This is a genomic window from Streptomyces sp. NPDC054872 (assembly GCF_053610705.1).
Window position 1 is genome coordinate 1 of the sequence record NZ_JBSGYY010000033.1, and the last position, 54,165, is coordinate 54,165.

The 54,165-nt window shown below is 70.7% G+C and carries 56 protein-coding genes, 1 tRNA gene, 2 pseudogenes and 1 riboswitch (1 of these 60 only partly in view); of the genes and pseudogenes, 26 read left to right on the plus strand and 33 right to left on the minus strand.

Translation table 11 applies throughout. From position 1 onward, the window contains the following. Window positions 1-98: 98 nt before the first annotated feature. The 3 genes from ACWGIH_RS31745 to ACWGIH_RS31755 form a co-directional block, all read right to left on the minus strand. Complete coding sequence (locus ACWGIH_RS31745) at window positions 99-830, minus strand: nucleotidyltransferase family protein (protein ID WP_363213109.1); 732 nt, start codon at window positions 828-830, stop codon at window positions 99-101. 26 nt (window positions 831-856) lie between these two features. Continuing rightward, entirely contained in the window at window positions 857-1,318 is a 462-nt protein-coding gene (locus ACWGIH_RS31750; protein WP_365821527.1) for a hypothetical protein, read from the minus strand. Window positions 1,319-1,518: 200 nt separating this feature from the next. After that, window positions 1,519-2,655, minus strand: coding sequence for an ABC transporter ATP-binding protein (locus ACWGIH_RS31755; protein ID WP_453448561.1), 1,137 nt, complete (start codon window positions 2,653-2,655; stop codon window positions 1,519-1,521). A 203-nt stretch (window positions 2,656-2,858) separates the two neighbouring features. Here ACWGIH_RS31755 and ACWGIH_RS31760 point away from each other — a divergent pair. Both ACWGIH_RS31760 and ACWGIH_RS31765 read left to right on the plus strand, forming a co-directional pair. Then, window positions 2,859-2,932, plus strand: a tRNA-Thr gene (locus ACWGIH_RS31760). A 135-nt stretch (window positions 2,933-3,067) separates the two neighbouring features. Next, a pseudogene (locus ACWGIH_RS31765) lies at window positions 3,068-4,958 on the plus strand (restriction endonuclease). Window positions 4,959-5,017: 59 nt separating this feature from the next. Here the strand turns inward: ACWGIH_RS31765 and ACWGIH_RS31770 are convergent. After that, window positions 5,018-6,412 (minus strand): NAD(P)/FAD-dependent oxidoreductase, encoded by a 1,395-nt coding sequence (locus tag ACWGIH_RS31770; protein ID WP_453448562.1) that lies wholly within the window; start codon window positions 6,410-6,412, stop codon window positions 5,018-5,020. A 125-nt stretch (window positions 6,413-6,537) separates the two neighbouring features. Here ACWGIH_RS31770 and ACWGIH_RS31775 point away from each other — a divergent pair, with 125 nt between their 5' ends. Further along, complete coding sequence (locus ACWGIH_RS31775; protein ID WP_453448563.1) at window positions 6,538-7,290, plus strand: DsbA family protein; 753 nt, start codon at window positions 6,538-6,540, stop codon at window positions 7,288-7,290. Here ACWGIH_RS31775 and ACWGIH_RS31780 read toward each other — a convergent pair. Further along, window positions 7,268-7,924 (minus strand): rhomboid-like protein, encoded by a 657-nt coding sequence (locus ACWGIH_RS31780; protein ID WP_453448564.1) that lies wholly within the window; start codon window positions 7,922-7,924, stop codon window positions 7,268-7,270. The two genes, ACWGIH_RS31775 and ACWGIH_RS31780, sit on opposite strands and share 23 nt — an antisense overlap. On the opposite strand from ACWGIH_RS31780, the gene ACWGIH_RS31785 reads away from it, so the two are divergent. Further along, a complete protein-coding gene (locus tag ACWGIH_RS31785; protein ID WP_453448565.1) occupies window positions 7,923-8,858 on the plus strand; it encodes an aminoglycoside phosphotransferase family protein in 936 nt (311 codons plus the stop codon). The genes ACWGIH_RS31780 and ACWGIH_RS31785 overlap by 2 nt on opposite strands. Before the next feature lie 40 nt (window positions 8,859-8,898). Then, entirely contained in the window at window positions 8,899-9,375 is a 477-nt protein-coding gene (locus tag ACWGIH_RS31790; RefSeq protein WP_453448566.1) for an N-acetyltransferase family protein, read from the plus strand. A 14-nt stretch (window positions 9,376-9,389) separates the two neighbouring features. Here ACWGIH_RS31790 and ACWGIH_RS31795 read toward each other — a convergent pair whose 3' ends face one another. Next, window positions 9,390-10,571 carry an FAD-dependent oxidoreductase gene (locus tag ACWGIH_RS31795; RefSeq protein WP_453448567.1) on the minus strand — a complete coding sequence of 394 codons (1,182 nt, stop codon included), beginning with the start codon at window positions 10,569-10,571 and terminating at the stop codon, window positions 9,390-9,392. A 161-nt stretch (window positions 10,572-10,732) separates the two neighbouring features. Here ACWGIH_RS31795 and ACWGIH_RS31800 point away from each other — a divergent pair, with 161 nt between their 5' ends. Then, window positions 10,733-11,428, plus strand: a complete 696-nt coding sequence (locus ACWGIH_RS31800) for a pentapeptide repeat-containing protein (RefSeq protein WP_453448568.1) — start codon at window positions 10,733-10,735, stop codon at window positions 11,426-11,428. Between the two features lie 110 nt (window positions 11,429-11,538). Here ACWGIH_RS31800 and ACWGIH_RS31805 read toward each other — a convergent pair whose 3' ends face one another. From ACWGIH_RS31805 to ACWGIH_RS31815, 3 genes are all read right to left on the minus strand, one after another. Beyond that, window positions 11,539-12,036, minus strand: coding sequence for a hypothetical protein (locus tag ACWGIH_RS31805; protein ID WP_453448569.1), 498 nt, complete (start codon window positions 12,034-12,036; stop codon window positions 11,539-11,541). Window positions 12,037-12,463: 427 nt separating this feature from the next. After that, window positions 12,464-13,099 carry a response regulator gene (locus ACWGIH_RS31810; protein WP_453448570.1) on the minus strand — a complete coding sequence of 212 codons (636 nt, stop codon included), beginning with the start codon at window positions 13,097-13,099 and terminating at the stop codon, window positions 12,464-12,466. Then, window positions 13,099-14,472, minus strand: coding sequence for a sensor histidine kinase (locus tag ACWGIH_RS31815; protein WP_453448571.1), 1,374 nt, complete (start codon window positions 14,470-14,472; stop codon window positions 13,099-13,101). Before ACWGIH_RS31815 ends, ACWGIH_RS31810 begins: the two co-directional genes overlap by 1 nt. A 362-nt stretch (window positions 14,473-14,834) precedes the next feature. On the opposite strand from ACWGIH_RS31815, the gene ACWGIH_RS31820 reads away from it, so the two are divergent. From ACWGIH_RS31820 to ACWGIH_RS31830, 3 genes are all read left to right on the plus strand, one after another. Further along, window positions 14,835-15,392 carry a GlcG/HbpS family heme-binding protein gene (locus tag ACWGIH_RS31820; protein ID WP_361832028.1) on the plus strand — a complete coding sequence of 186 codons (558 nt, stop codon included), beginning with the start codon at window positions 14,835-14,837 and terminating at the stop codon, window positions 15,390-15,392. Between the two features lie 121 nt (window positions 15,393-15,513). Further along, entirely contained in the window at window positions 15,514-16,116 is a 603-nt protein-coding gene (locus tag ACWGIH_RS31825; RefSeq protein ID WP_453448572.1) for an ankyrin repeat domain-containing protein, read from the plus strand. Next, a complete protein-coding gene (locus ACWGIH_RS31830) occupies window positions 16,113-17,237 on the plus strand; it encodes a YncE family protein (RefSeq protein WP_453448573.1) in 1,125 nt (374 codons plus the stop codon). The genes ACWGIH_RS31825 and ACWGIH_RS31830 overlap by 4 nt, the downstream gene beginning before the upstream one ends. Before the next feature lie 25 nt (window positions 17,238-17,262). On the opposite strand, the gene ACWGIH_RS31835 is transcribed toward ACWGIH_RS31830, so the two are convergent. Further along, complete coding sequence (locus tag ACWGIH_RS31835) at window positions 17,263-18,795, minus strand: FAD/NAD(P)-binding protein (RefSeq protein ID WP_453448574.1); 1,533 nt, start codon at window positions 18,793-18,795, stop codon at window positions 17,263-17,265. Window positions 18,796-18,965: 170 nt separating this feature from the next. Between ACWGIH_RS31835 and ACWGIH_RS31840 the strand changes: the two genes are divergently transcribed. Together ACWGIH_RS31840 and ACWGIH_RS31845 are read left to right on the plus strand one after the other, a co-directional pair. Further along, a complete protein-coding gene (locus ACWGIH_RS31840; RefSeq protein WP_453448575.1) occupies window positions 18,966-20,060 on the plus strand; it encodes a LuxR C-terminal-related transcriptional regulator in 1,095 nt (364 codons plus the stop codon). A 24-nt stretch (window positions 20,061-20,084) separates the two neighbouring features. Then, window positions 20,085-21,533 carry a M1 family metallopeptidase gene (locus ACWGIH_RS31845; RefSeq protein WP_453448576.1) on the plus strand — a complete coding sequence of 483 codons (1,449 nt, stop codon included), beginning with the start codon at window positions 20,085-20,087 and terminating at the stop codon, window positions 21,531-21,533. Window positions 21,534-21,536: 3 nt separating this feature from the next. Here ACWGIH_RS31845 and ACWGIH_RS31850 read toward each other — a convergent pair whose 3' ends face one another. Further along, complete coding sequence (locus ACWGIH_RS31850) at window positions 21,537-22,052, minus strand: N-acetyltransferase family protein (RefSeq protein ID WP_453448577.1); 516 nt, start codon at window positions 22,050-22,052, stop codon at window positions 21,537-21,539. Between the two features lie 100 nt (window positions 22,053-22,152). Beyond that, window positions 22,153-22,728 (minus strand): TerD family protein, encoded by a 576-nt coding sequence (locus ACWGIH_RS31855; RefSeq protein WP_249589187.1) that lies wholly within the window; start codon window positions 22,726-22,728, stop codon window positions 22,153-22,155. A gap of 197 nt (window positions 22,729-22,925) precedes the next feature. Between ACWGIH_RS31855 and arfB the strand changes: the two genes are divergently transcribed. Further along, complete coding sequence (gene arfB / locus ACWGIH_RS31860; RefSeq protein WP_453448645.1) at window positions 22,926-23,363, plus strand: alternative ribosome rescue aminoacyl-tRNA hydrolase ArfB; 438 nt, start codon at window positions 22,926-22,928, stop codon at window positions 23,361-23,363. Between the two features lie 108 nt (window positions 23,364-23,471). Here the strand turns inward: arfB and ACWGIH_RS31865 are convergent, their stop codons facing one another. After that, a complete protein-coding gene (locus ACWGIH_RS31865) occupies window positions 23,472-24,065 on the minus strand; it encodes a flavin reductase family protein (protein WP_453448646.1) in 594 nt (197 codons plus the stop codon). A gap of 339 nt (window positions 24,066-24,404) precedes the next feature. Between ACWGIH_RS31865 and cdgB the strand changes: the two genes are divergently transcribed. Both cdgB and ACWGIH_RS31875 read left to right on the plus strand, forming a co-directional pair. Then, window positions 24,405-26,078 carry a diguanylate cyclase CdgB gene (gene cdgB / locus ACWGIH_RS31870; RefSeq protein WP_453448578.1) on the plus strand — a complete coding sequence of 558 codons (1,674 nt, stop codon included), beginning with the start codon at window positions 24,405-24,407 and terminating at the stop codon, window positions 26,076-26,078. A 75-nt stretch (window positions 26,079-26,153) separates the two neighbouring features. Next, entirely contained in the window at window positions 26,154-27,140 is a 987-nt protein-coding gene (locus tag ACWGIH_RS31875; protein WP_453448579.1) for a carbohydrate-binding protein, read from the plus strand. 30 nt (window positions 27,141-27,170) lie between these two features. Here ACWGIH_RS31875 and ACWGIH_RS31880 read toward each other — a convergent pair whose 3' ends face one another. From ACWGIH_RS31880 to ACWGIH_RS31900, 5 genes are all read right to left on the minus strand, one after another. Beyond that, the gene (locus ACWGIH_RS31880; RefSeq protein WP_453448580.1) at window positions 27,171-28,019 is read right to left on the minus strand and encodes a class II fructose-bisphosphate aldolase; all 849 of its coding nucleotides are present in this window, start codon (window positions 28,017-28,019) and stop codon (window positions 27,171-27,173) included. A 67-nt stretch (window positions 28,020-28,086) separates the two neighbouring features. Beyond that, complete coding sequence (locus ACWGIH_RS31885) at window positions 28,087-29,019, minus strand: 1-phosphofructokinase family hexose kinase (RefSeq protein ID WP_453448581.1); 933 nt, start codon at window positions 29,017-29,019, stop codon at window positions 28,087-28,089. 157 nt (window positions 29,020-29,176) lie between these two features. Next, on the minus strand, window positions 29,177-30,319 hold the full coding sequence (nagA, locus tag ACWGIH_RS31890; protein ID WP_453448582.1) for an N-acetylglucosamine-6-phosphate deacetylase: 1,143 nt from the start codon (window positions 30,317-30,319) through the stop codon (window positions 29,177-29,179). Next, a complete protein-coding gene (locus ACWGIH_RS31895; protein WP_453448583.1) occupies window positions 30,319-31,287 on the minus strand; it encodes an ROK family protein in 969 nt (322 codons plus the stop codon). The genes nagA and ACWGIH_RS31895 overlap by 1 nt, the downstream gene beginning before the upstream one ends. Window positions 31,288-31,430: 143 nt before the next feature. Further along, window positions 31,431-32,324 (minus strand): SIS domain-containing protein, encoded by an 894-nt coding sequence (locus ACWGIH_RS31900; RefSeq protein WP_453448584.1) that lies wholly within the window; start codon window positions 32,322-32,324, stop codon window positions 31,431-31,433. 132 nt (window positions 32,325-32,456) lie between these two features. Here ACWGIH_RS31900 and ACWGIH_RS31905 point away from each other — a divergent pair, with 132 nt between their 5' ends. Genes ACWGIH_RS31905 through otsB form a run of 3 tightly spaced genes read left to right on the plus strand, consistent with a single transcriptional unit; the run spans window position 32,457 to window position 34,894 of the window. Next, window positions 32,457-33,722, plus strand: a complete 1,266-nt coding sequence (locus ACWGIH_RS31905; protein WP_453448647.1) for an ABC transporter substrate-binding protein — start codon at window positions 32,457-32,459, stop codon at window positions 33,720-33,722. A 10-nt stretch (window positions 33,723-33,732) separates the two neighbouring features. After that, window positions 33,733-34,026, plus strand: coding sequence for a DUF3263 domain-containing protein (locus ACWGIH_RS31910; protein WP_453448585.1), 294 nt, complete (start codon window positions 33,733-33,735; stop codon window positions 34,024-34,026). A 16-nt stretch (window positions 34,027-34,042) separates the two neighbouring features. Beyond that, window positions 34,043-34,894, plus strand: a complete 852-nt coding sequence (gene otsB, locus ACWGIH_RS31915; RefSeq protein ID WP_453448586.1) for a trehalose-phosphatase — start codon at window positions 34,043-34,045, stop codon at window positions 34,892-34,894. A 189-nt stretch (window positions 34,895-35,083) separates the two neighbouring features. Here the strand turns inward: otsB and ACWGIH_RS31920 are convergent, their stop codons facing one another. The 3 genes from ACWGIH_RS31920 to ACWGIH_RS31930 all read right to left on the minus strand — a co-directional run bounded on the left by ACWGIH_RS31920 (window position 35,084) and on the right by ACWGIH_RS31930 (window position 37,909). Beyond that, window positions 35,084-36,487: an alpha,alpha-trehalose-phosphate synthase (UDP-forming) gene (locus tag ACWGIH_RS31920; protein ID WP_453448587.1), complete on the minus strand. Its 1,404-nt coding sequence runs from the start codon at window positions 36,485-36,487 to the stop codon at window positions 35,084-35,086. Between the two features lie 94 nt (window positions 36,488-36,581). Beyond that, complete coding sequence (locus ACWGIH_RS31925) at window positions 36,582-36,881, minus strand: hypothetical protein (protein WP_453448588.1); 300 nt, start codon at window positions 36,879-36,881, stop codon at window positions 36,582-36,584. An 83-nt stretch (window positions 36,882-36,964) separates the two neighbouring features. Then, the gene (locus ACWGIH_RS31930; protein ID WP_453448589.1) at window positions 36,965-37,909 is read right to left on the minus strand and encodes a glucosyl-3-phosphoglycerate synthase; all 945 of its coding nucleotides are present in this window, start codon (window positions 37,907-37,909) and stop codon (window positions 36,965-36,967) included. Between the two features lie 166 nt (window positions 37,910-38,075). Beyond that, window positions 38,076-38,210, plus strand: a riboswitch (SAM riboswitch). 17 nt (window positions 38,211-38,227) lie between these two features. Here ACWGIH_RS31930 and thrC point away from each other — a divergent pair. From thrC to groL, 4 genes are all read left to right on the plus strand, one after another. Further along, window positions 38,228-39,550, plus strand: coding sequence for a threonine synthase (gene thrC / locus ACWGIH_RS31935; RefSeq protein WP_453448590.1), 1,323 nt, complete (start codon window positions 38,228-38,230; stop codon window positions 39,548-39,550). Window positions 39,551-39,651: 101 nt separating this feature from the next. Further along, window positions 39,652-39,927 carry a MoaD/ThiS family protein gene (locus ACWGIH_RS31940; RefSeq protein WP_453448591.1) on the plus strand — a complete coding sequence of 92 codons (276 nt, stop codon included), beginning with the start codon at window positions 39,652-39,654 and terminating at the stop codon, window positions 39,925-39,927. Between the two features lie 424 nt (window positions 39,928-40,351). After that, window positions 40,352-40,555, plus strand: a complete 204-nt coding sequence (locus tag ACWGIH_RS31945) for a cold-shock protein (RefSeq protein ID WP_005315736.1) — start codon at window positions 40,352-40,354, stop codon at window positions 40,553-40,555. Window positions 40,556-40,892: 337 nt separating this feature from the next. Continuing rightward, window positions 40,893-42,518, plus strand: coding sequence for a chaperonin GroEL (gene groL / locus ACWGIH_RS31950; protein ID WP_055551550.1), 1,626 nt, complete (start codon window positions 40,893-40,895; stop codon window positions 42,516-42,518). A gap of 108 nt (window positions 42,519-42,626) precedes the next feature. Here groL and ACWGIH_RS31955 read toward each other — a convergent pair whose 3' ends face one another. The 5 genes and pseudogenes from ACWGIH_RS31955 to ACWGIH_RS31975 form a co-directional block, all read right to left on the minus strand. Then, window positions 42,627-43,889, minus strand: coding sequence for an esterase/lipase family protein (locus ACWGIH_RS31955; protein ID WP_453448592.1), 1,263 nt, complete (start codon window positions 43,887-43,889; stop codon window positions 42,627-42,629). A gap of 420 nt (window positions 43,890-44,309) precedes the next feature. Beyond that, a pseudogene (locus tag ACWGIH_RS31960) lies at window positions 44,310-44,435 on the minus strand (type II toxin-antitoxin system prevent-host-death family antitoxin); the annotation flags it as partial. Window positions 44,436-44,511: 76 nt separating this feature from the next. Further along, complete coding sequence (locus ACWGIH_RS31965; protein ID WP_453448593.1) at window positions 44,512-45,378, minus strand: hypothetical protein; 867 nt, start codon at window positions 45,376-45,378, stop codon at window positions 44,512-44,514. 227 nt (window positions 45,379-45,605) lie between these two features. Beyond that, on the minus strand, window positions 45,606-45,878 hold the full coding sequence (locus ACWGIH_RS31970) for a DUF397 domain-containing protein (RefSeq protein WP_453448594.1): 273 nt from the start codon (window positions 45,876-45,878) through the stop codon (window positions 45,606-45,608). Beyond that, on the minus strand, window positions 45,859-46,704 hold the full coding sequence (locus tag ACWGIH_RS31975) for a helix-turn-helix domain-containing protein (RefSeq protein ID WP_453448595.1): 846 nt from the start codon (window positions 46,702-46,704) through the stop codon (window positions 45,859-45,861). The genes ACWGIH_RS31970 and ACWGIH_RS31975 overlap by 20 nt, the downstream gene beginning before the upstream one ends. A 115-nt stretch (window positions 46,705-46,819) precedes the next feature. Here ACWGIH_RS31975 and ACWGIH_RS31980 point away from each other — a divergent pair, with 115 nt between their 5' ends. Next, window positions 46,820-47,032: a hypothetical protein gene (locus tag ACWGIH_RS31980; RefSeq protein WP_393483838.1), complete on the plus strand. Its 213-nt coding sequence runs from the start codon at window positions 46,820-46,822 to the stop codon at window positions 47,030-47,032. Beyond that, window positions 47,029-47,256: a hypothetical protein gene (locus ACWGIH_RS31985; protein ID WP_453448596.1), complete on the plus strand. Its 228-nt coding sequence runs from the start codon at window positions 47,029-47,031 to the stop codon at window positions 47,254-47,256. Before ACWGIH_RS31980 ends, ACWGIH_RS31985 begins: the two co-directional genes overlap by 4 nt. Window positions 47,257-47,265: 9 nt before the next feature. Here ACWGIH_RS31985 and ACWGIH_RS31990 read toward each other — a convergent pair whose 3' ends face one another. After that, window positions 47,266-48,024 (minus strand): polysaccharide deacetylase family protein, encoded by a 759-nt coding sequence (locus tag ACWGIH_RS31990; protein WP_453448597.1) that lies wholly within the window; start codon window positions 48,022-48,024, stop codon window positions 47,266-47,268. Window positions 48,025-48,440: 416 nt separating this feature from the next. On the opposite strand from ACWGIH_RS31990, the gene ACWGIH_RS31995 reads away from it, so the two are divergent. Further along, window positions 48,441-48,794 (plus strand): amidase, encoded by a 354-nt coding sequence (locus ACWGIH_RS31995; protein ID WP_453448598.1) that lies wholly within the window; start codon window positions 48,441-48,443, stop codon window positions 48,792-48,794. A 27-nt stretch (window positions 48,795-48,821) separates the two neighbouring features. Here ACWGIH_RS31995 and ACWGIH_RS32000 read toward each other — a convergent pair whose 3' ends face one another. The 5 genes from ACWGIH_RS32000 to ACWGIH_RS32020 all read right to left on the minus strand — a co-directional run bounded on the left by ACWGIH_RS32000 (window position 48,822) and on the right by ACWGIH_RS32020 (window position 53,253). Next, window positions 48,822-49,157 carry a helix-turn-helix domain-containing protein gene (locus tag ACWGIH_RS32000; RefSeq protein ID WP_453448599.1) on the minus strand — a complete coding sequence of 112 codons (336 nt, stop codon included), beginning with the start codon at window positions 49,155-49,157 and terminating at the stop codon, window positions 48,822-48,824. Next, window positions 49,154-49,531: a type II toxin-antitoxin system RelE/ParE family toxin gene (locus tag ACWGIH_RS32005; RefSeq protein ID WP_453448600.1), complete on the minus strand. Its 378-nt coding sequence runs from the start codon at window positions 49,529-49,531 to the stop codon at window positions 49,154-49,156. Before ACWGIH_RS32005 ends, ACWGIH_RS32000 begins: the two co-directional genes overlap by 4 nt. Before the next feature lie 143 nt (window positions 49,532-49,674). Continuing rightward, window positions 49,675-51,183, minus strand: a complete 1,509-nt coding sequence (locus ACWGIH_RS32010) for a PTS transporter subunit EIIC (protein WP_453448601.1) — start codon at window positions 51,181-51,183, stop codon at window positions 49,675-49,677. Between the two features lie 56 nt (window positions 51,184-51,239). Further along, window positions 51,240-52,259, minus strand: coding sequence for an N-acetylmuramic acid 6-phosphate etherase (gene murQ / locus ACWGIH_RS32015; protein WP_453448602.1), 1,020 nt, complete (start codon window positions 52,257-52,259; stop codon window positions 51,240-51,242). A 70-nt stretch (window positions 52,260-52,329) separates the two neighbouring features. Continuing rightward, window positions 52,330-53,253: a MurR/RpiR family transcriptional regulator gene (locus ACWGIH_RS32020; protein ID WP_453448603.1), complete on the minus strand. Its 924-nt coding sequence runs from the start codon at window positions 53,251-53,253 to the stop codon at window positions 52,330-52,332. A gap of 135 nt (window positions 53,254-53,388) precedes the next feature. Here ACWGIH_RS32020 and ACWGIH_RS32025 point away from each other — a divergent pair, with 135 nt between their 5' ends. Next, window positions 53,389-53,745 carry a hypothetical protein gene (locus ACWGIH_RS32025; protein ID WP_453448604.1) on the plus strand — a complete coding sequence of 119 codons (357 nt, stop codon included), beginning with the start codon at window positions 53,389-53,391 and terminating at the stop codon, window positions 53,743-53,745. Continuing rightward, complete coding sequence (locus ACWGIH_RS32030; RefSeq protein WP_344520838.1) at window positions 53,742-54,008, plus strand: DUF4031 domain-containing protein; 267 nt, start codon at window positions 53,742-53,744, stop codon at window positions 54,006-54,008. Before ACWGIH_RS32025 ends, ACWGIH_RS32030 begins: the two co-directional genes overlap by 4 nt. Before the next feature lie 17 nt (window positions 54,009-54,025). Here the strand turns inward: ACWGIH_RS32030 and ACWGIH_RS32035 are convergent, their stop codons facing one another. Continuing rightward, window positions 54,026-54,165, minus strand: the final stretch of a protein-coding gene (locus ACWGIH_RS32035) for a Cmx/CmrA family chloramphenicol efflux MFS transporter (protein ID WP_453448605.1). The gene runs 1,135 nt beyond the window's last position; only the last 140 of its 1,275 coding nucleotides appear in the window; its start codon lies off the right edge, out of view; it ends in the stop codon at window positions 54,026-54,028.

The window sequence follows — 54,165 nt, forward strand, 5'->3', positions numbered from 1 at the left end:
GGGCCCCGCACAGTGTTCTGTGCGGGGCCCCGTCACGTACGGGTCGAGAAACTCATGCGGGGAAGAACTCGTCGCGAGGTTCTCAACCGCTCAACCGCTCATCCGCTCTGCGCCGCGAGCTCCTTGGCCGCTTCGGTGAGGTCCTTCGCGGTGTCGATCGCCCGCCAGTACGCGCCCTGCGGCAGCGGGAAGCCCGCCAGGCTCTTCTCACGGGCCAGGCGCGGGAACGTGGTGCGCTCGTGGTCACCGCGGTCCGGCAGGAGCGCGGTGAACGAGGCGGAGAAGACGTACACGCCCGCGTTGATCAGGTACGGGGACGGCGGGGACTCGATGAAGTCCGTGATGTGGCCGAACGCGTCCGTCTCGACGGCGCCCCACGGGATGCGGGGGCGGGCCAGGGCGAGGGTCGCGGTGGCGTCCCGCTCGGCGTGGAAGGCCGCCATGTCGCGCAGCGAGAAGCGGGTCCAGATGTCGCCGTTCGTCGCGTACCAGGGGCGGTCCGCGTGCGGGAGGTGGCGGGCGGCGTACTTCAGGCCGCCGCCGCGGCCCAGCGGTTCGTTCTCGACGACCGTGGTGACGTTCAGCGGGAGATCCGCCGACTCCAGCCACTCCTGGAGCACTTCGGCGAGATGGCCGCAGGAGACCACGGCGTCCGTCACGCCCTCGGCCGCCAGCCAGGAAAGCTGATGGCCGATGATCGGGGTCCCCGTGCCGGGGATCTCGACCATCGGCTTGGGCCGGTCGTCGGTGTACGGACGGAGGCGCGAGCCCTGGCCTCCGGCCAGGACGACGGCCTGCGTGGGTCTGTGAGCGTGAGGGTCGCCGGTCATGCCGGAAACCCTACGTGCCGGCCCGATCAGCCGTTCTGATGGGCGGCGGCGACACCCGTCGCGAAGGACGTGTCGCAGACCGGGCGGGCATACGACTGGGCGCGTGTCGGCCCGTACGCCCGGACGGCCGCGCGGCCCAGGGCACGGGCGATGGAGACGCAGTGCCTGGCGAGCGACGGGTGACGATTCACCTCCTGCTGGAGGTGGGTGAGCGCGACGCCCGGGTTCTTCTCCTGGAGTTCCAGGAGCAGCTTGTCGCGCAGGACGTCCTGCGGGGCGCGGGACTTGGCCGGCTTGGAGAGATTGTCGGCGGATGCGGTGAGCATCGAATCCGAGGAGTTCCCGGACCAGTTGACGCTGGTGACCGCGAGGGTCCCGGAGAGCACCAGCATCACGGGCAGGACGAGAGCGAGCGTGCGGCCGATGCGTCGGGCGGGGCCTCGGTGGGCTCGGCGCGGCTTCTGGGTGTAGTTGGCGGAGTGCGTCACGCGAGTGAGCGTAGCGCTCGGTGATGATTTGGCGACATTACGTCACTCGGTCGAGCGACGGAGAATGAGGTTTTTTTGGAGTGGTGTTGACGGACCCCAGGCGAAATGACCGGTCTGCCGGGGTATTTGTCGACAACCTGAGGGAACGCGAAGGGCCCCGCACCGGGGTGCGGGGCCCTTCGTCCGTCGATGTCCGCAGGTCAGTCGCTCAGGCGCTCGCCCGTCGAGGTCGAGAACACGTGGATCTCGCCCGGACGCGGCACGACGTGCAGCTGCGTGCCCTTCTCCGGGACCCTGCGGCCGTTCACGCGGACCACGAGGTCCTTGTGCTCGCCGCCGACCTCCGCGGAGCCGTAGACGTACCCGTCGGCGCCGAGCTCCTCGACGACGTTCACGGAGACGGCCAGGCCCGCCGGGGCGTCCTCGGTCTCCTTCGAGAGGGACTTCGCCGTGGAGCCGTCCTGCTCGACGATGTCGAAGTGCTCCGGGCGGACGCCGACGGTGACCGTGCGGTCGCCCTTGTCGGCCGCGGCGGACAGCGCCTCGCGGTTCACCGGCACGACGGAGTTGCCGAACTTCACGCCGCCGTCGGTGATCGGGACCTCGACGAGGTTCATGGCGGGGGAGCCGATGAAGCCGGCGACGAAGAGGTTCGCCGGGCGGTCGTACATGTTGCGGGGGCTGTCCACCTGCTGGAGGAGCCCGTCCTTCAGGACGGCCACCCGGTCGCCCATGGTCATGGCCTCGACCTGGTCGTGGGTGACGTACACGGTGGTGATGCCGAGGCGGCGCTGGAGGCTGGCGATCTGCGTGCGCGTGGAGACACGGAGCTTGGCGTCGAGGTTCGACAGCGGCTCGTCCATGAGGAAGACCTGCGGCTCACGCACGATGGCGCGACCCATGGCGACACGCTGGCGCTGACCACCGGAGAGCGCCTTCGGCTTGCGGGCCAGGTAGTCCGTCAGGTCGAGGATCTTCGCCGCGTCCTCGACCTTCTGGCGGATCTCGGTCTTGTTGACGCCCGCGATCTTCAGGGCGAAGCCCATGTTGTCGGCGACCGTCATGTGCGGGTAGAGCGCGTAGTTCTGGAACACCATGGCGATGTCCCGGTCCTTGGGCGGCAGGTGCGTGACGTCGCGGTCACCGATGCGGATGGCTCCGGCGTTCACGTCCTCCAGGCCCGCGAGCATGCGCAGGGAGGTGGACTTTCCGCAGCCGGAGGGGCCGACGAGGACGAGGAATTCGCCGTCCGCGACGTCGAGCTGAAGCTGGTCGACGGCGGGCTTGTCGCCACCCGGGTAGATGCGGGTCGCCTTGTCGAACGAAACAGTGGCCATGGTGAGGGCCCCCTTCACCGGCAGGAACGTGCCGGACGATCCGTTGTAAAGAGAGGAGTGGTGTAGTCCACCTGAGTGAACTGCTCGTGACCGTACCCCGGGGGTCATCGGTCTGTCAGTAGTCCTGCGCCCGCGACCTTCGAGGAAATTTTCGACGGGGGCACGTGCGAGGTTGGTTACACTGCTCGGGCACACCGCTGCATGCCTCCTTAGCTCAGATGGCCAGAGCAACGCACTTGTAATGCGTAGGTCGTCGGTTCGAATCCGACAGGGGGCTCGAAAAGCCCAGGTCAGAGTACGTTTGGCCTGGGCTTCCCCATGTCCTGAAGTACCTCGCGTCCAACCAGTGGTCCCCGTCTCCCCCCTCCGGCACACTTGACTTCCGGGGCAGTGTGCAAGGGGGACGAGCGATATGAGCGGTCGTTCGAGTGGACTGATCGGGGAATGGGCCGAGGCGCAGCGTCAGGAGCAGCGTCAGCGCGAGGCCCGGCTCCGGTTGGAGTTGGAGCGGGAGCGCGACGAGGGGCGGGAGTTGCGTGCGCGTGAGCGGGACATGGCGCGGATGCAGCGTGGGCGTCAGGCCGAGTACCGCAGGCGGCGTGAGGCAGAGGCTTCGCGGCTCACGGATGAGCTGGATTCCCGGGTGGACGTTCTTTCCGGGTTCTTGGTGGCCGGGTGTCGGGCTCCGGCGTTCTGCGCTGCTTCGTTGAAGCGGGCGGACCCGGTCGTGGACCGGGGTGCTGCGCGCGCCGCTGAGGTACGTGCGCACAACGAGCGGGTGGCCGAGATGACCGCCGCCTTGCGGGAAAGGGATCCGGCGACCGTCGTCGAGTACTTTTCGGCGGCTCTGTACGCGTCGCGTGGCTGGCCGGACGGATTCCCGCGTCAAGTGGTGGCTGCTTTTGATCCGCTGATGCGGCAATTGGTGCTGAATTGGCAGTTGCCGGGGAGTGACGTGGTGCCGGAGGCCCGAATGGTTCGGTACTTCGTCGGTTCGGACCGGCAGAGGGAGATCCCGCGGCCGATGGGGCAGCGGAGATCGTTATACAGAGAAGTGCTGGCGCAGTGCGTGTTGCTTGCTGTCCGTGATCTCTTCGCCGCCGATGAGTTCGGGATACTCTCGTCGGTCGCGCTGAACGGCTTCGTGGACGATTTTGATCCGGCCACAGGGCTGCGTACGGAGGTATTTCTGGCCACGGTGATGGTCGAGGCCGAGGTGTTCGCCCGGTTACGGCTGGAGACGGCGGGGCCGGTGGACTGTCTCGTCGACGGGCTGCACGGGCGGTTGGCCGTGCGGCCGGACCAGCGGACGGCGGTGCGACCCGAGAGGCTTCCCGGTCAGGTGGGTTCCGGTGTGGTGGCGCGTGGGGGCGAGGGGGAGCCGGATCTGCTGGCGATGGATCCGGTGGAGTTCGAGGAACTGGTCACCGATCTGTTCCGGGCGCGTGGCATGCAGGCGGTCATGACGCAGCGCTCGCATGACGGGGGAGTGGACGTGGACGCGGTGGATCCGGACCCGATCAGTGGCGGGAAGATCGTTGTTCAGGTGAAGCGCTACCGCCATACGGTTCCGCCGAGTGCCGTGCGGGACTTGTACGGCACTGTTCAGGCGGCGGGGGCCAATAAAGGGGTGCTGGTAACGACTTCGGGATTCGGCCCTGGTTCGTATGCGTTCGCCAATGGAAAGCCGTTGACGTTGGTAGCCGGTCCGGAGTTGGTTGATCTGCTGCGCCGGTGCGGATTACGCGGTCGATTGGGTGATGAGGCCGAGGTGCCGGATCCCCGGTGGGGAGTCGCCGAGGAGGCTGACGCCGAGCCTGGTGAGTACAACGTCTTGGGCATGTCCTGGGCGGGGAGTGTGCCCCTGGATGTGTGCGCTGGTGTGCACGGGGAGCCGCGTGCTCAGCGACAGTCACTTCGTCTTCTACAACAATGTCCAGACGCCCGACGGCTCGGTCCGGATGCTGGGTGAATTCGCCGGGGACCGGGCCGCGATGCGGGTCGCCTTTGACGAGCTGCCGGAGGAGGCCGACCGTCTGGTGCTGGTGGCCGCGGTGGATCCGGAGGCTGACCAGGAAGCTGATCTCGGGGAATTCACCCGTGCCGGCATTCGTCTGCGGGACGCGGAGGGCGGGGAGTTGGACCACGTTCCGGTGTCGGATGGCAAACCTGGTGAGACCGCGCTGGTCCTGGGTTCGTTCAGGCGGCGGTCGAGCGGTGACTGGAGTTTCGTGGTGGGCGGGAAGGGCTATCCGGGTGGGTTGGAGTCGCTGGTCCGGGAGTTCGGGATCGATGTCGACTAGGGGGGCGAGGGCCCAGGGGTACGCGCGTTGACCTGGGCCCTCGTGTCGGATCTGTGTGCTCAGTGGCGGCCCGACAAGCGGTCTGCCAGGCGGGCCAGGCGGGGGGACCTGGCTGTTGGGGTGGTCAGTTCTTGGTGGTCTGCGTTGCGGTACGTCGCGTACATGCCGTGGACGCCGAGCCAGCGGAACGGTTCCGGTTCCCATTTGCGGACCTTGTGGTTGACCCAGGGGAGGGTCGTGAGGTCCGTGGGGCCCGCTTGGCCCGAGTCCTGTTGGACCAGGTCGCGCAGGGTGCGGGCCGCGAGGTTGGCGGTGGCCACGCCTGAGCCGACGTAGCCGCCCGCCCAGCCGAGGCCCGTCGCGCGGTCCAGGGTGACCGTGGCGCACCAGTCGCGGGGGACGCCCAGGACGCCGGACCAGGCGTGGGCCACCTCGACTCCGGCCAGTTGGGGGAAGAAGCGGGTGAGGATCTCGCGCAGGGCCTCGATCGTGGCCGGTTGCGTGCGGCCGTCGTTGTCCGTGCGCGAGCCGTAGCGGTAGGGGACGCCTCGGCCGCCCAGGGCGATGCGGTCGTCCGCCGTGCGCTGGGCGTACATGTAGGCGTGCGCCATGTCGCCGAGCGTCTCCCGGCCTTCCCAGCCGATCGACTCCCATTGGGCCGCGGACAGGGGCTCCGTCGCGATCATGGAGGAGTTCATGGGGAGCCACGTGCGGCGTTGGCCCTTGAGGGATGCCGTAAAGCCCTCCGTGCAACGCAGGATGTACGGGGCGCGGACCGTGCCGTACGGGGTGATCGCGTGCTTCGGCTTGATCTCCGTGACGGGTGTTGATTCGTGGATCGTGACGCCGAGTGCCTCGACGGCCGCCGCGAGGCCCTTCACCAGTTTCACCGGGTGCAGGCGCGCGCCGTGCGGGGTCCAGGTGGAGCCGACGGCGCCGGCGACGCGGATCCGGTCGGCGGTCTCGCGGGCGCCGTGCAGGGTGCGGTCCTTCTCGCCGTACGCGAGCTCGGTGGCGTGGAATTCCTTCAGGCGCCCCAACTGGGCGGGCGTGTAGGCGACTTCCAGGACGCCGCCGTGGTGGATGTCCGCGTCGATCGCTTCGGCCTTCGCCGTTTCGATCACCTCGGTGACCGTCTCGTTCATCGCCTCCTGGAGGCGGACCGCCGCGTCTCTGCCGTGCATGCGGGCGTAGCGGTCGCGGCCCGCGATGCCGTTGTAGAGCCAGCCGCCGTTGCGGCCGGAGGCTCCGTAGCCGCAGAACTTCTGTTCGAGGACGGTGATGCGGAGGAAGGGGGCGGCCTTCTTCAGGTAGTACGCGGTCCACAGGCCCGTGTAGCCGCCGCCGACTATGCAGACGTCGGCACTCTCGTCGCCCGGCAGGGGTTCACGGGGGGCCGGGGTGCCGTGGTCCGCGTACCAGTACGAGATGCCGCCGTTGATCGTGCTGCTCATGTGCGGGACGTTACTGCGCTGGTGGAGGCTTTGGGGAGGGGTCTCGCGGAGGGCGTTCCGATACGTTGATCCGGCACGTGGCGATGTTGAAGCGGCACGTGCCGAGATCCAGGAGGACAGTTCAGATGGCCGTACGCAAGGCCGGGCGCATCGTCGCCGCGGTGGCCGCCACCGCACTCGTCGCCGGGGGCGCAGCCGCCTGTGGGCCCGAGGACCTCACGGGCGGGGGCGACGACAAGGCGTCGGCGTCGGAGTCCGCGTCCACCGGTGGTCCGGAGGTGAAGGAGCCGCCGGCCGGCACGGACGCGCTCGCCGGGACGCCCGCCACGGTGAAGGGCGGTGTGATCACGGTCGGCGACCCGAAGGCCGGGCACACGGTCAAGCTGTACGAGGACGCGCGCTGTCCGATCTGCAAGAAGTTCGAGGAGACGGGCGCGCAGGCCCTGGTGAAGCCGGTGGCCGAGGGCAAGGTGAAGGTCGAGTACACGCTCGCCTCGTTCCTCGACAAGAACCTGGGCGGCAGCGGCTCGGTGAACGCGGCGAACGCGCTGCGTGCCTCGGTGGAGGCGGGCAAGTTCCCGCAGTTCCATGCCGCGGTCTTCGCCAACCAGCCCGAGCGGGAGACCGAGGACGCCTTCACGCCCGCGTTCCTGCTCAAGATCGCCGACAGCGTGGACGGGCTGCGGGGCGCCGCGTTCGACAAGGCGGTGAAGAAGGGGACGTACAAGGGCTGGGTCGGTGAGGCGATGCAGGCCTTCACCGACGACGGCATGCAGGGCACGCCGACCGTCGTCATCGACGGCAAGAAGGCGGAGAGCAATTCGCTGTTCGACCAGGACGCGTTCGCGCAGGAGCTCAAGGCCTCGGGGATCTCCTGAGCCTCCACCTTCCGGGTGCCGGGCGTACGGCGCTCCGGGTCAGCGGGTGGCAGGCGAGGCCGATCAGGACCGCGGTGAAGTGGCCCAGGTCGGTGAAGGTCCTGCCGGTGACCAGCGGAGTGCCGTACACGGCGAGGACGATCAGGAGATACGCGTGTCTCCAGGGGCTCGGCACCCAGTAGGTGAGGACGGCGATCACGCCCGCGAGCGCGTAACTCACCCCGACGTCGAGGGTGTTGACGGACGACGTCGGGGCCGCGCCGTGGCGGATCGCGAGGGCGAGGACGCCTTCGCTGATGAGCGTGGCCATGACGTGCGCGCCCGCGGCCACCGCGAGCCAGCGGGCCGTGCCGAGCCAGTGCTCGGCGGTGGCGTGGAAGAGGGTGTAGAGCACGGCGTACGACAGCCAGGTGCCGCCGTCGGTCCAGAACGCGCTGGCGACCAGGACCCGCACGGGGTTCTGCGACAGCTCGTGGATGTTCGTGGAGCGCTGGAGCAGGAAGTCCTTCTCGAACTCCGGTGACATGTGGTGCATCGCGACCGTCGTGACGAAGAGGACCGCGAGCCAGATGTACGTGCCGGGGGCGTCGCGGACGTAGGCCCGCACCGTGCGTGTGGCCCGATCAATCCCCATGCGGCGATTCACGCACGCCGGTAGCGTCGCCGGCGTGATCGACATTCGCATTCCGGACGGGCTGATCGAGTCGCAGCACCTGTACGCGGGGGAGCCGGGCCGTGCCTTCGTCGCGGCGCTGCCCGCGCGCGTGGCGGAGTTCGTCGAGCGGTGGGACCTGCGGGTGGACGGCCCCTCGATGCACGGCATGGCGGCGCTCGTGCTGCCCGTGGTGCGGCGCGACGGCACCCCTGCCGCGGTCAAGTTCCAGCTCCTGGACGAGGAGACGGAGGGGGAGCCGGTCGGGCTGCGGGTGTGGGACGGCGACGGGGCGGTGCGGTTGCTGGACCACGACGAGGGCACCGGCACGATGCTGCTGGAACGCCTCGACTCCGGGCGGATGTTGTCGACGGTGGAGGAGACGGTGGAGGGCACGCACAGGGCGGTCCTCGTCATCGCCGAGCTGCTCGCCCGGCTCACGTCAGTGCCGGCGCCCGCGGGAATGCGGCGGCTCGCGGACATCGCGGCGCAGATGCTCGCCGACCTGCCGGATGCCCTGAGGGCGATCCCCGATCCGGCCGACCGCGCCCTCGTGGAGCGGTGCGGGGGCGCGATGCGCGAGGTCGTGGGGGAGCCGGGTGACCGGCTGCTGCACTGGGACCTGCACTTCGAGAACGTCCTGGCGGCCGAGCGTGAACCGTGGCTCGCCATCGACCCGAAGCCGCTGGCCGGGGACCCGGGGTTCGACCTGTGGCCGGCGCTCAACAACCGCTTCGACGCGGACGACGTGCTGTGGCGTTTCGACGCGATGAGCGAGGTGCTCGGCCTGGACCGCGGGCGGGCACGGGCGTGGACGCTGGGGCGGGTGCTGCAGAACGCGCTGTGGGAGATCGAGGACGGGCGGCCGCCGGACGAGGAGGATCTGGAGGTCGCGCGTCGGTTGCTCGGACGGTGACGACCTGCTGTGCGGCGCCGGATCGTCGTACTCTGCCGCCATGATTCGTACCGCCACGCCTGCCGACGTCCCCGTCATCCACGCCATGGTCCGCGACCTCGCCGAGTACGAGAAGGCGCTCGACGAGGCCAGGGCCACCGAGGAGCAGCTGCGTGAGGCGCTTTTCGGTGAGCGGCCCGCCGCGTTCGCGCACATCGCCGAGGACGACGCCACGGGGGAGGCCGTCGGGTTCTCGCTGTGGTTCCTGAACTTCTCCACATGGCGTGGGGTGCACGGGATCTACCTGGAGGACCTGTACGTACGGCCCGAGGCGCGCGGCGGCGGACACGGCAAGGCGCTGCTGACCGAGCTCGCGCGGATCTGCGTGGAGCGGGGCTATGAGCGGCTCGAGTGGTCCGTGCTCGACTGGAACGAGCCGTCGATCAACTTCTACAAGTCGCTGGGCGCGCTGCCGCAGGACGAGTGGACCGTGTACCGGCTGACCGACGGGGCGTTGGCGGGGCTCGGGGCTGCCTGAGTCCGGGCGCCACTTCAAGCGGACTTGAGGTCGAGCCGTGTGGAGGTGAGTGCGAGCGTCACCGCCTCGAGGGCGCTGTTGAAGGAGACCTCGGAGAGCAGGCCGGGCGCCGCGACCTGGTCTCCGGCCAGGTAGACGCCGTCGCCGCGGTCGATCGCCGGGCGGTCGCGCCAGGTGGTGCCGGGCAGGTCGACCGCGCCGGTACGGCCGTTGGACACGGAGTCGCGGCGCCAGACCAGGCGGTCGCGCCAGCCGGGGAAGCCGAGGTCGAGCAGGTGGTCGGCGCGGGCCACGCCGTCCGCCTTGGACTCATCGGGGGAGAGCGGGAGCTGGCCCTGGACGAGCTCCTGCCCCGCGGGGGCGAGGCCGCGGTCCTGGGTGGTGAACCGCTCGATCCAGCCGGCCCCGTCCAGGTCGGAGAGGGCGAACAGGTCGCCCTTGCGGGAGGTGAGGGCCACGTCGACGAGGGTCGTGCGGGCGCTGTCCCAGCGCAGGGTGTCGTCCTGGAGCAGGTGGCGGGCCGCCGGGAGGGAGGTCGCGACGACGACCGGTCCCTTGGCGGAGAGCGGGGTGAGGGAGTCGACGCGGGACAGCGTCTCCACCCGTACGCCCAGGTTCCAGGCGAGGGTCGCCATGCGGTCGATGACCGAACCCCAGCCGCCGCTCGGGTAGTGCGCCTCCGGGGGCAGCTTCGTGGCGCGGCGCAGTCGCTCGTGCACGAACCTGGCGGAGAGGGAGCCGGGGTCGTGGTGGAACGTCGCCACGGCGATGTAGTGAGCGGCGGCGCGTGCGCCTTCCTCGCCGACCTCGCCGGTGGCCCACGTCATGAAGTCCTCGTCGACGGGCGCCTGTTCGGCCTTGCGGCGCAGGAGCTTCAGCATGGCGAGGGGTGGGGTACGGCGGAGCCTGCCCTGGTGGCGGAGTCGGAGCCGGGTGCCTTCGATGGGCGGGAGGGGGGCGAGGGGGCCGATGAGGTCGCGCTGCTTGAGCCAGGTCCAATGCGGGCCGCCGTTGTAGAGGGCGTGCGGGCCTTCGTTCGTGCGGTACGGGCCTTCGGCGGTGCGGGCCCGGCCGCCGAGGGTGTGGTGGGACTCGTGGATGGTCACCCGGGCGCCGGTTTCCGCGGCGGTGATGGCCGCGGTGAGTCCGGCGAAGCCGCCGCCGACGATGCTGAGGGTCTTGCGGTTGCCGGTCATGGGGTGGGCTCCTGTCTCGTCGTGGTGGCGCGCGTGCGCTCCTCTCCCGGTACGACGGACGGGGCGCCCGGGATGTGACATCGGGGCGGGGCGGTGTTGTCGGTGCTGTCGGCGTTATCGGCGTCATCGGTGTTGTCAGTGGGTGGGTGCACGATGGGCGTATGGGACTGAGGGATGGGCAGCGGGACGCGGCAGGGGTGAAGAAGGCTCGGCGGCCCGAGGTGCGGTTGCCCGCGCTGCGGGGGTTCGCGGAGTCGGGGCTCGGCGGGGGTGAGCTGGAGCCCGACGGGGATTACGACGGGGTCGAGTTCCGGGACCTGGATCTGGCGGGACAGGACGGCGGGGGAGCGCTGTTCCTGGACTGTGCGCTGACGCGCTGCGGGGTGACGGAGACACGGCTCAGCCGGGCGCGGTTCGTGGACTCCGTACTGACGGAACTGCGAGGGGTCGGCACGGAACTGGCGGAGGCCTCGCTGCGGGACGTGGAGGTGGTCGACGCGCGGCTGGGGGGTGTTCAGCTGCACGGGAGTGTTTTGGAGCGGGTGGTCGTGCGGGGCGGGAAGATCGACTATCTGAACCTGCGGAAGGCGCGGTTGAAGGACGTCGTCTTCGAGGGCTGCGTGCTGGTGGAGCCGGACTTCGGGCAGGCGGCGCTGGAACGGGTGGAGTTCGTGGGCTGCGTGCTGAAGGGGGCGGATTTCAGCGGCGTGCGCATGAAGGACGTCGACCTGCGCGAGGCGGCCGAGGTGGACATCCTCCGGGGGATCGACTGCTTGGCGGGTTCGGTGATCAGCACGGCCCAACTGATGGACCTGGCACCGGCGTTCGCCGCGCAGGTCGGCGTACGGGTGGACTAGCGGCCGGCTGGGGGCGGATGCGGGGGGCGTCCCCGCCCGATGCCTACGCCCCGGGGGAGCTGGCGCCTATGCCTGGGGGAGGCGGTGCTTACGCCTGGGGGAGGCGGTGCCTACGCCCGGGGGAAGCGGGACTGGAGCGTCCAGATCGCCGGGTTGTCCGCGAGCGACTCGTGGAGGTCCGTCAGGTCTGCCAGGAGGTCCTGGAGGAAGTCCCGGGCCTCGCGGCGCAGCTCGGAGTGGGAGAACGTGAGCGGGGGTTCCTCCGCCTGCATCCAGTCCGCCTCGATGTCCACCCAACCGAAGCGGCGGGTGAACAGCATGCGGTCCGTCGACTCCGTGAAGTCGAGCTCGGCGTACTGGGGGCGCGACGCCCGGCTCCCCCGGGGGTCCTGGTCCAAGAGCTCGACGATGTCGCACAGCGCCCACGCGAAGTCGAGCACCGGAACCCATCCCCAGGCTGTGGACAGCTCCCGGTCCGCCTTCGTGTCCGCGAGATACACGTCCCCGCAGAACAGGTCGTGCCGCAGCGCGTGGACGTCCGCACGGCGGTAGTCGAACTGCGGGGGGTCGGGAAAGCGGTGGGAGAGGGCGTAGCCGATGTCGAGCACGTGGTCGATGGTGTCATGGGGCGGGAGCTGTGGATTGCCGCTCCTCGGTTGGGGCCGTGGGCCGCCGTTTCCCGGCTGGGGGGTCACCGTCGCTTCCCGGCTGGGAGTCGTGGGTCGCCGCTTCTCGGCCGGGAGCCATGGATTGCCGCTCCTCGGCTGGGAGCTGTGGGCCGTCGCTTCCCGGCTGGGAGCCGTGAATCGCCGCTTCTCGGCCGGGAGCCATGGATTGCCGCTCCTCAGCTGGGAGCTGTGGGCCGCCGCTTTCCGGCCGGGAGCCATGGATTGCCGCTCCCCGGCTGCGAGTCATGGACCGACGCTCCCCAGCCGGGAGCCATGGGCCGCCGTAATCAGGCGGGGACGTGGACCGTCGCTCCTCAGGCGGGGACGTGGATCCCGCTCCCCGGCCGGGAGCCATGGTCCGCCGCCCTCAGGGGAGCAGTCGCTGCTCCTTTGCCACCGACACCGCTCCCGCCCGCGTGTCCACGCCCAGCTTGTCGTAGATCCGGCCCAGGTGCGTTTTCACCGTGGCCTCGCTGATGAACAGCGCGCGGGCGATGTCGCGGTTGCCGAGGCCCTGGGAGAGCTGCGCGAGGATGTCGAGCTCGCGGTCGGTGAGGGTGGGCAGCGGCTTGCGCATGCGGGCCATGACGCGGGACGCCACCGGCGGCGAGAGCGTGGTGCGGCCCTGCGCCGCGGCGTGGATCGCGGCGAAGAGCTCCTCGGGGCGCTCGGCCTTCAGGAGGTAGCCCGTCGCCCCCGCCTCGATGGCACGGGTGATGTCGGCGTCCGTGTCGTACGTCGTCAGGACCAGGACGTGGGGCGTCGGGCCGGTGGCCGCCGTGATGCGGCGGGTCGCCTCCACGCCGTCCATTCCCTCGCCGAGCTGCAGGTCCATCAGGACCACGTCCGGCGTCAGCTTCGCGGCGAGCGCGATCGCCTCCTCGCCGGTGCCCGCCTCGCCGACCACCTCGATGTCCGGCGCGCTGCCCAGCAGGGCAAGCAGTCCGGCGCGTACGACGATGTGGTCGTCGCAGACCAGGAGACGTACTGGAGGGTGTGACATCAGGTGGTCCTTTGGGGGGAGAGGGGGATCGCGACCGAGAGAACCGTGCCCTCGCCCGGCGCGGACTCAATCGTCAGTGTGCCGCCGAGCTGCCGCGCGCGGGCACGGATCGCGGGCAGCCCGTGCCCCCGCCGGTCGGAGGCGGGCCGCTGCTCGGCGGGCGTGAAGCCACGGCCGTCGTCCGCGATGTCGAGCACCACCTGATCGTCCAGGTGCGTGAGCGTCAGCGCCGCGGTGGACGCGTCGGCGTGCTCCGTCACGTTGGCGAGCGCGCCCTGCGCGATGCGCAGGAGCGCGGACTGGGTGCGGTCGGGCAGCGGCGCGGGCGTTCCCTCGGCGTGGAAGCGGACCGTGAGGCCCGCGTCCTGCGCGGTGCGCTCGGCCAGCGTCCGCAGCGCCGCGTCGAGGCCGCCGCCGTCGGTGAGGTCGGCGGGCGCCAGGTCGTGCACGAAGCGGCGGGCCTCGGTGAGGCCGAGCTCGGTGATCGACTCGGCGGTACGGACATGGGCGCGGGCCTTGGCCGGGTCCGTGTCCCAGACGCGGTCGGCGGCCTGGAGCAGCATCTGCTGGCTGGACAGGCCCTGGGCGAGGGTGTCGTGGATCTCCATGGAGATGCGCTGGCGCTCGGCGAGGGTGCCTTCGCGGCGCTCGGTGGCGGCCAGCTCGCGTCGGGTGCGGATGAGGTCGGCGATCAGTTCGCGCTGGCGGGCCGCCTGGCGCTGCATGTAGGCGAAGACAGCCGTCGCGATCGCCGACACGGCGGGCGGCCCGAGGATCAGGTCCGGGTCGTAACGGCCGGCGAGCCGCAGTTGTGACGCGATGACGCAGCCGGTCAGGACGGCCACCAGGACCAGGGCCGCGCGGGGCGGCAGCGTCCGGAGCCCGGTGAAGAAGAGCGGTACCGCGCACCACCCGAAGCTCGGGGCGAGGACGACCAGGACCAGCCAGACGCCGACGACCAGGGCGAGCCAGGTGAGGCGGCGGGGAGTGGGGCGGGCGTCGGCCGCCGGTCCCGAGGAGAAGGGCGTGGGGCTCTTGCCGAGGAGGGTGCCGGTCAGGGGCGGGAGGGCGTAGAGGACGGCCAGGACCACCGAGAGCGCGATGATCCACGGGACGCGCGCGCCGCCGGGGTGGCGCAGCAGGAAGCGGGCCAGTGAGGTGGCCAGGAGCAGGTAGAACGCCGCGTGCATGACGGCCGCGAGCCAGCGGGCGTCCGGGTCCGGGCTCCGGCGCGTGTCCGGGTCCGGGCTTCGGCGGGTGTCTGGGTCCGGGCTCCGGCGGGTGACCGCATTCGGGCTCCGGCGGGTGTCCGGACCCGGGCTCCGGCGGTCGATGCCCCGCGTGCGCTGCCCCTGTTTCTCGGGGGCGCTCACGGGGCCTCCCTCGGGGGTTCCCGCGAGGATTTCCTCCGGGGCCCCCTCGGGGGTGCCACCCGCTCCCCGTCCCTCGGGGGTGCCTCCCTCTCCCTGTCCCACGGGGGTGCCTCCCTCTCGTCGCGGCGTCTCGTGGCGCCCTCGCGTAGTCGCTGAACTGGGCAAACACCCTCATTGTGACCCGGTGGGGCCACAGGAGGGTCAACCGATCGGTTGACCCTGGTGTCGGCCGAGTCGCGCGCGGCTCCCAGCCGGTACGCCGACGGGTGAGGACCGGTACCGACCGGAGGATTGGTGTCAGGGAGAACAACCTCCCCGAGCCCCGCCCCACCACCCCACCACCTCACCTGAGGAGCACCCCCATGCAGAAGCTCTCCCGCCGCACCCGTGTCCTGACCATCGCCGCGACCGCCGCCGTTCTCGGTGCCGGCACCTTCGGCGCCGTGTCCGCCAGCGCCGAGTCCCCGGCCGCCGCCCCCAAGGCCGCCGTCGCCGCCGACGCGGCGAACAAGAACCTCACGCAGTCGACGCACCTGAACGTCGCGGCCGCGACCAAGGCCGCCCAGGCCACCCTCGACGCCGCGAAGAAGGAGAACCAGCGCGTCTCCGTCGCCGTCGTCGACCGCAACGGCAACACCATCGTCGAGCTGCGCGGCGACGGTGCGGGCCCGCAGTCCCCCGAGTCCGCCGTGAAGAAGGCGTACACCGCCGTCTCCTGGAACGCGCCCACCTCCGAGCTGACCAAGCGCCTGGAGCAGGCCCCGAACCTGAAGGACATCCCCGGCACCCTGTTCCTCGCGGGCGGCGCCCCGGTGACCGCCAAGGACGCGCCCATCGCGGGCATCGGTGTCGCGGGCGCCCCGAGCGGCGACCTGGACGAGAAGTTCGCGAAGGCGGGCGTCGCGGCGCTCGGTCGCTGAAGCCGCTGAAGCCGCTGAAGCCGCTGAGTCACCGAGCTGCCGAGCCACCGAACTGCCGAAGCCGCCGGATCCCATGATGCTGAGGCTGTTCCCGGTCCGTACGACGCCGAGGAGGACGAACATGACAAGGACCGCGCAGGACCAGCGGTTGCTCGATGCCGCACGGGCCGGGGACGCCGACGAAGTGGGAGCAGCCCTCGACGCGGGAGCCCGCGTCGAGGCCCGTGACGCCGAGCTGCGCACCCCGCTGCTGCTCGCCGTCATCGGCGACCGCGTCGAGGCCGCACGGGTCCTGGTGACCGCCGGTGCCGACGTCGACGCCCAGGATCACCGAGCCGACAGCCCCTGGCTGGCCACCGGCGTGACCGGCAGCGTCGCCATGCTGCACGCCCTGCTCCCGGCGGGGCCCGACCTGAAGCTCCGCAACCGGTTCGGCGGGATCTCCGTGATCCCGGCGGCGGAACGCGGCCACGTCGCGTACGTACGGGAAGTCCTGCGCGTCACCGACATCGACGTGGACCATGTCAACGACCTGGGCTGGACGGCCCTCCTGGAGGCCGTGATCCTCGGCGAGGGCGGCCGCGCGCACCAGGAGATCGTGGAGCTGCTGCTCGCCGCGGGCGCGACGCCGGGCCTCGCCGACCGGGACGGCGTCACCCCTCTCGGGCACGCGGAGCGCCGCGGTTTCGCCGAGATCGCCGCGCTGCTGAGGGGTGCCGCGTGAAGGCGCGGGCCTTCGCCACCGGTGCGTCGGCCGTCCTGGCGGCCGCGGTCCTCGCGGGCTGCGGAGCCGCCGGGGACAGCCGGGCGGCCTCCGGCGCCGAGCCCACCCGCGCGCCCGCCACGGCCACGCTGCCCGCTCAGCAGCGCACCCCCGACGGCACGCTCCTGGTGGCCGACTTCGGCTCGGACACCGTCACGTTCGTCGACCCCGAGCGCGGGCCCGTCAAGTCCGTGGAGGTCGGCACCGCGCCCTACGGGATCGCCGTGGGCAAGGACGGCCGTGCCTGGGTCGCCACCGCGGACGCCGTGGCCGTCGTCGACACCGACACCCGCGAGCGCGTCGACCGCATCCCGTACGAGACCGACAGCGGCCCCACGACGACCGGCGAGTACCGCGGCGGTGGCATGGGCATCGCCCTCTCCCCGGACGGCGAGCACGCCTACGTGGGCGTCAACGTCCCGGACGGGAAGGGGACCCTGGAAGTCATCGACACCAAGAAGCGCGAGGTCACCGACACCGTTCCGGTGGGCAGGCGCCCCTTCGACGTCGATGTGTCGAAGGACGGCCGCGAGGTCTACGCGACCAACCACGACTCCTTCGACGTGACGGTCGTACGCGCGGACTCCCTCAAGCCCCGCCGCATCGAAGTCGCCCCCTACGGAACGGAAGGCGGCCTCGGCTCCTGGCTGAAGCCGCACTACACCGCCGTACGCCCGTCGGACGGCAAGCTCCTGCTGCCCTTCGAGGGCGAGAAGCTCGTCGTGCTCGACCCGCGCACCGGCGAGTCCGACATCGAGAAGATGACGGCCAACACCCATCAGCACGGCGCGCGGATCACGCCGGACGGCACGCTCTTCGCGGTCGGCACGGGACCCATCGACCCCTCGTCGGACGAGGGGCCCTCGCTGACCATGCGTACGAAGGACGGCGAGGAGAGGGTCTTCCCGCTGGACGGCCCGCACGAGGACGTCGCGGTCTCCGAGGACGGCAGTACCGCCTACGTCACCGGCGGCTTCACCCGCGAAGGCTTCTGGAACGGCATCACCGTCATCGACCTGAAGACCGGCGACACCCACCGACTCCCGGCAGGGGAGCGCCCGTTGGGCATCGCCGTCCTGTAGGCCCCGCGCTCGTCCGATCAGCGAGTCAAGGGGTCCGGAGCGCCGTGGCGGTGCGGGCCGCCTGGGCGGTGACGCCGGGGATGCTCGACGTGATGAACGAGCCGCCCCCGGTCAGGTCTCCGACCACATGCACGCGCGGGTCGGCGGGGATCAGCCCGCCCGACGGGTGGAACGTGGCCAGGCCGCCGCCCACCAGGGAACGGACCAGGTGCCCGGCGGCGGCCGGGATCGCTTGCGGCGTCGGATTCACGGCGTTGACGACGAACCGCGCGGTGCGCTCGCCACCGTCATCCCTGATCCGGAACCGTGCGCCTTCGCCGCCCTGATGGTTCAGCGGCTCGATCGCCCGGAGCCCCCGCGCCACGGTCAGTTGGCCCGAGTCCAGGAGCCGCGCGAGGACCACCGCGTTCCCCGGGATCATGGGCGAGGCCACGCCGGTGGCGGTGCGCAGGTGGCGCCGCAGCCGGGCCCGGTCGGACTCGGGCAGCAGCCGCCACGCGTACGGGCCGACGGTGTGCGCCGTCTGCTGGACCACCCGGCGGCCGATCCGGGGGTCGTCGACGGCGGCGATCTGCCGCCGCAGACGCGGGCCCGGTTCCTCGGCCCCGGCGCCGAGAAGATCGGCCATGAGCTCCTCGAAGTCCTCCCCGGCGTCCGCGAGTTCCGCGCGCAGCAGCGCGACGAGGCCGTCCAGCGTGACGCTGCCCTGTGTCCTGTGCAGTTCCGCCACGCGTTCGCCGGTCACGTGCCGGGGGCGCAGGTCGCCCGGGCGCTGCCAGACGTTCGGCAGCGTTCCGCCGCGCGAGAGCAGCGTGATCGGGCCCGCGTGCCCGCGCGCGGCGAGCGACACGACGACGTCCACGGCGGTCAGGCCGCTGCCGATGACCGCCACGCCGCTCCCGGCCGGGACCTGGCCGAGCGTGTCGGCCAGGGGGTAGGGGTCGGCCGCGAAGCCCGGGTGACCGGCGAGGCCGTACAGGTCAGGGGGTGTTCCTCCGCCCACGCACAGCGCCACGTGGGTCGCCTCGTGCTCGTGCGCGTGGGCCGTCTCTTGCTCGTGCGCGCGGTGCGTACCGATTTCATGCGCGTGGTGCGTACCGACCTCGTGCGCGTGGTGCGTGCGGATGAGGAGGCGCGTTCCGGAGCGGGCCACTCCGGTCACCCGGGCGGCCACGACCCGTACGCGCCAGCCCTGCTCGCTCAGGGCCGCCATGGCCTTCTCGGCCGTGTGCTCCAGATACTCGCCGTAGAGCCTGCGCGGGACCAGCGGCCGGCCGAGGAGTTCGTCGACGTGTGCGGCGCCGCGTCGTCCCAGCCAGGCCGCGTAGTGGCCGAAGTCGCCGTCGCGGACGGACATGATGGCGGGCGGCGCGTTCACGAGCACCGAGTCCAGGTCCGGTCCGTACGGCCGCCCCCGCCACAGCCGCGGTGAAGGCTCGAAGACCGTGAGGGTGCCCCTCCCGCCCTCCGACCCGGCCAGCGCGTCCAGCAGGCCGACCGCTGCCGCGCCCCCTCCGACGATCGCGATGTCCCGGTCCCTTCCCCTGTTCGTGTCCATGCCCGTGTGCTCCCTCTCCGGTGGGTCGTGTGCCATCGGCTCGACCTTCGCCGAGGCCGCCGGGGAGCCCCATCCCACGCGCGGGGGTGATCGGCCCGGGACAACCCCCTCATCTGCGGGGTTGGTGCCGCGAAGTGGACAGGGCAGGCTGGTCGGTGGAGGGGACGCACATGACCGATGAACGCCGGGTGGTGCTTTCGGCCACCGAACAGGCCCTGGACGCGGGCGAGTTGTTCAGCCGCGCCTCGGCCGTGCTGCGACGCCTCGTGCCGTTCCACTCCGCCGTGTGGACGGCCGCCGACCCGGAGACCGGACTGATCACGGCGCCGATGCTGACGGAGAACGTCGGCTCGGGCGAGGGCTGTTACGCCTACTGGGAGAGCGAGCTCCTGGAAGAGAACATCGTCCCGTTCCGCGAGCTGGCCCGCGCGAACGTACCGGCAGCCGGACTGCGCGCCGCCACCGGCGGCCTGCCCGCCCGCAGCGCCCGCTTCCGGCGCCTCCTGTCCGGCCAGGGCGTGCACGACGAACTGCGTGCCGTCCTGCGGATCGGCGGCAGGCCATGGGGCCTGATGAGCCTGTTCCGCACCACCGACGCGTTCCGCCCGGACGAGATCGCGCTGCTCGCCGACCTGTCCCGCCCGCTCGCCGCGTCCTTGCGGGGATTCACCCGGCCGCCCGAGGCCGCGTCCCGCACGGACGCGCCCGCGCCGGGCCTGATCCTCTTCGACGCGTCAGGCGACGCCCTGTCCGCCAACGACGAGGCGCGGCAGCACATCGCCCTGCTGCCGAAGGGCCCTTCGTTCCCGTCGGCGCTGGGGCTGAGGCTGCCCATCTGGGTGGTCGGTACGGCCTTCCAGGCGCGGGCCGTCGCCGAAGGACGCGCCCATCACGGCAACGCCCGCGTGCGCATCCGGACCACTGAAGGCCGCTGGCTGGTCTGCCACGCGTCCTGCCTCACGGGACCCGGCGGCAGGCCGGGCCCCGTGGCCCTCGTCATCGAGCCCGCGGCACCCGCCGACCTGGCGGTCCTGATCGCGGAGGCGTACGGCCTGACCTCGCGGGAGCTGCAGATCACGCAGCTCATCGCGCGGGGGATGGCCACCGCGGAGATCGCCGCGACGCTGTTCATCTCGCCGCACACGGTCCGCGACCACCTCAAGGCCGTCTTCACCAAGGTCCGTGTCTCCAGCCGCGGCGAGCTGGTGGCCCGGCTGTTCGCCGAGCACTACTGGCCCGCCCTGCCGGAACGCGCCCCCCGGTGAAGCCCGTGCGGCTCCGCCGAACATATGCCGCATAAGATCGCATCCGTGCACCCACGATCCACGGCGCTCCGCGGCACATCCGCCGCCGCCCTCACTGCTCTCGTCCTCACCGCATGCAGCGGCTCCGGAGTGCACGGCACGCCCGGGGCCGACGGCGTGCGTGACCCGTACTTCCCCAGGTTGGGCAATGGCGGCTACGACGTCGCGCACTACGACCTGACCCTCGGCTACGACCCCGACGCGCGGCACCTCACCGGCACCGCGGAGGTCACGGCGCGCGCGACGCAGGATCTCAGCGCCTTCAACCTGGACCTCAAGGGCCTTGAGGTGAAGGGCGTGACCGTCGAGGGGAAGGACGCCTCCTTCCACCGCGACGGGCAGGAGCTGACGATCCGTCCCCCGGACGACCTCGACGAGGGCGAGACGTTCCGTACGGTCGTCCGCTACTCCGGCACCCCGGAGACCATCACCGACCCGGACGACTCCGAGGAGGGCTGGCTGCGGACGGAGGAGGGCGCCATCGCGCTGGGCGAGCCGACCGGCTCCATGGCGTGGTTCCCGTCCGACAACCACCCGTCGGACAAGGCCTCGTACGACATACGCGTCACCGTCCCCAAGGGCCTGAAGGCCATCTCCAACGGCGAGTTGACCCGCGAGTCGACCAGGAACGGCCGCACCACCTTCGCCTGGCACAGCGCCGAGCCGATGGCGAGCTACCTCGCGACGGTGGCGATCGGACCGTACGAGGTGAAGAAGTCGACGACGGAGTCCGGCATACCGGTGCTCACGGCGGTGGAACCCTCCGAGGCCAAGGCCAGTGCCAAGGCGCTCGCCCGGATCCCCGAGATCATGGAGTGGCAGGAGCTGAACTTCGGCCCCTACCCCTTCTCGTCGACCGGCGCGATCGTCGCCCGCGAGGGGGACGCGGGTTACGCCCTGGAGACCCAGACCCGCCCCACCTACCCGGGCGCCCCCGACACCGGTCTCATCGTCCACGAGCTGGCCCACCAGTGGTTCGGGAACTCCGTCACGCCCAAGTCCTGGCGGGACATGTGGCTCAACGAAGGCTTCGCGACGTACGCCGAGTGGCTCTGGCAGGAGGACAACGACGGCGACAGCGCGCAGGAGATCTTCGACCAGATCTACGCGGGCGACTACTACGAGAGCAAAGAGGACAACGACGCCATCTGGGCCTTCCCGCCCGCGAAGCCGCCGTCCGCCGCGACGATCTCGGACAGCCCGGTCTACGAGCGGGGCGGCATGGTCATCCACAAGATCCGCGAGGCGGTGGGCGACGACACCTTCTACGACATCGTGCAGGGCTGGACGAAGACCCACCGGCACGGCAACGCGGACACCGAGGACTTCACGCGGTACGTGGAGAAGCACGCGGGCAGCGAGCGGGCGCGCGAGAAGGTCCGGGCGATCTGGGGGCCGTGGCTGTACGGGGACGGGAAGCCGGAGCGCCCGTGAGCGTCACGGCAGCGGCTTGCGGAGTACGGCGCAGGGGCGGTCCGCGTCGAGGTCGCGCCGGTGGTCGATGACCTCGTACCCGAGGGTGTTCCAGAAGGCGAGCGCCGCCTCGTTCCCCTCCAGGACGGCGATCCGTACCCCGTCGCGGCCGTTCCCCCGGAACCGCTCCTCGATCTTGCTCACGAAGTCCCGCCCGTACCCCTTGCGTTGCTGCCCGGCGTCCATCATGAGCAGGCCGATCCACGGGTCGGTGTCGGCGGGGTCGGGATGGCGGTCCAGGGTGATGCCGATCCCGACGACCCGTCCCTCGGACCGCGCGACGAGCACCTCGGCCCCCGGCACGGCCAGCTCGTCGGCGAGCGCCGTGGCGACCTGTTCGGGGCGGATGTCGTGGGGGTCGGGGAAGTCCCCCGAGAGGGCGTGGAAGGCGTGGTTCGACGCGTACAGGGCGGTGAGCTCGGTGAGCAGCTCGCCGGGGAGCGCGCCGTCCCCCGCGGGCGTGAGCGGTTCGAGGATCATGCGGCGCAGGTTAGCTCCCGGTCTTGGCGGGCGGCGGTCAACCACGAGGGCCCCCGGCGGATATCTCCGCCGGGGGCCCTCGTGAACTCGCCTAGAGACCTCAGACGTTGACGCCGAAGTCCTGCGCGATGCCGACGAGGCCGGACGCGTAGCCCTGGCCGACCGCGCGGAACTTCCACTCCGCGCCGCTGCGGTACAGCTCGCCGAAGACCATGGCGGTCTCGGTGGCGGCGTCCTCGCTCAGGTCATAGCGGGCGATCTCCGTGCCGCCGGCCTGGTTGATGATGCGGATGAAGGCATTCCGCACCTGGCCGAAGTTCTGCGAGCGGTTCTCCGCGTCGTAGATCGAGACCGGGAAGACGATCTTGTCGATGTCGGCCGGGAGGCCCGCCAGGTTGACCTTGATCTGCTCGTCGTCGCCCTCGCCCTCACCCGTGACGTTGTCACCGGTGTGCTCGATGGTCTGGTCCGGCGTCACCTTGTTGTTGAAGAAGACGAAGTGCTGGTCCGAGAAGACCTTGCCCTGCGGGTTCACCGCGATGGCCGAGGCGTCCAGGTCGAAGTCGGTGCCAGTGGTGGTACGGACGTCCCAGCCGAGGCCCACGGTGACGGCGGTCAGGCCCGGAGCCTCCTTGGTGAGCGAGACGTTGCCACCCTTGGACAGGCTTACTGCCATTGTTGGGAGTCCCTTCCCTCGTTGCGTACGAACGGGCTTCGTACTGGGGACGAAGCTACCGTCACCTCTATGAACGTCGACCGGGGTCCCAGAGGTTCCAGGTCCTTTTACTTTCTTTACTCGTCTCCTGAGTCTCACCCGTCGCAAGCGGGGCGCGCCGTAAATACGGGTGACGTGGACCGGACAGACGCGGGACCATAGGACCCATGTCCGGTCCCTATGTCATCCGCGGCTCCGTCTCCCTGCCCGAGGCCGAGCTCATGTGGCGTTTCTCCAGGTCGTCCGGGCCGGGCGGTCAGCACGTCAACACCAGCGATTCGCAGGTGGAGCTGAGGTTCGACCTGGCCAACACCGAATCGCTGCCCCCGGTGTGGAAGGAGCGCGCCCTTGAGCGGCTCGCCACCCGGCTCGTCGGCGGAGTCGTCAGCGTGCGGGCCTCCGAGCACCGTTCCCAGTGGCGCAACCGCGAGATGGCGGCCACCCGCCTCGCCTCGCTGCTCGCGGAGGCCACCGCGCCGCCACCACGGCCCCGCCGCGCCACGAAGATCCCCCGGGGGATCAACGAGCGGCGGCTGCGGGAGAAGAAACAGCGCAGCCAGACCAAGCGCGGCCGGTCGGGGGAGGGCTGGGGCTGAGCCCCGACCCGTGGGCCCCGACCCGTGAGCCCCTGACCCATGGCCACCGCAGCAAACGGTCGCGCCGGCAAAGGCCGTTCAACGCGCAACCATTGAGTCCGGAACCTTTCAGCCCAGCTGTCGGTACTTGCCCTTGAAATACACCAGCGGGCCCCCGTCGGCGCTCGGCAGGGCAGCCGAAAGTACCCGCCCGATGACGAGGGTGTGATCACCCGCTGTCACCGTCTGTTCGGTCCGGCACTCCAGCGTCGAGAGCGCACCGCCGATCAGCGGCGCCCCCGAGATCTCCCCCCGGGAGTAGGGAACGTCCTCGAAGAGCAGCCGGTCGCTGATCCGGCCCTTCATCGCGAACCGGCCCGCGATGTGGCGCTGGCTCTCGGAGAGCACCGAGACGCCCCACAGCGGCTGCTCGGCAAGCAGGTCGTCCATCCGGGAGCCCTCACGCAGGCTGACCAGCACGAGCGGCGGGTCGAGGGAGACGGACAGGAAGGCCGTCGCGGTCATGCCGACGTCCTCGCCGACCGGTGCCTGCGGGTCGTCCGCGTCCAGTGACTGCTCTCTGGCGGTCACCAGGACCACACCCGCTGCCAGCCGGGACATGGCGGCACGGAACTCTTCGTTGCTCACCCCCACAGGATGCCCGCCGGAGGACGGGGCACGGGGGGAGGGCGGGGCGGGGGGAGTCGCGGAAGCGCTCGCCAGGGATGTCTTCGGTACGGGAACCACGGGACCGACGCTAGCCCGGCCGCCCCCGACGCCACATCGGGCCCTGGTCCGAGACCGGGCCTAGGACCGGCGACCGAGGCGCCGGACAGGGCGTGCGGAGCCGTGTACCGGGCAAGTGGACTGGACCAACGAAGGCTTCCCATCTGTGACTTGAGTCACAGGACCCATATTTTGTTGACCCTGTGTACCGAGTGAGCTGCTCGCTGTGATTCAGTGACGGTGGCAATCAGACACTGAGAGAACTCAGGTACTGAGAGAACAGTAAGGGCGCTGCGAATCCTGGAGTTGCTGTCGAGGTCTCGGGGAGAGCGAGCAATGGAGACCGAGTCGGAGCCGTACGTCCGTCTTGCGACCCTGCGGCAGCTGCATCAGGTGGTGGCGGATCTCAACACGGCCCGGAGCCTGGCGGACACGCTGCAGACCGTCGCCGACGGCGTGGTCAACGGCCTTGGCTATGAGCTGGCGTGCGTCAATCTCGTGCGCCCGGACGGCGACCTCGTGGTCGCCGCCTTCGCGGGCAACACCGCCGCCGAGGCCCTCATCACCGGCCGGGTCGGCTCCCGCGAGGCTTGGGAGAAGCGGCTCGCCATGGGCGAGGCCTGGGGCGCCCTGAGGTTCATCTCGTACACCGAGGGCTGGGTCCTCGACGAGGACGACGTCCCGCAGTGGTACACCGACGGCCCCGAGCCCCGCTTCGAGGACGAGTGGCACCCCGCGGACCGCCTCTTCGCCCCGATGTACGCGACGGGCGCGGCCGGCGGCGAACTGCTCGGCGTGATCTCCGTGGACCGCCCCCGCAACGGCCGCAGGCCCGGCGCCTGGGGCCGCGAGGCCCTGCAGATGTACGCCTTCCAGGCCGCCATCGCGATCAGCAACGCACGCCTTCGCGCCAACATGCAGCGCGCCCTGGTCCGCCTGGAGCGCGAGCAGCAGGCGCTGCGGGCCAGCGAGGAGTCCTTCCGCCAGGCCTTCGAGTACGCGCCCTCCGGCATGGCCATCGCCGAGATGGGCGGCGACCAGCACGGGCGGATCCTGCGCACGAACGACGCGCTGTGCCGCCTGCTCGGCCGCCCCGCGTCCGCGATGCGCCGCTATTCGTTCTCCGACCTGGTCCACCCCGAGGACATCGGCACACTCCTGCGGACCTCCGCGGAGGGCGGCAGGGCCGAGCTGCGCCTTGCCCGGCGCGACGGGACGTACGTCTGGGTCTCCCTGCGCAACAGCGTGGTCGCCGACGCCGCCGACGGGCCACGTTTCCTCCTCACCCACGTCGAGGACATAGAGGAGCGCAAGCGCCGCGAGCTCCAGCTCGCGCACCGCGCCTCGCACGACTCCCTCACCGGCCTGCCCAACTCCGCCGAGCTGCGCTCGCGCCTCAGCGCCCGTCTCTGTCGCAGGCCGCACGCGGGTCAGCCCAGCGCGGTGGACTCGCTGGATGCGGCGTACGACGGCGTGTACGACGCCGACGGGCAGCACAGCTTCGACTACGGCTCGAACAACGCGCACGCCCTGCAGCAGAGCGGCGAGGGCTTCGACCACCACGTGCACACCGTCGCGCCGCCCGAGGGCCACGGGGACACGGACGACGGCACCAAGGGCCTCGCCGTGCTCTTCTGCGACCTGGACGGCTTCAAGTCGATCAACGACCGCTTCGGGCACCACACGGGTGACGCGGTTCTCATCGAGGTGGCCAGGCGGCTGACCAGCGGCGTCCGCGACGGGGACACGGTCGCGCGGCTCGGGGGTGACGAATTCGTCGTCCTCGCCGACGGGCTCGGCCGTGCCGACGCCCAGGACCTCGCGGTGCGGCTGCGGAACGCGATCATCCCGCCGATCCGGGTGGACGGCAGGGCGGTCCGGGTCGGTGCGAGTTTCGGCATCGGGTGGGCGCACTGCGGGATGTCGGCGGACGAGGTGTTGCACTCCGCTGACCAGCGGATGTACGTGGAGAAGCGATCACGTGCCAAGCAGCACAGGCGTGCCGGGTGAGGCAAACGCCACCCCGTGATATCACCCGGAGCGGGTAGGCTCCCCCGGTCAGCGACATGAGGGAGTGACCAGGGAATGACGCCCGGCAACAACGGCGAGCACACGCCGAACCCGCCGGAGGGCGACGACGATCCGTTCGGCTATCTGTACGAAGACGGACAGGCGGCCGGCGCCACCCCGCCCAGCGGCGGGGGCGGCTACGGGTACCCCGGTCCGCGATCCTCGTACAACCACGTGCGCGCGGTCGGGGACCGTCGGCCCAACGCCTACGGCACGCAGGCCGCACCCACGTACGGCCAGCAGGTGCCGCCGCAGCAGCAGGCGTACGGCCAGCCGAACGCGCACTACGCCGCTCCGGAGACGCAGCCCGGCGGGGCCCCCACCGCGCAGCAGTACACGCCGGCCTCCCGGGGCTCCGGCGGTCGTGGCGGCGGCCCGAACACGAAGGGCCTCCTGATCGCCGCGATCGCGGTCGTCGCGGTCGTCGCCATCGGGATCGGCGCCGCGATGCTGTTCGGCGGCGGCGACGACGAGGGCGGCAAGAAGGAAGCGGGTGGCGGCTCCACCCAGGCGGAGACGGTCAAGCCCAGCGAGAAGCCGACGAAGAAGCCCGATGAGCCGGTCGAACTGCCGAAGACCGACGCGAAGGCGCTGAAGCTGGAGGGCGGCACGACCACCGCCTCCGACGTCGAGGGCGCGGAGTCCGACGGTGGTGTCTACGTGTCCGGCTTCGACAAGGTCGGGGCCCAGGTGACGTGGACCGTCAACGGCATCCCCAAGGCCGGCTCGTACAGCCTCCGCGTGAACTACGGCGTGCCCGGCAAGGACTCCAACGCCACGATCCTCGTCAACGGCAAGAAGCAGACCCGGCCCCTGAACATGAAGAACTTCGCCGGTGCGGAGGAAGGGGACTGGGAGAAGGGCTGGACCAACACCTGGGCGGTGGTCCAGCTCACCAAGGGCACCAACTCGATCACGCTCACCTGCGCCCAGAGCGACCTGTGCGGGACGTCCGGGGCGAACATCGACAAGATGTGGCTCGTGGAGGGCAGCAACGGCTGACCTCTCCGCGCCCGCCCAGGGCTCCTGGGGCTACTTCAGCAGCCCCAGGAACCCCGCCACCGTCCCGGCCATCGCCTCGCGAGCCGGGGCGAGGTATTTCCGGGGGTCGACGCCCTTGTCGTGGGCGGCGAGGTACGCGCGCACCTCGCCCGTGAACGCCGTGTTGAGGGCCGTGCCGACATTGATCTTCACCATGCCGGACGCCACCGCCTGCCGGATCTCGTGGTCCGGTACGCCACTTGAGCCGTGCAGCACGAGGGGCACGGGCACGGCCGCCGCGAGGGAACCGATCAACTCGTGGTCCAGGGCCGCCGTGCGCTCCGTCATCGCGTGGGAGGAGCCCACCGCCACCGCGAGCGCGTCGACTCCCGTGGCGGCCACGTAGGCCGCCGCTTCCGCGGGGTCCGTGCGTACGCCGGGCGCGTGCGCGTCCAGCGGGGCCTCGCCCTCCTTGCCGCCCACCTTGCCCAGCTCGGCCTCGATCCAGATGCCCCGCTCGTGGCCCCAACGCACGGCGTCCGCCGTCGCCTTGACGTTCTCCCCGTACGCCATCTTCGACGCGTCGAACATCACCGAGCTGAAGCCCTCGGGGTGCGCCGCCCGCAGGAGCTCCGGGTCCATGACGTGGTCCAGGTGCAGGGAGAGCGGGGCCGACGAGGTGCGGGCCACCGCCGCTGCCGCCGCGGCTATGGCGGACAGACTGCCGCCGTGGAACCGCACGGCGTTCTCGGAGATCTGGAGGATCGCGGGGGAGCCCGCCCGCTCGGCGCCCGCGGCGATCGCCTCCGCGTGCTCCAGCGTGATCACGTTGAACGCGGCGACTCCGCGCCCCGTGGCGCGCGCGTCGGAAACCAGGTCGCCGGTGGATACGAGTGGCACGATGAATGTCCCCAATTCCTGGGCCGGCACGGCCCGTTGTGCGTCGCCCACGCGGTGACGCGTGATCTCACGCCGCGGTGGCCTCCCCGGTCACCGCGACCCGCGCGAGCAGGTCTTCGTACGTCGAGGGCACGAACTCGCCCGCCACCGGGGACGCGACGGTCGCCGCGGACAGGGCCACGGCCCGTGCGAGGCGCCGCGGCCACGGGAGTTCCTCCACCAGGGCGGAGAGCAGGCCCGCGACCGCCGAGTCACCGGCGCCGGTCGGGTTGCCGTGCACGCGGGTGGGCGGGGCCGCCTGCCAGGTGCCCTCCGGTGTGACGGCGCGCAGGCCCTCGGCGCCCAGGGACGCCACCACGGCGTGCGCGCCCCTGCGGCGGGCGTCACGGGTCGCCTGGGCGGGTTCGTGGGAGCCGGTCAGCTCGGCCAGTTCGTCGGCGTTCGGCTTGACGATGTCGGGGCGGGCGGCGACACCGCGGCGCAGCGCCTCCCCGCTGGTGTCCAGGAGCACGGGGACCCTGGCGGCGCGCGCGGCCCGTACGAGCGTCGCGTACGCGCCGACCGGGACGCCCGGCGGCAGGCTCCCGCAGAGCGCGACCGCGGCGACGCCCCGGCACAGCAGTTCCTCGTACGACTCCTGGAACGCGGTCCATTCGGCGGGCGAGACCGCCGGTCCCGGTTCGTTCAGCTGTGTGGTGTCGCCGGTCGCCGCGTCGACGACGGCGAGCGTGCGGCGGGTGGCGCCGGCGACGGGCACGAGGGCGTCCGTGACGCGGGGATCGCGCGTCAGGCGCTCGTGCAGGACGCGGCCCGTGTCGCCGCCCGCGAAGCCGGTCACCGTCACGTCGTGGCCGAGGGCGGCCAGGACGCGGGCGACGTTCAGGCCCTTGCCGCCGGGCCGTTCGATGACCTCGGTGACGCGGTGCGAGGCGTGCGGGACGAGGGCGGGGACGCGGTAGGTGATGTCCAGGGCGGCGTTCAGCGTCACTGTGAGGATCACTCGTCACTCACCCCCGAGTTCGCTTCCGGACGCGCTTGCCGCCCGTCTCCTGCCGGGGCTGATCATGCCAAAGAGAAGGCGGTTGGCCCAGGGGTCCGGGCCAACCGCCTTCTCTTCGTTGCCTCTTCAACGGGTGGTGAAATCATCCCAGTTGCGCCTAATGGGGCGCAACCACCCACTCGCCCTTGCGCATGACGCCCTTCAGGTCGAACTCCGCGTCCAGAACCACCAGGTCGGCGTCCTTGCCGGGTTCGAGCGAGCCGATCTCGTCGTACATCCCGAGGAGCCTGGCCGGGTTGGCGGAGATGGCCCGCACGACGTCCTCGACCGGCAGTCCGTCCACGGTCACCGAGCGCTTGAACGCACGGTCCAGGGTCAGGGTCGAGCCCGCGATCGAACCGCCCTCGACGAGGCGCGCGACGCTGTCCTTCACCTCGACCTCCAGCGGACCGAGCATGTACCGGCCGTCCCCGAAGCCCGCCGCGTCCATGGCGTCCGTGATGAGCGCGGTGCGGGCGGCGCCCGCGTGGTGGAAGGCCAGCTCGAACGCGGCGGCGTGCAGATGCGTGCCGTCGTTGATCAGCTCGACCGTGATCCGCTCGTCCTCCAGGAGCGCGGCGATCGGGCCGGGCTCGCGGTGCCCGATGCCCGGCATCGCGTTGTAGAGGTGCGTGGCGACGGTGGCGCCCGCGTCGATGGCCTGCACCGTCTGCTCGTACGAGGCGTCCGTGTGCCCGATGGCAGCGATCACACCGTGCTCGGCCAGGAGGCGTACGGAGTCGATGCCGCCCGGCAGCTCGGTGGCCAGCGTCAGCATCTTCGCCCGGCCGCGGGCCGCGTCGATGAGCTTGCGGACCTCGGCGGGGTCCGGGTCGCGCAGGAGCACCTCGCTGTGCGCGCCCTTGCGGCACGGTGAGATGAAGGGGCCCTCGAAGTGGATGCCCGCGATGTCGCCCTGCTCGGCCAGCTCGCTGAGCATCCCCGCCCGCTGGGCGAGGAAGTCCATCTCGCCGGTGACGGTGGAGGCGACGAGCGTGGTCGTGCCGTGCAGGCGGTGCGTGTGGACGCCCTTGAGCACCTCCTCGACCGTGCCGGAGGTGAAGGAGGCGCCGCCGCCGCCGTGGTTGTGGATGTCGACGAAGCCGGGGACCACCCAGTGGCCGGGCGGGAGGTCGATGGTTTCGGCGTGCGCGGGAGCGCTCCCGGAGATGCGCTGACCGTCGACGATCACACGGCCGCCGGTGACCGTCCCGGTGGGCAGGACCACCTGAGCACCGGCGAGAACTTTGCTAGCGGCCATCAGGCGGTTACCTCCGTGGATGGGGCGGGGTCGGGAGCGGGGTCGGTTCCTTCGAGCAGATCCCAGGCGAGCAGGCCCGCGCCCAGGCACCCGGCGGTGTCCCCCAGGGCGGCGGGGACGATGAGGGGCTGGGTCTGGAACTGGACGATGCGTTCCGTCATGGCCGCCCGCAGGGGTGTGAACAAGGTTTCCCCGGCCTCGGCGAGACCGCCACCGATGATCAGCGTGTGCGGGTCCAGGAGGGTGAGGGCCGTGATGAGGCCGTCGGCGAGCGCGTCGACCGCGTTCTGCCAGACCTCCCGGGCGCGCGGGTCACCCGACTCCACGGCCTTCGCGCAGTCCGCGGCGTCCGCGTCCGGGTCGCCGCTCGCGCTCGCCCACGCCTCGCTCACCGCGGACGCGGAGGCGAGCCGCTCCAGGCAGCCGCGCTGGCCGCAGCCGCACAGCGGGCCGCCGGGGCGCACGATGATGTGCCCGATCTCGCCCGCCGAGCCGTGGGCGCCGGGCTCGATGCCGCCGCCGATCCCGATCGCCCCGGCGATGCCCGTGCCCAGGGGCACGAAGAGGAACCGGTCGGCGCCCTTGCCCGCGCCGATCCGCCCCTCGGCGAGGCCGCCGGTGCGGACGTCGTGGCCGAGCGCCACCGGGATGCCTTCGAGCCGCCGGCTCAGGAGGTCGCGCATCGGGACGTCGCGCCAGCCGAGGTTCGCGGCGTAGACCGCTGTGCCGCGCTCGGTGTCGACGATGCCGGGGATCGCGACGCCGGCCGCGGCGGCGGGCTCCCCGAACTCCCTGATCCCATGGGCGCGCAGATCGGCGGCGAAGTCGAGGATGGACTCGACCACGGCGTCGGGACCGCGTTCCCGGCCGGTGGCCCGCCGCGCCTCGTGGAGGAGCGCGCCGTCCGCCCCGACCAGGGCGGCCTTCATTCCGGTGCCGCCCACATCGAGGGCGATGACGTGTCTCACGGGGGACAGTGTCGCGCCTACGCCGCGAGAGGTCTAGTCCACTTCGCCCAATCGCCGGGATCCCTCGGTGGGCGGGGGCCCTGAAACCGCCGCTTCGCGGCGATGTCTCCCGCCCACCCACCCGTTCACCCCGAAGTCACCCGCTAGCCCAGAATGACGCTCCGCGTCAGGTTCCGCGGCCGGTCGGGGTCGAAGCCCCGGGACTCGGCCAGGGCCACGGCAAGCCGCTGGGCCCGTACGAGATCCGCCAGGGGATCCAGCTCCTCGCGGGCCACCAGCTCCCCGCCGACCCGGGCGACATCGCCCGCAAGTCCCTCGGGAAGCACGCCGAACATCCACGCCACCCGGCCGGGACCCGTGATGGAGATCGGCCCGTGGCGGTACTCCATCGCCGGGTACGACTCCGTCCAGGCGCCCGCGGCCTCCCGCATCTTCAGCGCGGCCTCCAGGGCGAGACCGTACGTCCAGCCCCGCCCGAGGAACGTCCACTGCTCGGCGCCGACCACGGAGGCGGGCAACGGCTCCGACACCGCGAGCTCCGCGTCGACCGCCGCGTCGGCGATCGACTTCACGCCGGGGATGTCGCCGAGCCCGGCCCGCAGGAAGGCGAGCGCGGTCGTGGCGAAGCGGGTCTGGACGACCGACTCCTCGTCCGCCCAGTCGAGGACCGCCACCGCGTCGGCCGCGTCCATGACCGGGGTCTTCGGATCGGCGGTCAGGGCCGTGGTCGGGACCACGCCCTTCAGCGCGCCGAGGAGATCGAGGACCTCCGTCGTCGTACCGGACCGGGTGATGGCCACCACCCGGTCGTACGTCCGCCCCGCCGGGAACTCCGACGAAGCGAAGGCGTCCGTCTCGCCCTGCCCGGCCGCCTCGCGCAGCGCCGCGTACGCGATGGCCATGAACCACGACGTCCCGCACCCCGTGACGGCCACCCGCTCGCCCGGCTTCGGCAGCCCGTCGAAGGTGAGAGCGGCCTCGGCCGCCCGGTGCCAGCAGGCGGGCTGAGTTGCTATCTCTGCTGCGGTACGCGACATGCGTCGAGACTCCTTGCCGGTGGGCTGTCAGTGGTACGCCGTTGCACAAGCGATACTGAGGTGGTGTAGACCTCGTGTCCATACGCGAGGGAAAATCGCAGTTCACGTAGATCATCGAGGGTGGGAACAGCTGTGCAGCGGCGCGCGACAGGACTGACCGCGGCGATAGCCGTACTGGGCATGGCGGCGGTGCTCGCCGGCTGTGGCGGTCCGGGCGACTCCGGCGACGTCACCCTCAAGCTGGTGGCCGCCGACTACGGCGACTCCAAGGCCAACAGCTCCCAGAAGTACTGGGACAGGATCGCCGAGAAGTTCGAGGCCGAGAACCCCGGCATCAAGGTCGACGTCAGCGTCTACTCCTGGACCGACGTGGACCGCAAGGTCAAGGACATGGTCAAGGCCGGCGACGCCCCCGACATGGCCCAGATCGGCGCGTACGCCGACTACGCCGCGGCGGACAAGCTGTACCGCACCGAGGACCTGGTCTCCATCTCCACCCAGGCCGACTTCATGGCCCCCCTCTCCGAGGCGGGCGAGGTCAAGCGCGTCCAGTACGGCATGCCGTTCGCCTCCTCCACGCGTCTGCTCTTCTACAACGAGAAGATCTTCAAGGACGCCGGCCTCACCCCGCCGCAGAGCTGGCGCGAGCTGGCGGCCGACGCCAAGACGCTCAAGGCGCGCGGCGTGAAGATCCCCTACGCCCTGCCGCTCGGCAAGGAAGAGGCGCAGGCCGAGACGATGCAGTGGCTGCTCAGCGGGGGCGGCGGCTACACCGACAACGTCGGCACGTACGACATCGACTCCACGCAGAACGTGAAGACCTTCACCTGGTTGAAGGACGAGCTGGTCGGCAAGGGCCTGACGGGCCCCACGCCGCCCGCCAAGCTCGACCGCGCCGAGGCCTTCGCCGCCTTCACGCGCGGCGACGTGGGCATGCTCAACGGCCACCCCACGCTGATGCAGATGGCCGCGAAGAAGGGCGTGAAGTACGGCATGGTGCCGATGCCCGGGGTGAACGGCCACACCCAGGCCACGATGGGCGTCGCCGACTGGATGATGGCCTTCAAGCAGCGCGGCAACGGCGAGGAGATCGGCAAGTTCCTCGACTTCGCCTACAGCACGAAGAACGTCCTGGACTTCTCGCGCGAGTACGACCTGCTGCCGGTCACGAACTCCGCCGCCGAGGAGATGACGGGCAACAAGAACGACAAGGCGCTCGCCGAGTTCCTCGACGAGCTGCCCACCTCGCAGCTGTACCCCGTGGGCAAGACGTCCTGGGCGCAGGTGTCCGTCCAGGTCAAGAAGTACATCGGCAAGGCAGTCGACACGAACGGCAATCCGGCGTCGATCCTCAGCCAGATCCAGTCCAAGGCGGCGACCGAGGAGAACTCGGAATAGCGTGACCGGCATGACCGATGGCACGGACGGCGACGCGAGGGACGGCGACGTGAAGGGCGGCGACGCGTTCCCCGACACCGGCCTCTCCGAGCGGGACCGCGCGATCCTCGCCCTGGAGCGCCGGGACTGGGTGACCGGACCCGGCGCCAAGGAGCGGGCCGTGCGCGAGCAGCTCGGCCTGGTGCCGGTCCGCTACTACCAGCTCCTGAACGCCCTGCTCGACGATCCCCGCGCCCTCGCGCACGATCCGGTCACCGTCAACCGGCTTCGGCGGGTCAGGGAGTCCCGGCGCGGGGAGCGTTGAGCGTAGGGTCGGGCCCATGGGTGACCTTGAGTACTCTCCCGAGCTGCCCGAGCCCGTGACCTCCGCCGGGCGCGAGGGTCTCGCCGCGCTGCTCGCGCGCCCCGGGAAAACCGTGATCGCGCTCGACTTCGACGGCACGCTCGCTCCGATCGTGGCCGACCCCGAGCAGGCCCGCGCCCACCCCGGCGCCGTCCCCGCCCTCGCCGCGCTCGCGCCGAAGGTGTGTTCCGTCGCGGTCGTCACCGGGCGTCCGGCGGGTGTGGCGGTGCGGTACGGGGGCCTCGCGGGCGTGCCCGGCCTCGAACACCTCGTCGTGCTCGGGCACTACGGCGCCGAGCGCTGGGACGCCGTCTCGTCCACCGTGCACGCGGCGGAGCCGCACCCCGGCGTGGCGGCCGTGCGCGCCGAACTGCCCGGTTTCCTGGACACGATGGGCGCGTGGCGCGGGACGTGGATAGAGGAGAAGGGCCGGGCGGTCGCCGTCCACACCCGGCGTGCGGCCGATCCGCAGGCCGCCTTCGAGGCGCTGCGGGACCCGCTGGCCGAGCTGGCGTCCCGCCACGGCCTCATCGTCGAACCGGGGCGCCTCGTCCTGGAGTTGCGGCCCCCCGGCATGGACAAGGGAGTGGCCCTCGCGGACTACGTACGGGAGGTGGGTGCTGAGACCGTGCTGTACGCGGGCGACGACCTGGGCGACCTGCCCGCCTTCGCGGCGGTGGAGAAGCTGCGTTCCGATCAGGTGCGGGGGCTGCTGGTGTGCAGCGGCAGCGCGGAGGTCGCCGAGCTCGCCGACCGCGCGGACCTCGTGGTGGACGGGCCCAAGGGGGTCGTGGCCCTGCTGGCAGCAATTGCCGCCCGGCTTCCCTGACCGCAAGGGACTTGTCCCCGACCCCGCCCCTTCCCGAAAACCGTGCCTGCGCCCCGGACCTGCCTGGGGCTCCGCCCCAGACCCTGACAAGACGGCCTCAAACGCCGGCCGGGCTGAAATAGCCTAGGCAGTACAGGGCCCTCGCGCCGAGCGAGTTTTCGGGAAGGGGCGGGGTCGGGGACAGAAAAACTAGCCCGCCAGCGCCCGCAGCTGGTCCAGGAACCACTGGGCAGGAGGCAGAGCGGTGGCCGCCGCGGCGAGGCGCTTGGTGCGTTCCGCTCGTTCCTCCAGGGGCATGGTCAGTGCCGTGTGCAAGGCCGCGGCGGTCCCCGTCACGTCGTACGGGTTGACCACCACCGCGTCCTCGCCCAACTCCTCGAACGCCCCCGCCTCCCGGGAGAGAACAAGAGCGCACCCCTCGTCCGAGACGACGGGAACCTCCTTGGCCACCAGGTTCATCCCGTCCCGGATCGGGTTCACCAGGGCCACGTCCGCCAGGCGGTACGCCGCCAGCGAGCGGGCGAAATCGTCCTTCACGTGCAGGACGACCGGTGTCCAACCCTCCACCCCGTACTCGGAGTTGATCTCGTCCGCGAGTGCCTGCACGGATGCGGTGTAGTCGCGGTACACCGCGAGATCCTGCCGCGACGGGTAGGCGAACGCGACATGCACGACTCGCTCCCGCCACTCGGGCCGCGAGGCGAGCAGTTCCCGGTACGCCCGCAACCCCCGCACGATGTTCTTCGACAGCTCCGTCCGGTCCACCCGGACGATCACCTTCCGGTCGCCGGAGCCCCCGATCTGCTCCCGCAGCGCGACAAGACGCTCCTCCACGTCCGCCCGCCGCGACCGCTCCCGCAGGAAGTCCGCGTCGGCCCCGAGCCCGTGCACCCCGATCCGCGTCCCCGACGTACCACCGAGGACGGCGACGCAGCACTCCGTGAACGCGTCCGCCCACCGGCCCGTGAGGAACGCCGCGCGGTCGGCGCCCAGGACGCCGCGAAGGAGCTGCTCCGCGATGTCGTCCGGCAGCATCCGGAAGTAGTCCACCGGCGCCCACGGCGTGTGCGAGAAGTGGCCGATGCGCAGGTCGGGGCGCAGCTCCCGCAGCATCCCCGGCACCAGCGCCAGGTGGTAGTCCTGGACGAGGACCGCGGCGTCCGCGCCCGCACTCTGCGCGAGCGCTTCGGCGAAGGCCCGGTTGTAGGCCTCGTACGACGCCCACTGCGCCCGGAACTCCGGGCCGAAGGCCGGTTCGAGCGGCGTCTGGTAGAGCATGTGGTGGACGAACCACAGCACCGAGTTCGCGATGCCGTTGTACGCGTCGGCGTGCACCCGCGGGTCGATGTCGAGCATCCGCACGCCCGGCTCACCCACCCCGCGCCGCACGGCCTCCCGGTCGCCGTCGCCCAGTGCCGCGCAGACCCACAGGGTCGCGTCGCCGCTGTCGGAGTCGCCGATCGCGCTGAGCCCGGAGACGAGCCCGCCTCCGCCCCGTTTGGCCGTCAGTTCCCCGTTCTCCTCCAGGGTGTACGTGACGGGGCCGCGGTTGGACGCGACGAGGACCTGGGCGGAGGCGTGCTCGGAGACCATGTGGCGAACCTAGCCCCTGGGGCGGGCACTCAAACGTACGGCCGGACCCCGACGGCCCGGCCGTACACAATCGGCGCCGGTTCAGCCGTGGCGGCTAGTCACGCCTGCTCCTCGCGGCCGCCACCGCCAGCGCGCCCAGGGCGCACAGGGAGATCGCCAGACCCGCGTACAGCATCGTGTCCGAGTCGCTGCCCGACTTGGCCAGTTGCCCCGTGGCGCCCTCCCGGCGCACGGGCTCGCCCCCTCGCTCCCGTGGCGCGGGCCGCTCCTGCGCCCACCGGGTGATGTCGTCGGTGTGGCTGATCCTCGGTCCGGTGCCGGCATCCGCCGCGGCGGCGGGCGCGATGGCCGCGCCGAGTGCTCCAGCCGCGAGGGCGGCCGTCGCCAAGGCCACGGCACCGACGCGTAGCGCGCTTCCCTTTGCTCGTCTGACCCACATAAGTGGGGAATGTAGACAAAATGCCCGGCTCGGGGTGGTTACGCCACGCGGCGAGCCGTGTACTCCGCGATGCCGCACATCGGCGGGCGCTCCTCCGTGTCCACCGAATGGGTCCGCGGCTCGAACCCCTGCTCGCCCCGTTCGAACTGGGTGAGCTCGGGCCGTACGAGATGGCCGCGCGCGAGCCGCAGCTGCGCCGTCCGGTAGATCGCCGCCGCCATCCGGCCGAGCGCCTGCCCGTCCTGGTGCCGGTGCTTGCGCACCCCGACATCGACCTGCGCGAGCGCGTCGAGGCCCACGGTGTGCAGCGCGTCGACGAGCAGCCCCAGCTCCACTCCGTAGCCGACGGGGAACGGCAGCCGCTCCAGAAGAGACCTGCGCGCCGCGTACTCGCCGCCCAACGGCTGCACGAATCCCGCCAGTTGGGGCCAGTGCATGTTGAGCAGCGGGCGCGCCATCAGCTCGGTCACCCGGCCGCCCTGGCCTGCGGTCTCGCCCAGGGGGCGGTCGTACATCGCCTTCACGAAGTGCACGTCGGGCTCCGTGAGCAGCGGGCCCACGATGCCCGTCACGAAGTCCGCCGAGAACTCCCTCAGGTCCGCGTCGACGAACGCGACGATGTCACCGCCGGTCACCAGGAGCGAGCGCCACATGACCTCGCCCTTGCCGGGCACGGACGGCACGCGCGGCAGGATCGCGTCCCGGTGCACGACCCGTGCGCCCGCCTCCCGCGCGACCTCGGCCGTACGGTCCCGCGAGCCGGAGTCGATCACCACGAGCTCGTCGACGAGCGCGGCCTTCTCGACCAGCTCCCGGCGGATCTCGGCGACGATCTCGCCGACCGTCCCCTCCTCGTCGAGCGCGGGCAGGACGACACTCACCGAGGCCCCCGACGCCCGCTTGGCGGCGACGAGTGCGCTGAGCGGACGGTCGGCAACGGACCAGGAACGCCTGGTCAGCCAGCGCTCGGCCTCTTCCAGCACGGGTGGCTCCTCCTGTGTGTGGCCTACATGTGATCCATCTCGCGGTTCGGACGACTATCTCAAGGGTCCAGGCCGTCGGTTACAGTCTTGAACAACGCCGATGACCATCGCATGCCGGGGTCATCGCGTAACAAATGCCTCGGGCCCCTGAAGCCCGGCGCCATACCGCTCATCCAGAGGGGCAGAGGGATACGGCCCGTTGAAGCCCCGGCAACCATCCCGCCGACCGCGCACGCGAGGTCTCGGTGGGGAAGGTGCCAATTCCGTCTCGCGGCGAGATGCGTCGCGAGGAAGATGAGGAGAAAGGGCCTCGCCTCCATGGCTGCGCAGACTGTCGCAACGAACGACACCACCCCCTCCACCACCACGGCTGCTGACCGGGGGTCCGTGGACCTCGGCCCCGCATCGGGCCTCTCCTGCCGCGAGTGCGGCGAGCTCTACGCCCTCGGCCCGATCTTCGCCTGCGAGGCCTGTTTCGGCCCGCTCGAAGTCGCGTACGACCTGCCGACCGGTGACCCCGAGGCGCTCCGCAAGCAGATCGAGTCCGGCCCCGACAACATCTGGCGCTACGCCCCGCTGCTTCCCGTCCCGGCGAACGTCGCCGAGAAGCCGAACATCAACCCCGGCTGGACCAAGCTCGTCAAGGCCGACAACCTCGCCCGCGAGCTCGGCGTCGAGCAGGGCAAGCTGTTCGTCAAGGACGACTCCGGCAACCCGACGCACTCCTTCAAGGACCGCGTCGTCGCGCAGGCCATCGAGGCGGCCCGCGCCTTCGGCTTCACCACCCTCTCCTGCTCCTCCACCGGCAACCTCGCGGGCGCCGTCGGTGCCGCGGCGGCCCGCGCCGGCTTCCGCTCCTGCGTGTTCATCCCGCACGACCTGGAGCAGGGCAAGGTCGTCATGGCCGCGGTCTACGGCGGCGAGCTCGTCGGCATCGAGGGCAACTACGACGACGTGAACCGCTTCTGCTCCGAGCTCATCGGCGACCCGCTCGGCGAGGGCTGGGGCTTCGTGAACGTGAACCTGCGGCCGTACTACGGCGAGGGCTCCAAGACCCTCGCGTACGAGATCTGCGAGCAGCTCGGCTGGGTCCTGCCCGACCAGCTGGTCATCCCGATCGCCTCGGGCTCGCAGCTCACGAAGATCGACAAGGGCCTCAAGGAGCTCATCGCGCTCGGCCTCGTCGAGGACAAGCCCTACAAGATCTTCGGCGCCCAGGCCGAGGGCTGCTCGCCGGTGTCCACCGCCTTCAAGGCCGGGCACGACGTCGTGCGCCCGCAGAAGCCGGACACCATCGCCAAGTCGCTCGCCATCGGCAACCCGGCCGACGGGCCGTACGTCCTGGACATCGCGCGTCGCACGGGCGGTGCGGTCGAGGACGTGAACGACGAGCAGGTCGTCGACGCGATCAAGCTGCTCGCCCGGACCGAGGGGATCTTCGCGGAGACCGCCGGGGGTGTGACGGTCGGTGTCACCAAGAAGCTGATCGAGGCGGGGCTCATCGACCCCTCGCTGACCACGGTGGTCCTGAACACGGGTGACGGTCTCAAGACCCTGGACGCTGTTGCCGAGACCTCTCAGGCGACGGCCACGATCAAGCCGAGCCTCGACGCGTTCCGCGCCGCCGGGCTCGCCGACTAGGCGCCGTAGGGCCTGACCGCCGTTCTCGACGGCGGTCGTGGTCCGTCCTCGCGCAGTTCCCCGCGCCCCTGAAGGGGCCCCACACACCCCGAGGTGAATCCATGAGCGTCAAGGTCCGCATCCCCACCATTCTCCGCACCTACACCGGCGGTCAGTCCGAGGTCGCCGCCGAGGGGGCGAACCTCTCCGAGGTCATCGCCGACCTGGAGGCCAAGCACGCCGGCATCGCGGCCCGCGTCCTGGACGACCAGGGCAAGCTGCGGCGCTTCGTGAACGTCTACGTGAACGACGACGACGTCCGCTTCGAGCAGGGCCTGGAGACCGCCACGCCGGACGGCGCGGGCGTCTCCATCATTCCCGCCGTCGCGGGTGGTTGATCCTTTAAGGAAATACCCTGCGTAATCCTTGTTGCCCCCTCCGCGAGAGAAACGGAGGGGGCAATTCCATGTGGTTGAGCGCGGTACAGTTGGGAAGCGAGCTTCCCCGTTTGTGCCGAGCGCATATACGAAGTCGCCCCGAGGGCGACAAGAAGTAGCCAAAGTGCACCGCCCATTTGCCCTTCTCGTGGCATTTGCCTGGCCCGACTTGCCCTGAACTCCGGTGAATTCTCCGCATATTACCGATCAGGCGTGCCCAGAATTCTCGTCCGATTGACCTGTTGCAGAGGGCAGTTGGACAGATACATTCAGCCGCGGTCGACGCGTTCCGGCGCACGCCTCCACAACCCATTGGGGGGGTGAGGTCTGACCCGGGTCCGCGAAGTGCGGGTCCGTGCAAGGGCCAGTAATAGGGGAGTTAGGCATGGCTCAGGGCACCGTCAAGTGGTTCAACGCGGAGAAGGGGTACGGCTTCATCGCGGTCGACGGTGGTGCGGATGTTTTCGTCCACTACAGCGCGATTCAGATGGACGGCTACCGCACCCTTGAAGAAGGTCAGCGAGTGGAGTTCGAGATCTCGCAGGGCCAGAAGGGTCCGCAGGCGGACATGGTCAAGCTCGCCGTCTGATCTCGGCGCGATCGGCCAGCGAACTTAGCGAGTGACGAGGGGCCCGTATCCCGACAGGGGTACGGGCCCCTCGTGCGTCCCCGGGGGCGCGCCCCCCTGGAGCACTCCGGGGCGCCCCCTCGTACGTCTGGGATCCGTAAGAGGCGCTTGCACTCGTAGGGGTCGAGTGCTAATCATTGGGCTTAGCACTCTCCGAGTGAGAGTGACAGAACTTGGATCGGGTCGGTGAGGCCCGCAGGCCGGGTGGGGCAAGGAACCACAAGGTCTGCAGGCCGTCCGTCGCGGGCGCTGGCGCGATCCGGAAGCATGCCACCCCTGTCCGGGAGGACCACTTCACATGGCCAAGATCATCGCGTTCGACGAGGAGGCACGGCGCGGCCTCGAGCGCGGCATGAACCAGCTCGCCGACGCCGTCAAGGTGACCCTGGGCCCCAAGGGTCGCAACGTCGTCCTCGAGAAGAAGTGGGGTGCCCCCACGATCACCAACGATGGTGTTTCCATCGCCAAGGAGATCGAGCTCGAGGACCCGTACGAGAAGATCGGCGCCGAGCTGGTCAAGGAGGTCGCGAAGAAGACGGACGACGTCGCCGGTGACGGCACGACGACCGCGACCGTCCTGGCGCAGGCGCTGGTCCGCGAGGGCCTTCGCAACGTGGCCGCCGGTGCCAACCCGATGGCCCTCAAGCGCGGCATCGAGAAGGCCGTCGAGGCCGTCTCGGGCGCCCTGCTCGAGCAGGCCAAGGACGTGGAGACCAAGGAGCAGATCGCTTCGACCGCCTCCATCTCCGCCGCCGACACCCAGATCGGCGAGCTCATCGCCGAGGCGATGGACAAGGTCGGCAAGGAAGGCGTCATCACCGTCGAGGAGTCGCAGACCTTCGGGCTCGAGCTTGAGCTCACCGAGGGCATGCGCTTCGACAAGGGCTACATCTCGGCGTACTTCGCCACGGACATGGAGCGTATGGAGGCGTCGCTCGACGACCCGTACATCCTGATCGTGAACTCGAAGATCTCGAACGTGAAGGACCTCCTTCCGCTCCTCGAGAAGGTCATGCAGTCCGGCAAGCCGCTGCTGATCATCGCCGAGGACGTCGAGGGCGAGGCCCTGTCGACTCTGGTCGTCAACAAGATCCGTGGCACGTTCAAGTCCGTCGCCGTCAAGGCGCCGGGCTTCGGTGACCGCCGCAAGGCCATGCTCGGCGACATCGCCATCCTCACCGGTGGCACCGTCATCTCCGAGGAGGTCGGCCTCAAGCTGGAGAACGCCGGTCTCGACCTGCTCGGCCGCGCCCGCAAGGTCGTCATCACCAAGGACGAGACCACGATCGTCGACGGCTCCGGTGAGAGCGACCAGGTCCAGGGTCGCGTCAACCAGATCCGCGCCGAGATCGAGAACTCGGACAGCGACTACGACCGCGAGAAGCTGCAGGAGCGCCTGGCGAAGCTCGCCGGCGGTGTTGCGGTCATCAAGGCCGGTGCCGCGACCGAGGTCGAGCTCAAGGAGCGCAAGCACCGCATCGAGGACGCCGTTCGCAACGCGAAGGCCGCCGTCGAAGAGGGCATCGTCGCCGGTGGTGGCGTGGCCCTCATCCAGGCCGCCGCTGTCTTCGAGAAGCTTGAGCTCGAGGGCGACGAGGCCACCGGTGCCGCCGCTGTGAAGCTGGCCCTGGAGGCCCCGCTGAAGCAGATCGCGGTCAACGCCGGCCTCGAGGGTGGTGTCGTCGTCGAGAAGGTGCGCAACCTGACCGTCGGCCACGGCCTGAACGCCGCGACCGGTGAGTACGTCGACATGATCGCCGAGGGCATCCTCGACCCGGCGAAGGTCACGCGCTCTGCCCTGCAGAACGCCGCGTCGATCGCCGCGCTGTTCCTCACCACCGAGGCCGTCATCGCCGACAAGCCGGAGAAGGCGGGCGCTGCCCCGGCCGGCGGCGGCATGCCGGGCGGTGACATGGACTTCTGATCTGCCTCTGGCTGATCGGCGGTTCATCGCTGTACGCGAACCGAGGGCGGTACCTCCCACTGGGGGGTGCCGCCCTCGGGCGTTGTGCCGTGCAGGAGACCGCGGGGCCTACGGAAGCCGCTCCACGATCCAGGTGCAGAGTTCTTGCGTGATCAGGGTGTGGGCCTCGTTGTGGGTGGCGCAGAGGTACTCGTCGAGCTCGCTGTCCTCGGACTGTTCCGGGAACGGGTCGTGGAGCTTCTCGTGGGTGTCGATGTCGCGGAGCGCGACCGCGCTGACCGCCGGGACGAAGCAGTGCTCCCGGATCTCCGCCTCCGAGCCGAGGCCGATGATCGCCGGGATCTTGTCCAGCTCGTCCGCGAGGATGCCGAAGCCCTCCAGGGTGCCGCCGGGGGCGCCGTCGATCTCGGGCAGGCCCGAGGTGCGGATCTGCGGCTTGCGCAGGGTCACCACCCGCAGTTGCGCGATGAGTTGGTCGTCGCCCGCCCGCTGCGTGTACAGGTGGGTGCCGGTGATGGCCAGGCCCTTGCCGTGGAACGCCCGCTCGCCGGGGGCGATGCCGTTGGCCACGCCGGTGCGCACGCCGTTGGCGACGCCGATCTTCCGCGGGCGCCTGGGCCAGCCGCCGACCCGTGCCAGCTCGGCGAGGAACTCGACGCGCTCCTTGTCCGTCTCCGGGGTGTCGTTCCACTCCGCGATGTGCTGCCACAGGAGCTGACGCGCGGCCGGACTGTTCATCTGGTTCGAGAAGGCCGCGTTGAGCCGCCGGATGTAGTGCGCGAACGACTGCAGCGCGATCGGGATCCAGGCACCGCGGTGCGGGCTGTCGTAGGAGAAGTACAGCTCGGTCTGGTGGTTGTTCTCGTCCCCGCCGTCGTGCTCCATCTTGGCGAGCGCGTACCGCGTGACGAGGCCGCCCATGCTGAAGCCGCCGACGGCCAGCGGGTGGTCGCCGGTGCGGCGCGCGATCGCCTCCAGGATCGCCGACCGTGCGGTCACGGCGTTGTCCAGGATCGAGGCGCTGCGCTCGTCGAAGCCGAGGATGACGGCGTCCCTGCCGCGCGCCCGCAGCTCGCTGATGAGCGCGTACTCGCCCCGGTCCAGGCCCTCGTAGAGGAAGTCCAGGTCACTCGGCCCCGCACTGAAGCCGTCGGCGAGGATCACCGGCTTGGTCAGCCCCTGCGCGGGGTCGGCGAGATACACCCAGGCTTTGCCGCCCGGCAGCGTCCACTCCTGGTCCGGGGTGGGGGCCGCCTCGGAAACCTCCTGGGGGCCGGGAGCCAGGGTGATGTGGGCGGCGGACCGCCAGGCCTCGATGATCTGCTCTTCGGTGGCTTCGCTGGGCTCGTCGGGCCCGTTGAGCTCGGTCATGAAGGGTCCCCTCCGGTTGTGCCGCTCGGTGACGCATCGATGACGTTCGGTGTCATCTTCGATACGTCACGTAGGTGCCGGAAGGTGGTCTCGGGTTTCCGCGCGGGGAGCGGGGTCCTTTCGGACAAAGGGGGAATGGCCGCATGTGTACTGCGTCGGCCGGAGCGAAACCAGGATCGTGTGGTCGACGGTCGGGCGTCGGTCGTGACAGTGGCGCAACTCGGTCGGCGGGGCCTGCCGAAGCCGGGGAAGTATGTCGCGAAGGCGACCGGGGAGAGGGCGGTTCAGTCTCCGGGCGATGAGGTCAGCGTTCGTAGTGGTACCGGCAGGAGGCGATACGGATCTCGTCCTCAACGATCTTGCGGTCCTGCGTCTGCCACCAGACGTAGTCCTGCCAAGGGGATTCGTCCCAGACGAATTTCATTCCGCGAGCTCCCTGACTGTGCCGCCACCGCTCTCAAGACGGTCGATGGAGGCCAGCAGGCGACGGGCATTCTCGGGGCTCCGCAGCAGGTAGGCAGTCTCCTTCAGCGACTCGTACTCCTCCTTGGGTATGAACGACTTCTTGTACGTACAGGAAGTCGTACGTCCTGGGTGTCCGCCGGGCAAACGGCGGAGGCGGTCACGCCAGGCCTGGCTGTGGACTGGTGGCTGCGGCGCGGGCTGCCGCAGCGTGGCTGCGGACCGCTGCGGGCGGCAGGAGCGCCGCCGTGCGCGTCGGCCCGGGTTCGCCCCGGCACGGGCCGCAGGTGCCGCCCGGCAGGGCCTCCGGGCGGCCGGGCGTTCCGCATCTCCCGCATTCCAGTACGCGGAGTACGGGGCGGAGGGCTGGTTCCGGCGGGAGCTTCGTCGTGAGGCGGCTGCGGACGAGGGCCACCGGGCTGTGGACGGGGCTGGGCAGCCCGGCGGTCAGGGCACGGAGGATGTCCGACTCGGTGGCGCCCCGCGTGAACCACCCGGTGAGCTGGGGCTCCAGGGCCACGCAGTCCGCGTACGACAGGGAGAGTGCGGGGGCCGTGCGGCCGAGGGCCGCGAGGAGGATGAACGCGCGGCTGCGGGTGGGGTGCCGGGGTCTGTCCGGTTCCGAATCCGGTACGTCGCCCCGCACGAACGCCGCCCACCAGGCGTCGTCCCGCGCGGTTCGCGAGAACCACGTTCGAGTGATCCAACGGGCGCTGCCACTTCCGTGCAGGTGTTCCCTGCCGCGCCTCAAGTGGCCTGCGGCCTCAAGCCTGTTGAGAGCGGTTCGGAGCGCGCATTGGCCGTACGGAAGGTGCTTGGCCAGGGTCTTCACGGAGATGTCCGCGCCCTCCGGGAGCCGGTCGAGGCACGCTGCGACGGCTGCCTCGCGGGGCGGGAGGTGGGTGAAGTCGTCGTTCGTGGGGGGCCGTTGTTCGGGCGCCGAACGTTTTCCGTAGCCGGGACTGGCCATGGGGTGCGGGTCTGCGTGCGCAGGGCGGAAGGCGGCACTAAGCTTGGCGTCAGCCATGGGTCGAAAACTCTACTTTCGATCGTGATGGTTAAACCCCCGCAGGTGTTCGCAGCACCGGGCGGGGGTTGTTCGTTATTCGGGCACGCTAGAGCGTTGTCACGCTGCGTGGCAAGTCGAACTCTGAAAGTGATCGGCTGCGCCAACTCCAAGGGCGGGAGGGCGGGTTGAGACCCGCCTCCCGTTCCTTGCAAAGAGGGCTCGGTGCTTGGGGCTTGAGCCCCGGGTCAGTTGTCCTTGAGGTTCGCGACGAATGCGGACCAGGTCGTGGCCCGGAACACGAGCCTTGGGCCGGTGGGGTTCTTGGAGTCGCGGACGGGGACGATGTGCGGGTGACGGTCGGCCACCTCTAGGCAATCGCCGCCGCTGGCGCCGCTGTACGTGGACTTGCGCCAGCGGGCGACCTCCAGGCAGTCGCCTCCGTCACCACCGCTGTAGCTCGACTTGTGCCAGACAGCCGTGCTCAGTTCGTACTCGTCCTCACGGGTGTTGTTGTCCATGCTCGTAATCCTGCGCCACCGATTCGACCAGGGCCAGGGAGTTCCTGGGGGGAAGGGCTGTGGCTTGGAGGAGGTTGAACATCAGTGTGTGGCGGGCCACGGTGGCCGGGTCGTCGAGGAGCTTGCCCATGTCCGGAGCTTCGACGAAGGAGAGCGGGGGTGCGTCCTTGAACTCCATCAGCTTCAGGGAGCCGTGCATTGACGCGTGCGAGCCGGCGTCGAATGGCAGCACCTGCATGATGATGCGGTTCCTCCGAGCGAGAGTCGCCACGTGGCGCAGAGCCTCCATCATCACCGCACCACCGCCGACCGGCCGTCTGAGGGCAGCTTCGTCAACAACAGCCCACAACAACGGCGTTGTTGGATTGTCGAGGAGATGGGCGCGTTCGAGTCGCGCCTCAACTTGGGCGTCGATCACGTCGTCTGTCGCCGTCGGGTGATAGGCGCGGAAGATCTCCTTCGCGTATGCCCTCGTCTGGAGCAGCCCAGGGATAAGCGAGGTCGCGTACTGCTTGATGGCCGTAGCAACCGCCTCCGCCTCAGCCGCCTCCGCAAAGTGATCCGGGTACTTCGACTTGGCCACTGCCTTGCAGTTCCGGGCGAAGAAGCCCCCCGTACCCAGCACCTCGTCGAAGTGCTGGGCGTAATCCAGATGCATCCGCCGTGTCCCGGCCTCCAACTGGCCGATGAACGAGCCGCTCACGAACAGTGGCGCGCCCAGCGCCTCCTGGCTGATCCCCTTCCGTTCCCGTGCGTGACGCAACTCGCAGCCGAGGAGGGCGCGGGGGTTCGATGAGGGGTCGAGGTCCTTGCGGCGTCCGGTCATGGACAACTCCTCTTCCAACAAGCCGGTTTGTTGGGAAGCCGTTGCTTCTCAGGCTACGCACCACCGGCCACGCTGGGTGATGAATCGGCAACACCCAGTGTGAGAGGCAGAGACCATGGCGCTGACGGCGGAGGAACGGGTGCGGGCGGCGGAGGAGGCCGTGCGGCAGTTGAGGGCGGGGCTCGAAGAGGTCGGCGTCACGCTGCCGTCCCTGCGGATGGACCCGCTGACGGCGGCGGCGGAGGGCGCGCTGCCGCTGGTGGAGTTGGGGCGCTGCAACCTCGACACCGCGTTGCGGCTCGCCGCCGTGCTGGAGGGCGCACGGTGAACGCCGACGATCCGAGCGTGCCGGAGGCAGGGACGTACGCCGTCGATTTCCGGGACGGCAGCGTCGGGCAGGTCATGGGGTGCGAGGGCGGTCTCGTACAGCTGCGGCCCCTGGGCGGAGGCCGGGAGTGGGACTGTCCGCCGGAGAAGGTCGGCCAGGCGCCGCCGGGCGAGGTGCTGCGGGAGAGGGTGCGGCAGCTCAACCGGGAGCGGCGGCTGCCGTGATCGGGAGTCTCAGCGGACCGGGAAGCCGAAGGTGTAGCCCTGCTGCTTGAGGCGGGGGAGGAGCGTGCGCAGGGCTTCGACGGTCTGGGTGCGGTCGCCGCCGGCGTCGTGGAAGAGGAGCGTCGGTCCGTTGGGCAGCTCCCGCTCGACCGTGGCGACGATGGCGTCCGTGCCGGGGCGCTCGAAGTCCTTGGTGTCCACGTTCCAGCCGAGCGGGCGCATGCCCCGCTCGGCGGCGAGCTTGCGGCTGTGCGGGGTGAACGCGCCGCCGGGGGCCCGGTAGTACATCGGCCGGACGCCACCGGACGCCTTGGTGATCATGCGCTCGGCGTCGAGGATCTGCTGTGACTGGTAGGCCTTGGAGTCCTTGTCCATGCCGGTGTTGTGCGACACCGAGTGGTCACAGAGGCGGTGCCCGGCGGCGACGACCTTCTTCACCATGTCGGGGTGGGCCTCGGCCTGAGTTCCGACCATGCAGAACGTGGCCTTCACGTCGTACTCCCGCAGTACGGCGAGGACTTCGGGCGTCCACTTGGGGTCGGGGCCGTCGTCGATGGTGAGGTTGATGCCGCGCTTCCCCTTCTCGGAGGCGTGCGCGATGGTCTTGGAGACCGGCTTGACGGCACTGGGCTTCTTCGCCGCCGGTGCCGAGTCGCTCGTACCGGCCTGCGCGCTCCACACCCCCGCGCCGGTGGCGAGCAACGTCACCCCGAGTGCGGCCCCGACCAACTTGCCGTACCAGCCCCGCCCACTACTGTGCCGTGCCATCGTCCGCCCCTTTGCGTCCAGTCCCTCGCCGCTCCCCGACCGCGCGCAGCCACCTGGCAGGACGAGGAACGGCGGTGACGGGATGCACCGGGGCCCGGTCCGTTACCGATCAAGAACAATTCCGGGGGCGTTCGCGGACACCCCCGGTGTGAAGGGGACGAACGGCGTAGGGCGCAGGAGTTGTCAGTGGCAGGTGAGACCGTCGGGCCATGGCGCTATCGATCCGCTTCACGCGAGATGAGAGCACAGGACAGTGGACAGCTGAGGGGGACGACGGGGACAGAGCTGTCACGGTGACGGCGGATACGTATGACGAGGCTGGCGCTCTCGTGCACGAGGCGTTCGGACTGACCGTTCACTGGCCCTCTCCTCCCCTGCCACCGGGGTGGCAGCGGTTCAGGCTCATCCATTGTCCTGTGGGTCGGGTCGCCTCCGACGATCCGCGATATGCGGCGATCACGGCTGCCCCGCCCGCCGGGTGCACCGCCGAGCGCTTCGGTGAGTACTTCGGGCTGCGTTGTGAGCGTCCGGGGGCGACCCTGCTGGATGCGGTGGGTGAGCTGTGTGCCGAGATCCGTGCCGAGCACGGGCTGCTCATGACGGACCTGGGCATCGAGAAGCTGTGGGAATGGTCTTCGGACGGCACCGACGGCTGGGGAGCGGAGATCGTGGGCCAACTGCTCCTGATGGCCGCCGAACGCGGTCCGAAGCTGGGATACGACGTGGATGACCTGGTGCGGTTTCTGCGGAGGGCGGCGGGCGAGAGGTGAACCCCGGGGGTGCGTGATGTGGTGGGGTCAGGCCGCGGGGAGGGCGGTGAAGGTGACCTCTTCGTGGTCGGCGTCCAGGGCGATGTTCAGGGAGGCGTTCATCGCGGTGGCCACGCGCCGCAGGAGGGGCAGGGTGGGGACCGCGTCCGCGCCTTCGATGCGAGAGATCTTTGCCTGGGTGAGGCCTGCGCGCTCGGCGAGCTGGGTCTGTGAGAGTCCCAGCTCCTTGCGGCGGTCGTAGACGGCCTTGGCGAAAGCCATCGCGAGGCGAATCTCGGCGCGGTCGGCCTCGGCCTCGGGTGACTCGGCGTGCCCCTCGCGGAGCTTCCTCTCGCGGGCCAGCTTCCAGCGTGTGTGGCTCATTTCGCGTCTCCGTCCTTGGCTCGGTCATACGTCACATGGGCCGGGCCGTGCTCGCTTTCGCACACCTTACGGATCCGCACTGCACGGTCGACCTGATCTTTCTCGTGTATCCGGGTCTTGTGGAAGACCGTGAGAAGCACGATGCGGCGGTTCGGCGCGAACCAGTAGGTGATGCGCGTGTCTTGTCCGTCCAAGGTTGGGCGGAGCTCGTACACCCCATCGCGCAGCGGGCGCGCGAACGGCATGGGTGTGGATGCGCCCATGTCTGCGAGCAACTCCGCATACTCCTCGACCTTTCGGTGCTGTCGATCCGTGAGGAGTTCGAGCCAGGCGCGGACGCCCGGCTCCATCTCGATCGTGTGCAAAGCTTCCATGCGGTGGACCGTATTATGTCGCAGACGACATAGTAGCCGTTGTGGCTCAGCCTCGCCGGATCGAGTGACGCAGGGCAGGATGCGACTGAAGGGCGGCACCCGCTTGGTGCCGCCCTTCACTCATCAACGTACGACCCGGAGTCCTAGGCCCTCGCCGGCTCCGCCTCCGGAGCCGTCGGCTCGGCCGCCGTGCCTGGCGAGCCCGCGACGACCTGGTCGTGGGGGGTTGTCTCCGTGTTCAGTTCCACCAGCATCTGCCTGCTGAAGCCGAAGAAGTACGTCGCGACGAAGCCCACCACGTAGCCGACCAGGAGGCCGCCGCCGTAGACCGCGACCGTCGGGCCGAGGCCCTGATTGCCGTCGAGGAGGGGGAAGAGGGCCCAGCCCGACGGGCCGATCGCCGTGGAGCCGACCTTGTCGCCGATCATCGAGAAGAAGCCGATGAACGCGCCGCCCGCCGCGCCGCCCACGCACGCCGTGATGAAAGGGCGGCCGAGGGGGAGCGAGACACCGTAGATGAGGGGTTCGCCCACGCCCAGGAAGCCTGCGGGGAGCGCCGACTTGATCGTCGTACGGATTGATGTGTTGTGGCGCAGACGCTTGTAGACCGCGATCGCGCAGCCCACCTGGCCCGCGCCCGCCATCGCGAGGATGGGGAGCAGGACCGTGAAGCCCTGCTGCTCGATGAGCGTGGTGTGGATGGGGATCAGGGCCTGGTGCAGGCCCAGCATGACGAGGGGAAGGAAGAGGCCGCCGAGGACCAGGCCCGCGAACGCGCCCGTGTTGTCCAGGAGCCAGTTCGCCGCCGTGCCGATGCCCGTCGAGACCTCGCCCGCCAGGAACATCAGGCCGAAGATCGTGACCAGGCCGGAGAGCAGGACCGTGATCGTGGGGGTGACCAGGACGTCCAGAGCCTCCGGGACCCACCTCCTGCACCACTTTTCCACGTAGGTGGCGAGGACCGCGGCGCCCAGGGCGCCCAGTACGCCGCCCTGCCCGGGCGACAGCTTCTGGCCGAACGCCTCGATGTTCGCCACGCCCGCGTACACGATGATCGCCGCGACCGCGCCGCCCAGGATCGGCGTACCGCCGAACTCCTTCGCCGTGTTGAAGCCGACGAAGACGGCGATCAGCGCCATGAAACCGGAGGCGATGGCCGCCAGCGCCGGGGTGATCGACGGCAGCCACTCCAGGTTGACCAGGAGGCCGTTGATGCCCGCGATGATGCCGCAGCCGATGAGGGCCGGGATCAGCGGCACGAAGATGTTCGCGATGCGGCGCAGGAAGAGCTTGAAGGGGGTTGAGTTCTTCTCCTTGCGGGCCGCCCTGATGGCTGCCCCTTGCTCCGCCAACTCGTCCGCGGTGCGGGTGGGTTCCGGCGGGGCCGCCGCCCCGGCTTCCGCCACCAGGGCCTCGAACTCGGGCGTGACACGGGCGACCGTGCCCGGGCCCAGCACGATCTGGTACGTGTCGTCCTCGACCACGCCAAGCACGGCGGGCAGCGCCTTGAGGGCCTCGTCGTCGACAAGGGAGCGGTCGGCGAGCGTCAGGCGCAGGCGCGTCATGCAGTGGGCGATGGACGTGACGTTCTGGGCGCCGCCGACGAGGGGGAGGATCGCGGCGGCTGTGGCGCGGTTCTTGTCAGTTGCCATGGTGCGGGGTGCCTTGCTGTGCGTGCGGGGTGGCGCTGTTCTTCCAGCGGCTGGGGTCAGGTGGTGCGGGGGGCGTGGGTCGTGCCCGAGGCGTGCGTCGTGCGCGAGGTGTCGAGGGCTGCCCTGAGGTGGCCGTCCGACGCGGCGAGCAGGTCCGCGGCCGTGGGGCCGTCGACCCCGCCGAGAATCGTGAGGATGGCGTTCTTCACCTCCCCGTCGGTGGCGGCGAGCGCGGCCTCGATCTCCTCGTCGGAGGCGCCGGTGGCGAGGGAGACGATCCGGCGCGAGCGGGCGCGCAGCTTCTCGTTCGACGCGCGTACGTCCACCATCAGGTTTCCGTAGGTCTTGCCGAGGCGGATCATCGTGATCGTCGACAGCATGTTGAGGACGAGCTTCTGGGCCGTGCCCGCCTTCAGGCGGGTGGAGCCGGTGAGGAGTTCGGGGCCCACGACGACCTCGATGCCGTGGTCGGCCGCCGCCGCGAGAGCGCTGTCCGCGTTGCAGGAGAGCCCGATGGTGAGCGCGCCGTAACGGGTCCGCGCATGCTCCACCGCGCCGATCGCGTACGGGGTGCGGCCGGACGCCGAGACACCGACGACCACGTCGTCCGCGGTGAGCCCGAGCCCGTCGAGGTCCTCGGCCGCGAGTTCCTTGCTGTCCTCCGCGCCCTCGACCGCCGTGACCATGGCGCTCGGGCCGCCCGCGATGAGGCCGACGACCTCCGCCGGGTCGGTGTTGAAGGTGGGCGGGCACTCGGAGGCGTCGAGCACCCCGAGGCGTCCCGCGGTGCCCGCGCCCGCGTAGATGAGCCGGCCGCCCCGGGCCATGCGCTCGGCGGTGCCGTCGATGGCGGCGGCGATGGCCGGGAGCTGCTCGGCGACGGCCGCGGGCACGGTGGCGTCCTCGCCGTTCATGATCTTCGCGATCTCCGACGTGGGCAGCCGGTCGATCTCGGAGAGCTCGGGCCGGAACGCCTCGGTGGTGAGCGTGTCCAGCTGGGCGCGGAGTTCGCCGTACGTGTCCGTGGATCCGCTTCCGGGGGCGGGGGAGTCCGTGGCGTCGGTCGTGGAGGTCATGAGGTGCGGCTCTTTCGTGTGCGGCGGGGGGTGGCGGGGGGTTGCGGTGCGCCCTTGAGGGGGGCGGAGGTCAGCGGCTGCCGCCGCGCGGGCTGTGCCGGTGCGCGAGCGCTTCGTACGAGGCGGCGAGGGCGGGGGCGGCGGTCTCGTACGTCCGCTGGGCGACGCCCACGAACAGGCAGTCCACGACGAGCAGCTGGCTCGTGCGGGACGACATCGCGGCGGGCCTGAGCTCGCTCTCGCGGGCGGTGGAGGTGGTCAGTATGTGATCCGCGTACTGCGAGACGGGGCTGCCGGGGCGTCCGGTGATCGCGATGGTCGTCGCCCCGCGCTCGAAGGCGACCCGCAGCGGCTCGATGACGTCACCGGTCGACCCGGAGTGCGTGATCGCGATCGCCACGTCCTTGGAGTGCAGGGTGACGGCGTTCGTGACGGCCAGGTGGGGGTCGGAGTGCGCGTGGGCGATGTGGCCGATGCGAAGGAGCTTCTGCGCGAGGTCCTGGGCGACGAGGCCGGAGGCCGCGACTCCGTAGATCTCGGCGCGGGGCGCGACGGCGAGCGCGGCGACGGCGGCGCCGAGCTGGACGGTGTCGAGTCCGCCCGCGGTGTCGGCGAGGGTCTGCTGCTCGTCGTACGCCAGCTTCGCCACGACGTCCGCGATCGGGTCGTCCACGGCGATGTCGGCGGTGACGGCGGGCGCCCGGCCCGACTGCTGCTGGGCGGCGAGTCCGGCGAGGGCGAGCCGCAGGTCGCGGTAGCCGGGGTAGCCGAGGAGGCGGGCGGTGCGGACCACCGTGGCCTCGCTGGTTCCGGTGAGCTCGGCGAGGCCGGTGACCGTGAGGGCCGCGCAGCCCGCGGGGTCGCCGGCGACGGCTTCGGCGACCAGCTGCATGGAGCGGGTCATGGACGGCGCGAGGGTCCGCACCTTGGCCGCGAGGGCGGCAGGGGCGGGGGGCGCCGCACCCGCGAAAATTTCCTTCACGTCATTGGTCACGCTTGAAAGATATTTTCGGACCCCGGATGGGTCAAGACCCCTTTGGTCCCGATCTCGGTCGGGACCCGCTGCCGATCTCGGGCCCGTTCTCGGACGGATCTCCGGGGAGTCGCGTGTGGGGTGGACAATGGCTGCATGGACGCGATCGACCCCTTGGAGCAGGCGCTGCACGCCGCTCGTGCACTTGTCCTCGCCGACCTCGTGACCCGCGAGGTCGCCCAGGCCGAGGTCGTCTCGCTGGTCGAGCAGTCGGTGGCGCACCGCCGCTGGTGGGTCGAGCAGTGGCCGGAGGGCGTCGACTACGTCGCGGGCCTCGTCGCCCAGGACGTCCAGGACGCGCTCCTGGAGCGCTACGGCCGCTGGCCGCTCTGCCCCGTCTGCGGCGCGGGCGACCCGCACGCCCTGGACGTGGAGCCCGAGTTGGGCCCCGACCCGCACTGGGTGTGCGGCAAGGCGGGCGTCGTGGTGGCCCCCGTGGGCGGCCTGACGTGACGGTCTACATAGACCCGCCGACCTGGCCCGGCCACGGCCGCATGTGGTCGCACCTGGTCAGCGACGTCTCGTACGAGGAACTGCACGCGTTCGCGGCCGGCATCGGCGCCCCCGCGCGCGCCTTCGAGCGCGACCACTACGACCTGCCCTCGCACCGCTACGAGGACGCGGTGCGCGCGGGCGCGGTCGAGATCGGCTCCAAGGAACTGGTGCGCAGGCTCACGGACGCGGGGCTGCGGAGGCCCAAGGGGCGGCCTGCGTAGGGCCGTCGCCGGCCGGCCTAGTGGCGGGTCGAGCGGGGCGCGGGATGTGCGGGCCGGTGGGAGCCGGCCGCGCCCCTTACGGGGCTCTCGGCGGCCGGTGTGGTGTCGCCCGTGTCGCCCGCCGATGCCGTGACCACGCGGCTCGGCGTCCTGCGGT

What these genes read in the sequence shown, in the direction of transcription:
- ACWGIH_RS31745 (WP_363213109.1), bottom strand. Translation starts at nt 830, where the DNA reads ATGACCGGCGACCCTCACGCTCACAGACCCACGCAGGCCGTCGTCCTG.
- ACWGIH_RS31755 (WP_453448561.1), bottom strand. Translation starts at nt 2,655, where the DNA reads ATGGCCACTGTTTCGTTCGACAAGGCGACCCGCATCTACCCGGGTGGC.
- ACWGIH_RS31770 (WP_453448562.1), bottom strand. Translation starts at nt 6,412, where the DNA reads ATGAGCAGCACGATCAACGGCGGCATCTCGTACTGGTACGCGGACCAC.
- ACWGIH_RS31775 (WP_453448563.1), top strand. Translation starts at nt 6,538, where the DNA reads ATGGCCGTACGCAAGGCCGGGCGCATCGTCGCCGCGGTGGCCGCCACC.
- ACWGIH_RS31785 (WP_453448565.1), top strand. Translation starts at nt 7,923, where the DNA reads ATGCGGCGATTCACGCACGCCGGTAGCGTCGCCGGCGTGATCGACATT.
- ACWGIH_RS31780 (WP_453448564.1), bottom strand. Translation starts at nt 7,924, where the DNA reads ATGGGGATTGATCGGGCCACACGCACGGTGCGGGCCTACGTCCGCGAC.
- ACWGIH_RS31790 (WP_453448566.1), top strand. Translation starts at nt 8,899, where the DNA reads ATGATTCGTACCGCCACGCCTGCCGACGTCCCCGTCATCCACGCCATG.
- ACWGIH_RS31795 (WP_453448567.1), bottom strand. Translation starts at nt 10,571, where the DNA reads ATGACCGGCAACCGCAAGACCCTCAGCATCGTCGGCGGCGGCTTCGCC.
- ACWGIH_RS31800 (WP_453448568.1), top strand. Translation starts at nt 10,733, where the DNA reads ATGGGACTGAGGGATGGGCAGCGGGACGCGGCAGGGGTGAAGAAGGCT.
- ACWGIH_RS31810 (WP_453448570.1), bottom strand. Translation starts at nt 13,099, where the DNA reads ATGTCACACCCTCCAGTACGTCTCCTGGTCTGCGACGACCACATCGTC.
- ACWGIH_RS31820 (WP_361832028.1), top strand. Translation starts at nt 14,835, where the DNA reads ATGCAGAAGCTCTCCCGCCGCACCCGTGTCCTGACCATCGCCGCGACC.
- ACWGIH_RS31825 (WP_453448572.1), top strand. Translation starts at nt 15,514, where the DNA reads ATGACAAGGACCGCGCAGGACCAGCGGTTGCTCGATGCCGCACGGGCC.
- ACWGIH_RS31835 (WP_453448574.1), bottom strand. Translation starts at nt 18,795, where the DNA reads ATGGACACGAACAGGGGAAGGGACCGGGACATCGCGATCGTCGGAGGG.
- ACWGIH_RS31840 (WP_453448575.1), top strand. Translation starts at nt 18,966, where the DNA reads ATGACCGATGAACGCCGGGTGGTGCTTTCGGCCACCGAACAGGCCCTG.
- ACWGIH_RS31845 (WP_453448576.1), top strand. Translation starts at nt 20,085, where the DNA reads ATGCCGCATAAGATCGCATCCGTGCACCCACGATCCACGGCGCTCCGC.
- ACWGIH_RS31850 (WP_453448577.1), bottom strand. Translation starts at nt 22,052, where the DNA reads ATGATCCTCGAACCGCTCACGCCCGCGGGGGACGGCGCGCTCCCCGGC.
- ACWGIH_RS31855 (WP_249589187.1), bottom strand. Translation starts at nt 22,728, where the DNA reads ATGGCAGTAAGCCTGTCCAAGGGTGGCAACGTCTCGCTCACCAAGGAG.
- cdgB (WP_453448578.1), top strand. Translation starts at nt 24,405, where the DNA reads ATGGAGACCGAGTCGGAGCCGTACGTCCGTCTTGCGACCCTGCGGCAG.
- ACWGIH_RS31875 (WP_453448579.1), top strand. Translation starts at nt 26,154, where the DNA reads ATGACGCCCGGCAACAACGGCGAGCACACGCCGAACCCGCCGGAGGGC.
- nagA (WP_453448582.1), bottom strand. Translation starts at nt 30,319, where the DNA reads ATGGCCGCTAGCAAAGTTCTCGCCGGTGCTCAGGTGGTCCTGCCCACC.
- ACWGIH_RS31900 (WP_453448584.1), bottom strand. Translation starts at nt 32,324, where the DNA reads ATGTCGCGTACCGCAGCAGAGATAGCAACTCAGCCCGCCTGCTGGCAC.
- ACWGIH_RS31910 (WP_453448585.1), top strand. Translation starts at nt 33,733, where the DNA reads ATGACCGATGGCACGGACGGCGACGCGAGGGACGGCGACGTGAAGGGC.
- otsB (WP_453448586.1), top strand. Translation starts at nt 34,043, where the DNA reads ATGGGTGACCTTGAGTACTCTCCCGAGCTGCCCGAGCCCGTGACCTCC.
- ACWGIH_RS31920 (WP_453448587.1), bottom strand. Translation starts at nt 36,487, where the DNA reads ATGGTCTCCGAGCACGCCTCCGCCCAGGTCCTCGTCGCGTCCAACCGC.
- thrC (WP_453448590.1), top strand. Translation starts at nt 38,228, where the DNA reads ATGGCTGCGCAGACTGTCGCAACGAACGACACCACCCCCTCCACCACC.
- ACWGIH_RS31940 (WP_453448591.1), top strand. Translation starts at nt 39,652, where the DNA reads ATGAGCGTCAAGGTCCGCATCCCCACCATTCTCCGCACCTACACCGGC.
- ACWGIH_RS31945 (WP_005315736.1), top strand. Translation starts at nt 40,352, where the DNA reads ATGGCTCAGGGCACCGTCAAGTGGTTCAACGCGGAGAAGGGGTACGGC.
- groL (WP_055551550.1), top strand. Translation starts at nt 40,893, where the DNA reads ATGGCCAAGATCATCGCGTTCGACGAGGAGGCACGGCGCGGCCTCGAG.
- ACWGIH_RS31955 (WP_453448592.1), bottom strand. Translation starts at nt 43,889, where the DNA reads ATGACCGAGCTCAACGGGCCCGACGAGCCCAGCGAAGCCACCGAAGAG.
- ACWGIH_RS31965 (WP_453448593.1), bottom strand. Translation starts at nt 45,378, where the DNA reads ATGGCTGACGCCAAGCTTAGTGCCGCCTTCCGCCCTGCGCACGCAGAC.
- ACWGIH_RS31970 (WP_453448594.1), bottom strand. Translation starts at nt 45,878, where the DNA reads ATGGACAACAACACCCGTGAGGACGAGTACGAACTGAGCACGGCTGTC.
- ACWGIH_RS31975 (WP_453448595.1), bottom strand. Translation starts at nt 46,704, where the DNA reads ATGACCGGACGCCGCAAGGACCTCGACCCCTCATCGAACCCCCGCGCC.
- ACWGIH_RS31980 (WP_393483838.1), top strand. Translation starts at nt 46,820, where the DNA reads ATGGCGCTGACGGCGGAGGAACGGGTGCGGGCGGCGGAGGAGGCCGTG.
- ACWGIH_RS31990 (WP_453448597.1), bottom strand. Translation starts at nt 48,024, where the DNA reads ATGGCACGGCACAGTAGTGGGCGGGGCTGGTACGGCAAGTTGGTCGGG.
- ACWGIH_RS32000 (WP_453448599.1), bottom strand. Translation starts at nt 49,157, where the DNA reads ATGAGCCACACACGCTGGAAGCTGGCCCGCGAGAGGAAGCTCCGCGAG.
- ACWGIH_RS32005 (WP_453448600.1), bottom strand. Translation starts at nt 49,531, where the DNA reads ATGGAAGCTTTGCACACGATCGAGATGGAGCCGGGCGTCCGCGCCTGG.
- ACWGIH_RS32010 (WP_453448601.1), bottom strand. Translation starts at nt 51,183, where the DNA reads ATGGCAACTGACAAGAACCGCGCCACAGCCGCCGCGATCCTCCCCCTC.
- murQ (WP_453448602.1), bottom strand. Translation starts at nt 52,259, where the DNA reads ATGACCTCCACGACCGACGCCACGGACTCCCCCGCCCCCGGAAGCGGA.
- ACWGIH_RS32025 (WP_453448604.1), top strand. Translation starts at nt 53,389, where the DNA reads ATGGACGCGATCGACCCCTTGGAGCAGGCGCTGCACGCCGCTCGTGCA.